Here is a 57,671-nt window from a genome sequence, read left to right on the forward strand (position 1 = left end):
GGCCGTTTCACCACCCCAGTCCTGCCAGCCGTGCGGCAGGAGAGTGATGCCGTCATCAGCGAGGCCATGGGAGAGATGTCCGTCAGGAAGACGCAGCAGGTCGTACTCGATGTGCTGAAGTTGCTGCACCAAATCTTCGGCCACGTCAGGCAGATCGAGCATCAGCGCTGCGAGCAGCATGGACTGCGCGTAAATCGCGGTGTCTACCGTGCTGTATTCGGTTCCCGGATGGATGCAGTAGCCGTTCTCGCGCCGGTGCACAAAGTGCGGCAGCAGGCCGCGGCCGGTTTTGAGTTTCTTGATCGCCTCATGCGTGCGTGCGAGCACCCAGCGGGCGTAGTCCGGCGTCACCACCCCAAGCGGTTCCTGCGCCGCCGCGGCCGAAGCCAGCACATACATGCCTGTGGCGGAGACGGATTCAAAGGCCCCATCCTCGATGTGCGCACGATCGCGCACGAATCCGGTCTCGATGGTGTAGCTACGGGCTATCTTCGCATACGATGCGAGGAAGGCATACGTGTCCCAGGAAACCTGCGGCATCTCCATGCCCAGAAAAAGGCCTGAGACCTTCACCTCGGAGCCGGGCTCCGCCGTCCATAGAATCGTCTTGCCATCGCGCACCGTTTCCGGCGCGACAGGATAAACGAACATCCGATATCCAGGCTCGTTGAGGTCCATCATCTGCGTCCAGCGCAGCTCCTGGGTGGGAGACTTGATCTCGAGTTTGATCCGGCCGGCACCGGCGGCACGGATCATGACCGCCGTGATGCGTGGTTGGAACTTCGTGGCGACCGGCTCGGGATACGCGTGCGTGAAATCCATCACGCGATTCGCATTGCGTTCCTGCCCGGCCAGGCTGTGCCACATGCCGGCCCAGCTGTCGGGCTCCTGTCCGAGATGCACCACGATCTCATCCGAGAGCCACTCGATCTCGTGCTCCGCCGGCCCGTGGAAGCCGAAGTCGGTGCCGATGTGCGTGTAGGCGGTGAACGAATTCAGTCGCTTCGTTCCGGCAAGCACCTGCTGCGTCTCATCCCGATGAATGAAGTACTCCTGCACCGGCTGCCACACGAGGCGTGTGCCGGGCTGCGCCATCAACGGCGTGCCGAGCACCACCGCGACGGCTCCGATGGTTGGAAGGAGACGCATGAAGCATCAACAATACGGACAAACACCGGAGTTTGCCACATTCGCAGCCCTGAAATATTCCTTCTCTGAGCCCCGATCAGCGCTCGTCGATCGGAATCACCTTCTGGCCGTAGGGCCTGCCGACGTATTCACTCAGCGGGCGGAAGAGGCGGTTTTCGCTCCACTGCTCCAGCACATGCGCCGTCCAGCCGCTCATGCGGGCGATCGCAAAGATCGGCGTGAAGAGGTCGGTCGGGATGTCGAGACTGTAGTAAACCGTCGCGCTGTAGAAATCGACGTTGGCGTTCAGGTTCTTCCGCTCGCGCATGATCTCGGCGATGCGCTCGGACATCTGAATCCATTTGGCCTCGCCGAGCTGCTTGGTGAGCTCGATGGCCATCTCGCGCAGGTGCGGCGCGCGGGGGTCCAGCACCTTATAAACGCGGTGGCCGATGCCCATGATCTTCTTCTTCTGCGCGAGGGCGTCCTCGACCCAGGCGTCCACCTTGTCGAGGCTGCCGATTTCCTGAAGCATGTGAATCACGCCTTCATTCGCGCCGCCATGCAGCGGGCCTTTGAGCGCGCCGATGGCGGCGCTGATCGCGGAATACATGTCGCTCAGCGTCGAAGCGACGACGCGCGCAGTGAAGGTGGAGGCGTTGAAGCCGTGCTCCGCGTGCAGGATGTAGGCGATGTCGAGGGTCTTTTCGGCCTCTTTGCTCGGCACTTCACCATTCATCAGGTAGAGGAAATGAGCGGCCTCGCTGAGGTCCTTGCGCACCGGTGGAAGTTCCAAGCCGAGACGGGCACGGTGGAAGTAGGCGGCGATGACTCCGATCTGAGAGGTGAGGCGGATGGCGTTGGCCAGATTCTCGCTCATTTCGATGTCATGACGCTTCTGATCGTAACACCCGAGCATCGAGACGGCCGTGCGCATGATGTCGATGGGCTTCGCGGACTTGGGGGCCGTCTTGAGGAAATCAATCACACCCTGAGGGAGTTCACGCTCGGCGCGGAGCGCTGACGTAAGCTTGTCGAGCTCGGCCCGGTTGGGAAGCTTGTTGTAGTAGAGGAGATGGACGACCTCCTCATAGCTGACCTTGACGAGTTCGTTGATGTCGTAGCCGCAATAGAACAGCACACCCTCGGCCCCCTTGACTTCGCCGAGGCGGGTTTCAGCGGCAATGATTCCTTCTAGACCTTTGGATACAACAGACATGACGATGAGCGTGGGGTTTGAGGTTTCTTAGCAGATAGCGTGCTCAAACTACGGCTCAACCAAAGAGTCATTCACAGGAAAAGAAATCTTCCCTCGGGGGATGCCAGACATCCCCTGTGGACAGGAGGTCATTTTGTCTTGTGAAAGGGTTGTCACTCGCCTAGCTCCGCCAATGGCCGCCTCATTCCGCCTTCTGTTTGTCTGCTTGGGCAACATCTGCCGTTCTCCTGCGGCAGAAGGGGTCATGCGTGCCCTGGTGGAGGCTGAAGGGCTTGGCGATCACGTAGCCATTCGCTCCGCGGGCACCGGCGGCTGGCATGCGGGCAAACTGCCGGATCAGCGCATGCGCACCGCCGCGCAAAATCGGGGCTACGATCTCAGCAGCCGCGCCAGGCAGGTGACCGAAGACGACCTGCGCGATCACGACCTCGTGCTCGTCATGGACCAGCAAAACCTGCAGGACATCCGCTCCTTCGACCGAGAATCGCTGTTCAGGCCCAAGGTTCGTTTGTTCTGTGAGTTCTGCACGGATCACGACCTGGTCGAAGTTCCTGATCCCTACTATGGCGGCGAGCAGGGATTCGAACTTGTGCTGAACCTGCTCGAAGATGGATGCCGCGGAGTGCTGCAGCACATTCGCTCAACCCTGGCGTAAAATCGCTTCAGCCACGCGCATCCCGTCCGCGGCGGCGGAGATAATGCCACCGGCATAACCGGCACCTTCTCCCGCAGGATAAAAATGCTTCACGCCCACACATTCCAGCGAGTGTGGATCACGCGGAATGCGCGTCGGCGAGGAACTGCGTGTTTCAACACCCGTCAGCACCGCTTCATCCAAAGCGAAGCCTGGCAACCCTCGCTCGATGCGCGGGATCGCCTCGCGAATCGTGTCGATCGTGTACTCCGGCAGGCATTCGCGCAGATCGGTCCACACGACACCGGGCTCATAGGAGGGCTTCACAGCTCCAGGCCCCTTCGAGGCGCGCCCTTCCAGAAAATCACCCAGCAACTGCGCGGGCGCATGATAATTGCCGCCGCCGAGCACGAACGCCTGACGCTCGATGCTGCGCTGAAACTCGATGCCGCCCAGGACATCGCCCGCAGGCATGTCTTCGGGGCGGACATCGACCATGAAGCCGCTGTTCGCGTTCGCCTCCTCACGCGCGTAGCTGCTCATGCCGTTCGTCACCACCATGCCCGGCTCTGAAGTTGCCGCGACTACCAGACCGCCCGGACACATGCAGAAACTGTACGCTGCGCGGCCCGTGCCGCAGTGCGCCACGAACTTGTACGGCGCGGAGCCCAGACGCGCATGCCCCGCCCATTTGCCGTAGAGGCTGCGGTCGATCAGCTTCTGCGGATGTTCGATGCGCACTCCGATGGAGAACGGCTTCGCTTCAAACGGCACGCCATGCCGGTGGAGCATGTAAAACGTGTCCCGCGAGCTGTGACCGACACCGAAGATGAAATGTGATCCCTCGATGCACTCGCCATCGGCCAGCGTCACAGCGCGCATCACACCATCTTCGATCACCACGTCCGCCACGCGTGCGCCGAACCGCACCTCACCGCCGAGCGCGATGATCTCCTCACGTACATGACGCACGACCTTGATGAGGCGGTCTGTGCCGATGTGCGGCCGGCTCTTGATCAAGATGTCCTCCGGAGCACCGGCGGCGACCATCTCCTTCAGCAGCCACGGGATGCGGTGCTCGCGATCGCGAATCTGCGTGTAAAGTTTTCCATCGGAAAAGGTGCCTGCGCCGCCTTCGCCAAACTGCACGTTCGACTCCGAGTTGAAATCCCAGCCACGACGCCAGAAGCCGGTCACATCACGCGCACGATCGCCCGCAGCCTTGCCACGCTCCAGCAGCACCGGCTTGAGACCCGCACGGGCCAGAAGCAGTCCACAAAACAGGCCGCAGGGTCCCGTTCCGACGATCACCGGCCGGGAAGAGGCCGAAGGCGCCGCCTGTCGGGCGATCTCGTGATACGTCTCATCCGGCGCCGGACCGATGCGTGGATTCTTGCCGATGCGCTTAAGCACACGTGCTTCATCTTTGACCTCAACCAACAGGGTAAAGCTGAACTCCACGTGACCGCGGCGCGCATCAATTGCACGCTGTTTGACCCTGACACTGACGACGTCCTCCTCTCGGGCATGCAGCACCTTCACGACGGCACGACGGATGTCGTCATCCTGATGATCGACGGGAAGAAGAACCTGGGAGAGCTGCAGCATGCGGACGGGATTTGGCGGCTGTGCCAATAACCCGCCAAAGAAGCATTACAACCCTACTTCGCTTTCGCCGGCTTCTCGACTTCCGGCGTATGCCATCCGAAGACTTTGTCCCCGTTGAAGAGCTTGTGATGCTCCGGCGTCATGCCGCCGTAATCAGCGATCACCCCTTCGCGCTCCACAGTTCCAACGCGCAGATTGGCATACACGTCACCTTCATCATACAGCACGTGCATAGGATCATTGGTGCGCAGTTGCACTCCTTTGACCGGTTTGACGACTGTAAACCTCCAGGTCGTATCAATGTGCTGAATGGAACCCAGCTCACGGTAGATCAGGGCCTTCGGCACATTCGCGAGATCATATTGCGCCACCTGATTGGCACGCCAAGGGTCATAGGCCGGGCTGCCCGGATTGCTGTAGTCGCCCGTCCAGAAGCTCTGGTAGGGAGTGGGGTCCGGCTGTGCCGCACGAATCTCGGCTGGCGACTGCGTGGCCGGAAAAGCGTGACGCACCGGAAGCGGATCGACACGATCCACGATCTTTCCCACCAGGGAGAACACATCGCTCACGCGGCCATAGGTGAAGAACTGGTGCGAATCGATCAGTTCGGACGTGGAAACCCTCGTCTTTTTGACCGTCAAACGATGTTCGTTCGCATTGGAGAACAAATTGAAGCTCAGCAGATAGTCGATGTCCTTGTCGAGTGTCGGTTCCCTCCTCTCAGCCTCTTTTGGCAGTGCCAGCGTCTGTGTGCCGCTCTTGGTCTCCTCGGTCGTCAGATTAAACACACGCATCTGACCACGACGCAGCAGGTTCGTGCTCAGACTGTCCGCCAAGGCCCGGCCCAAATCGGGGCGACGTGTGCCGTCCACCGTGACGTCCTCGGCAAAGATCGCGACCTTGGGCTTTTCCGCGCTGAGCACGCGCACCGTTCCGTCTGCACGCAGTTGTGGGGCAAGGGCTGTGCTCAGAAGAGCAACCGCAACGAGGACATGGTTTGTCTGGCGCATGGTCGGTTGGAAGTTTGGCGATATTAACGGTTCAAAAATCGCCTGGGAAGAAAAATCTGAGCCGTCAGGGCCGGACGGGCGCCGCTTGAATGAAGGCCTCGTGTTCGTCACGGGTGAGCAAGCCGTCTCCATTCTTGTCGAGCCGCTGAAACAAAAGCGGTGGTCCGCTGAACTCCGCTTTGCTGACCTTTCCGTCATTGTCCTTGTCATCACGTCGGGTGATCACTTCCCACGGAATGCCTCGACGAGCCCCGCCAGGCTGGGACCTTCCCTTGCGCGGATCACGATTCATCATCGCCGGATCGGCGGTGCTCTCGGTCACGAGCGCTTCGATCTTGTCCAAGGTGTTTTTCAATCGGGCGTCAAAGAACCCGCTAACCATCCGGTCGATGTCCTTGCCCGCAAAACCGGGACCACCATGTCCCGCACCATGAATCGTGTGAAAATGGGCGCTCACCTCCGACTGCTTGAGCGCATCAAACAGCAACTGGCTTTGATTGATTGGCACCGTGGGATCCTTATCCCCGTGCACGATGAGAAACGGCGGATCATCCTTGCTCACATACGTGATCGGATTCACGCGCGCGGCCTTGTCCTTGTTCTGCATCACCGCACCGCCGATCAGTTTCGCTTCGGGAGAAGCGTCCGTCGCATGACTCTCGTAACCCGGTGTGGAAACGAACACGGTGAATTCCGTCGGACCGTAGTAATCACACACGGCTTGAACGCGGCTCGATTGATCGAGATTCGCCCCCACATCGAACTCCCTCACGTCACCGCTCGTGCCGATGAGCGCCACGAGATGCCCGCCCGCAGAACTGCCCCACACGCCGAAGCGTTTCACATCGAGATTGTACTCCTTCGCATGCGCACGAAGCCAGCGGATCGCCGCCTTGCAGTCCTCGATCTGCGCCGGAAACACCGCGTGACCGCTGAGACGATAGTTGATGCTCGCCACCGCATAACCGCGCTCGACGTAACCGCCGCGCAGAGGCGGACAGCCATCTTTGCTGCCATTCTGCCAGCCGCCGCCATGCACCCAGATGAGAAGCGGCAGCGGACCTTCCGCCGTCTCCGGCAGGTAGAGGTCCAGCTTGTTCCGCTCATGACCACCTTCGACATAAACGAGATCGCGATGGGCCTTCACGCCGGCGGTCTGAGCGATGGAGGCGGTGATCCAGCACAGGGCGACGGCTATCGAGAGGAGTAGGCATTTCATGCCGCTGATGAATGCGCTGCCGCACTGGAAGTTGCGCAAATCGATCACGGATTTTTCACCAGCGCCTTCACCTCTGCGGCACCGATCGCCTGATGAAATACGATCAACGTGCCCAGCTGCTGGCTGGCGGCAGTCTCGCCCTTTTTCTTGCGCATCGGCAGCGGATCTTCGAGCACTGTCTGAATTTCGGAAACATGCCCCACGCAGTTCCCGCAGGCGTCGATCACCGCGGACCCGCTCGATCCAGGCGCCCAGTCGGTGGTTGTCTCCAGCCACACCGGTTTCGGCACGTCTGTGCCTTCGGGCAGATCGGCCATTTCCTTCTTCCGCAAAAACGGGCGCTTCACGAAGCGGCTCACGATGCCTTCGCTGAAAAAACCACGCTTGCCGCTGGGATCACTGAAACACCAGACCGGATCGCCCGGGCTCACATCGAGCCCCAAAGGCAGCGGCGTCAGCGGCTTGTCTGATTCGACCCGGATGATCGCACAGTCAGTGCCTGAGTCGCAGGCGAGGATTTCGATCACGGGTAAAACGACATCGTCCTCTGTGGCAGCCACGAGCCAGCCCACCTTCATGTTTGGCGGCGGCGCCACCACATGAGCACACGTCGCCACGGCACCATCCGCCGTGATCGCATAACCGCCCGCGAGGTCGAGGTGCCACTTGTCACACTTCGAACAAAGAAAGTAGGCGCCCACACGAATGTGCGAGAGCCGCGCACGCTGCCAGCGCTCACGCGGCGGGAGAGGCTGCGTGTCCTCCTCAGGCAGCGCCAGCGTGCACTTGTTCCGCTTACACTGCTCCATCACTTTCGCCATCGGGAGCAGGGCCGAGGCCTCGTGGAACTTCTTGGCCTGCTCCATCAGTGCCGCATTCGGACGCGCACCACGTCCTTCTGCATAAACCGGCACCCCGGGAGCCTGCGCGCTGGCGATGCCGACGGAGGCCAGCAGGAGAATCAGCGCGCAGAAGTGTTTCATGAACATCAGCCGATCTTGCCGGCACCAAAGTGACCACGCAACGCTTCGGGAATCAAGATCGACCCATCAGCCTGCTGGTAGGTCTCAACGAGTGCGACAAACAAACGGGCCAGCGCCGTCCCCGAACCATTGAGCGTGTGCGGAATGCGGTTTTTGCCGTTTTCATCCTTGTAGCGCAGGTTCATGCGGCGGGCCTGATAGTCGCCGAAGTTCGAGCAGCTCGAGACTTCGAGGTAGGTCCCCTGCCCCGGTGCCCAGACTTCGATGTCATAAGTCTTGGCCGAGCCAAAACCGATGTCGCCGGTGCACAGCTCGATCACGCGATAATGCAGACCAAGAAGCTGCAGCACCTTCTCCGCATTGGCGGTGAGGCTTTCCAATTCGGCCATGCTCGTCTCCGGCGTGGTGATTTTCACGAGTTCGACCTTGTCGAACTGATGCATGCGGATGAGTCCTCGCGTGCCAAGACCGGCGCTGCCGGCTTCACGGCGGAAACAGGGCGTGTAGGCCGCGTAATTGATCGGCAGTTTCTCATGCGCGACTATTTCATCCCGATGCAGGTTCGTCACCGGCACTTCGGCGGTGGGGATGAGATACAGGTCATCCGCGGCGCTGTGATAGACCTGATCACCGAACTTTGGAAGCTGACCGGTGCCGACGAGGCACTCCGACTTCACGAGCAACGGCGGGCTGATCTCCTCATAGCCGTGCTGCGTGGTGTGCAGATCAAGCAGGAAGCTAATCAAGGCCCTCTCCAAACGAGCGCCCGCGCCGCGATAAACCACGAATGCGCTCCCAGAGATTTTGGCGCCCGCCTCAAAGTCGATCATGCCCAAAGCGCCGGCCACATGCGTGTGATCCTTTGGCTCGAAGGCGAACTCTGGCTTCGTGCCCCACACGCGCACTTCAGGATTCTGTTCTGCGCTTTCACCCACCGGACAAGCCTCGTGAGGCAGGTTGGGAATGCTCAAAAGCAGGTCGCGCTGGCGCGCATCCGCCACGTCGGCCTCACGCCCGATTTCATCGATACGGGTGCCGATGCCACGCACCTCCGCCTCGATGGCGCTCGTGTCCTGACCGCTCTTTTTGGCCATGCCTATTTCCTTGCTGATGCGATTGCGGTCACTCTGCAGTTTCTGCCGCTCCGTCTCCGCCGCACGACGCTGAGTGTCGATGGCCAGCACTTCATCCACCAGGGACGCAAAGTCGCCGCTGCGGCCGGCGAGGCGTTGTTTGACCTGTTCTGCGTTGTCACGAATGAGGCGGATGTCGAGCATAGGGGTGCGGAGATTAGCGGCTGACTTCGGTTTGTCGAGTGCGGGAAGGGCCGTTGACAGCAGCGCTGACAGTCCGAACATCCGGGCGTGATCTACCTCGACGCCAACGCAACCACGCCCGTCGATCCTTTGGTGATTGACGCGATGCTGCCGTTCCTGTGCGAGCACTACGCCAACCCCGCCTCCAGTTATGCCGACGGACGCCCTGTCCGCCAGGCCATGGACCTGGCACGGGAGCAGGTGGCCGACCTTCTGCATGCGCAGCCGGAGGAAATCATCTTCACCAGCGGCGGCACGGAGTCCATCAATGCCGTGCTTGCCTCCGTGCGTGCGCTCTGGCCCGAATCGCGGGAACTTGTGATCACCGGCACCGAGCACGCCGCAGCGCTCGAATCCGCCAAACGCTGGCAGAGACAGGGCGGGAAAGTCGTTCGCGTCCCAGTGCATGCCAACGGCCGCGTCGACCTGGATGCGCTGCGCGAGGCCATGCGTCCCGGGATCACCGCGCTCGTCTCCATCATGTGGGCGAACAACGAGACCGGCGTTCTGGCCCCGATGCGGGAAATCGTCGAAATCGCCCACGCCGCGGGCGCCTTGGTGCATTCGGACGCCGTGCAGGCCGTGGGCAAGGTGCCGGTCGATGTGAAGTCAATGCACGTCGACTTTCTCAGCCTCAGCGGTCACAAGATTCATGCGCCGAAGGGGATCGGGGCGCTTTATGTGAGCAAACGTGTCCGCTTTGAGCCCTTCATCCTCGGCGGCGGACAGGAGCACGAACGCCGCAGCGGGACAGAGAACGTACCCGGTATCGCCGCGCTCGGAGCTGCGGCCGACCTGGTGCGTCAACACTTCGAGGACGGCACCAAATCAAGGATTCACGCCATGCGTGATCGTTTCGAGCACCTCGTGCATGCGGCGATTCCAAACATGCGCATTCACGGCTGCCTCACGCATCGCCTGCACACGACCAGTTCATTCTGCCTCCCGGAAGTCGACGCCGCCGGCATGCTCATTCTGCTCGACAAGGCCGGCATCGCCTGCTCCGCCGGTTCCGCATGCCATGCAAACGCGTTGCATTCCTCCCATGTTCTCGAAGCCATGGGCGTCAGCGCCCGCGACGCGGCATGCACGCTGCGATTCTCCTTCCACCGCTTCAACACCAAGTCAGAGGCAGAAACCGCGGCGAGCGCGGTCATCAAAGCCGCACAGAAAGTGCGTGCCGAACGCGGTGATGAAAGCATGGTGGTCACCGCCTGATCTTTTCGTCCCAACCGCCCGTCACCCATGGCCCACCGATTCATCTGCACCGACCGCGTTCACTTCTCCGACACCGACATGGCCGGCATCGTCCACTTCGCGAACTTCTTCCGCTACATGGAGCGCGTGGAACACGCCTTCTTCCGCAGCCTCGGCTTCTCCATCGTCGATCCGCCGGAGCACGGCGAAGAACGCGTCGGCTGGCCCCGGGTGCATGCCTCGTGCGACTACATGGCCCCGCTGCATTTCGAGGAGGAGTTCGAATGCGAACTGCTCGTCGAAGAAGTGCGCCACAAAGTGCTCCGTCATATCATTCGCTTTTGGAAGAGCGATGGCGTGCTCGCCGCCGAGGGCCGCATCACAGCCGCCTGCGTCCGCAGAGATCCCGCCACCGGCAAAATGAAGGCCGTCGAGATCCCGCAGCGTTTTCGCGACAAGATCGAGGCCGCACCGCATGAACTGCTGAAGAGGCCGGAGAAAAAGTGACCTGAGCTCCAGCATGCCGTGGTGTCTCGAATCCATCCCCTGCTTACTCTGCTCCTGATGTTCGCCTGGGGCGCAGGAAGCTTGTATCTTTTCATCTGTGGCGTGCGCGACCTCCTTCAGATCAACAACGAGATGACAGAGCTTTTCACCAAGGGAAACACGGCCGTCTTGTCAGATCAGAGCGCCCCGGCCCAGGTCCATTTCGGCTGGCGCCTGGGGCTCGGCACTGCGAGCCTCATCACCGCCATCGGCTTTTTTCGGCTGCATTATTTCAAACGAAGAGAGTTCTGAGCCGGCATCGTGACCTGCGGTCGCCTCTCGCTGACAAAAAGGTAAACAAAGCCGTTGTCCCGGGCGTTTACCCACGGCATCTCATCGCCTCCTTCCCCACACCACTGTGAACTCCCAACCCAAAAGCAAAAAAATGGAAACCTGGATCATCTTTGCCCTGCTGACTGTGCTCTCCTGGGGCGTGTATGGCGTCATTCTGCACAAGGGCCGCGGCCTCATGCCGATGGGATCCGAGGCGCCGCATGCGAGCTTGAAAGCCTTTCTGCTGGTGTGCGTGGCCTACGCGGTGATCGGGATCGTGGCCGCTGTGCTGATCAAGCTGCGCGGTTCCAACTGGAGCTTCACCGGCAGCGGCATCACCTGGAGCTTCATCGCCGGTGTCGCGGGTGCCTTGGGCGCATTCACGCTCGTGCTTGCGCTCGGTGCCGCAGTTCCGATCAAAGGCACAGCTGCGGCGGCCGCCGTGATGCCCATTGTCTTCGCCGGTGCGCCGATCATCAACACCATCACCGCGATGCTGCTGCATCCGCCGGAGGGCGGGTTCAAGTCGCTGCCTGTCCCCTTCATAGTTGGCTGCCTCATGGCCGCTTCGGGCGCCTTCCTCGTCGCGAAATACGCCCCCTCCAACACCGGCGGAGCCCACAAGCCCGCTGCAGCAGCCAAGCCGCATTGAGATGGCAAAACTGCTGCTCTTCGATATCGACGGCACCTTGATCGACAGCAATGGCGCTGGTGGCGCGGCGATTCTCGACGCCGCGGAACAACACTTTGGCATCCGGCGCGATGAGCTGCCACCGCTGCAGCTTGCCGGGGCTACAGATCCTGCGATCGCGATGGACGTGTTCGGCCACATGAACCGCTCGCACACGCCCGAAGAAATCTCCGAGTTTCTCGACCGCTACCTCTCCAATCTGCAGCGCCGTCTGCAGGCGGAAGACTTCAGCGGCTTCACGCTGCCGGGCGTCGTTCCGCTGCTTGATGCCCTGCGCGCGGAGAGGGCGGCCCATCTCGGTCTGCTCACCGGCAACGTGCGCCGTGGCGCCGTGATCAAACTCTCGCGCCACGGAATCTACGAGCACTTCATCGAAGGCGGCTTCGGCAGCGATCACCACGACCGCAACCAGCTCGGGCCCGTGGCCCTGCAGCGCATGCAAGATGCCACCGGTCGCACCTACGACATCGCTGACGTCATCGTCATCGGTGACACGCCGAAGGACATCCGCTGTGCCGAAGCCTTTGGCGCCAAATGCCTCGCCGTTGCCACCGGCCAGTATTCTGCCGCTGAATTGAGCGCCCTAAATCCATGGCGCTGCGTCGAATCATTTGCCGACGTGCCTGCGATGATGGAACTGCTGCTGCGAGCCTGATCCGCCATGAGCAACACGACCGATGCCACTCGCGCCATGCGAATCTCGCTGGGCATTGGCTTCCTCATGCTGGTGATCAAACTGGGCGCCTATGTGCTCACCGGTTCCGCGGCCATCCTCGGCGATGCTGCGGAATCCGTCGTGCACGTTGCTGCGGTCATGTTCGCAGCCTTCAGTCTCGGTCTGCTGCACAAGCCCGCGGACGACGACCATCCCTACGGCCATACGAAGATCGCCTTCTTCTCAGCCGGCATCGAGGGCGGGTTGATCATCCTCGCGGCGCTGTTCATCATCTATGAATCTGTCCGCCGCTGGGTCCTGCATCTGCCACCTGCCAATGTGGATCAAGGCCTCGTCCTGACCGCGGTTTCGATTGTCATCAATGCCGCACTCGGGGCCTATCTCATCCGCACCGGCAAACGGCAGGGCTCGTTGATTCTCGAATCCAACGGCAAGCACGTGCTTACCGATGTGTGGACCAGCCTCGGCGCGATCGTCGGGCTCGGACTCGTCGCCCTGACCGGATGGCCTGGCTGGGATCCGCTGTGCGGCCTCATCATGGCGGCCAACATCATCTGGACCGGCTACGGCCTCATGCGTCAAAGCGTCGGCGGCCTCATGGATACCGCGGACGCCAAACTCAATGCCGTGCTCGATGCCGCACTCAGGCTTGAGACTGAAAAACGTGGTCTCAAATTTCACGCGCTGCGTCATCGCGATGCCGGAGAGATGCACTACGTCGAAGTTCATCTGCTCTTTGACGACGACATCATGCTGCGAGACGCCCACCGCATCGCCACCGAGATCGAAATTGCCGTTCAGGCCAGCGTGGAGAACCCCGTGCTCATCACCACGCATCTCGAATGCCAGGGAGATCACGACGAGCTCCACCAGCACGGCGAGGCCAGCGATCCTCATCGCTTCCGTGCATGATCCCGCTCGATGCCAGCGCCATCCAGGATCCCACGCTGCCGTGGCATGTCTCGGTGCTGGAGGAGGTCGGCTCCACCAGCGATTGGCTCAAACAACAAGCTTCGGATCTGCCGCCCAACACCGTCGTCTTCGCCGAATCACAAACTCAGGGCCGCGGACGGCGCGACAACCGCTGGATCGCCCCACGCGGGAAGGATTTGATGCTCTCGCTTCTCTTCAAACCGGAAGCTCCGCTCGAAAGATGGCCGCGCATCACGACGCTCGCCGCGCTCGCGATCTGCAGGGCGATCGAAGACGAACTGCCGTTGCAGCCGCGCATCAAATGGCCCAACGACGTGTACCTCAGCGACCACAAGGTTAGCGGCCTGCTCGCAGAAACAGTGTCGACACGCACGGGCTTGATGCTCGTGCTCGGCATCGGTTTGAACGTGAACGCCCGCGAGTTTGCGCCCGGAGTCGTCGCCACCTCGCTGCTGAACGAACTCCATTCCCCCGCCCTGCCCGAACTCGACCGCAACTCCCTCGCCCAGCGCCTGCTAAGCATGCTGCACTCCGAATTTCAGCGACTCGACGCCGACTTTAGCTCCGCCGTGGCCGAGGTGCGCGAACGGAGCTGGCTGCTGGGCCGTCAGATCCGGGCGCTGACGCCCCAAGGGGAGGTTTTCGGTCGGGTTCTCGACCTCAACGAGGAGGGGCATCTGATTCTCGAGTTTCCCAACGGCACCAGCCACACGCTGACCAGCGCCGACGAGGTGCGTCGGGTGTAATTCGGCGTTCGACTTTCGCCATTCGGCATTCAAAATGCGCACCCCATGTTTCGCGCCCTGCTCACGTCCCGTCTTCAAGCCGCCTTCACCGCCGCCGGCATCCAGCTTCCGGAAGGTTTTTCCGTCTCTGTCGTCATCGCTTCCGACACGCGCTATGGCGACTACCAGAGCAATGCGGCCATGACGCTGGCCAAGCAGCTCAAGACCAATCCCCGTGCGCTGGCACAGCAGGTCGCCGACAAGCTCGATGTCACCGACCTTTGCTCCAAGACCAGCATCGACGGCCCCGGATTCCTCAACTTCACCCTCAGTGCCGAAGCCCTGGCCCAACGGCTCGCATTAATCACCCAGGATGATCACTTCGGCGTGCCTCAGGTCGAACAGACCAAACGCATCGTGATCGACTTCTCCGCGCCGAACATCGCCAAGCCGATGCACGTGGGCCACATTCGCAGCACGTTCATCGGCGACTCGCTGGCGCGCGTCGCACGCTTCGTCGGACACGACGTCATCACTGACAACCACATCGGCGACTGGGGCACGCAGTTCGGCATGATCTTGCACGGCTGGAAGACGATCCTCGATCACGAAGCGCTCGACAAAGATCCGATCCAAGAACTTGTCCGCGTTTACAAGGCGGTGAACGCCCAGACGAAGGCCGACGAGGCGGTGCTCACCACCTGCCGCAACGAACTCGTCAAGCTTCAGCAGGGCGATCCGGACAACATGGAAATCTGGACGCGCTGCGTGGCACTTTCGTTAGAGCAGTTGCGCCAGATTTACGGACAGCTCGACGTCCACTTCGATCACTACCTCGGTGAAAGCGCCTATAACGACAAGCTCGCTCCGCTCGTCGAGGATCTGCTCACCAACGGCATCGCCGAGATCAGTGACGGCGCCACCTGCGTGTTCTTCCGCGATGTGCCCGAACTCGCCGACAAGCCCTGCCTAATCCGCAAAAGCGACGGCGGCTTCCTGTATGCCACCACCGACCTCGCGACGATCGATCATCGCATCAACGACTGGATGGCTGATGAAATCTGGTATGTCGTCGGCGCACCGCAGGAGCTGCACTTCCGCCAGCTCTTCCAGGTCGCAAAGAAGCGCGGCCAGACCACGCGCATGCAGCACATCGCCTTCGGCAGCATCCTCGGCCAGGACGGCAAGATGTTCAAAACCCGTTCGGGCGAGAGCGTGGGCCTGCTCGAAGTGCTCGACGAAGCGGTCGAACGCGCTGCAGCCGTCGTCGCCGAGCGTGAAGGTCTCACCGACCTGGAGAAAACCCAGATCGCTGAGGTGATCGGCACCGGCGCGGTCAAATACGCCGAGCTCAGCCAGCACCGCATGACCGACTACAAGTTCAGCTGGGACAAGATGCTCGCGTTGCAGGGCAACACCGCGCCCTACCTGATCAACGCCTACGTGCGCACCAAGAGCATCTTCCGCAAGCTCGACGGCGAGGTCACGCTGACACCCGACCTCACCATCACCGAAGCTGCCGAACGCGCGCTCGCCATCAAACTCGCGCAGTTTGCCGAGACCACGCATGACGTGCTGCTCGACTTCCGTCCGAACCTTCTCGCAAGCTATCTCTACGAACTCGCCGACACCTACCACAGCTTCTACGAAGCCTGCAACGTGCTGAGGTCCGAAGGCGCCGTGCGCAACACCCGCCTAACCCTTTGCGAAGCCACCAGCCGCGTTTTGAAGGCCGGCCTCGGTCTTCTCGGAATTCGGACCACCGAGCGAATGTAGCTCGCCAATCGGTCATTCATCATTACTCATTCGCCAATCACCGCCGCCATGCCAGTCCCCCTTCTCGACGTCAACGCCCAGAACCTTCCCCTCGAACCCGAACTTCAGGCCGCCTTCACGCAGGTGCTTCACCACGGGCGGTTCATCATGGGGCCGGAGCTGGAAACGTTTGAGAAGGAAATCGCAGCCATGACCGGCGCAAAGCATGCCCTGTCGGTTTCCTCCGGCACGGATGCGCTGCTGCTGGCGCTCATGGCGCTCGACATCAAGGCAGGCGACGAGGTTCTCTGCCCGGCATTCACCTTTTTCGCCACCGCAGGCGCGGTCTCGCGTCTCGGCGCCATTCCGGTGTTCACCGACGTCTGCCCCGTCTGCTTCAACATGGACGTGAACGACGCGCGAAAGAAGATCACGGTCAAAACGAAGGTCATCATGCCGGTGCACCTATTCGGACAATGCGCCGACATGGATCCCATCCTCGCCTTGGCTAAGGAACACGGTCTCAAGGTGATTGAGGACACCGCGCAGTCCATCGGTGCTCAATACAAAGGCCGTCAGGCCGGCACGATGAGCGAATTCGGCACCTACAGCTTCTTCCCGAGCAAGAACCTCGGTGGATTCGGCGACGGCGGCATGCTGGTGACGAATGACGACAATCTGGCCGAATACGCACGCGTGCTGCGTGTGCATGGCGGCAAGCCAAAGTACTACCATCACTACGTCGGCGGCAATTTCCGAATGGACACGCTGCAATGCGCGCTGCTGAGCGTGAAGGTGAAGCGCTACGCGCAATACACCGCCGACCGCCAGCGCAACGCCGCGCATTACATCGCCGAACTCTCCAAACTGCCTGGCGTGGTGCAGGCCGATCCCGCGCACTGCAAATGCGTGAACACGCAAGACACCTGGCTGGCTGCTCAAGGCGCGAAGATCGTGTTGCCCGTGAGCTACGCGCACAACTCGCACATCTGGAACCAGTTCACGCTGCGTGTGCTCGACGGCAAACGCGACTCGCTGCGCGACCATCTCGTGGCGAAGAAGATCGGCTGCGACATCTACTATCCGGTCACGCTCGACCAGCAGCAGTGCTTCGCAAACCTGCCCGCCGCCTCTCTCTCCGGTTGCGATGTCTCCCACCGCGTCGCCAACGAAGTTCTCAGCATTCCGATCTACGGCGAACTCACCGAAGCGCAGCGCAACGAAGTGATCGCGGCGATCGCGGAGTGGCTGGCTTGAAACAAGGCGGACACTCCAGTCCGTCGACTTGAGGAATACTTCTCCTTACCTTTCATCGACGGACTTCAGTATCCGTCGAATGAATCAAGGTTTTGGTGCTTCCGGGGTCGCAGGAGGAGGGCTCGCAGGCGGGGCAGCAGCTTCTGGCTTTGGAGCCGCTGGAGGTGCGGCGGGAGCTGGCGCAGCCGGCGGAGTGGTCTTCGGTGCGGGAACGGCGGGCGCCGGAGTCGCAGGAGGAGTCGTGGCCGCAGGTGCTGGAGCGCCTGGAGGAGTGATGGTCGGAGTCAGTCCGCCCGGAACAGCGTTCAGATTGATCTTCGGCATGGCCGCCGCGCCTTCCGGTTTGACCTCAACCTTCGGAGCCGGGGGCGGATCGACTTCCTTGGTCGGCAGCGAAGCGGCGATCCAGTCGAGACGAGTGCGACTGATGGACTGATACTCCGGCAGGTCAGGAAACTTCACGGTGAGATCATCATAGGCCTTTTTGGCCTCGTCGGTTTTGCCGGCGGCCCAGAGCAGATCGCCGAGGCGCACCTGGGCGAGCGGAGCTGCCTCACTGGAAGCAAATTCGTTCACGATGCGCTCAAAGATAGCCTGCGCCTCTTTTTTGTCCCCCATCGCATCCAGCTTGGAACCGAGCCCGAGCAGCGCCTGCACGGCCAGCGGATGACCGGCGTTTTTGCTGGTGAACTCCTTGAGCACGTCCACTGCGGAAGTCTTCTTGTTCTGATCCCAAAGGAGATCAGCCTTCAGCAGCAGCGCGTTGGCTGCGGCATTGGTGCCGGGGTAGCGTGAGATCACCAGATCACAATCCTCGATGGTCTTCGCACCCGTAAACGCTTCGGCGGCCTCGTTGGCCTTAAGCGTGGTCTGATGGCGGATGAGACCGAAGGCAATGATCGCGGCCACCGCGATGATGAAGAGCCAGACGAGCTTGCGGAAGTTGTCCTCGAGGAACTTTTCCATGCCTGTGGCCGGGATTTCCTGCGAGAGCGAATCGTGTGCGGACATGCGGTGGGGGGGAACGTTGAAACGTGAAGACGAAGAGGCGAAGCGGTTACGCGCCCACTTTGGCACGAGCTTCGTCAGCCAGGGCGGTGGAGAGATAACGTTCACCGGTGGAGCAGGCGACGGTGACGATGAGCTTGCCGGCGTTTTCCGGGCGCTTTGCCACCTCGATGGCCGCGCAGACGTTCGCACCGGTGCTGATGCCGACCAAGATCCCTTCTTCAGCGGCGATGCGGCGTGCCATGGCAAAGGCGTCGTCATTGCTCACCTTGACGCACTCGGCGATCTGCGAGTGACCGGCGTTGTCCTTGAGGTGCAGGTTGGCGGGGACGAATCCGGCGCCGGTTCCCTGGATCTTGTGCGGACCCGGCTGCACGGGCTGGCCGGCGAGCGTCTGATTGATGACCGGTGAAGCCTCCGGCTCCACGGCGATGGCCTGGAAGGTGGCCTTGCGCGGTTTGATGACTTCGACGCAACCGGTGATGGTGCCGCCCGTGCCGACAGCGGCGACGAGGATGTCGATCTTGCCATCGGTGTCGGCCCACAGCTCTTCAGCGGTGGTCTTCGAGTGAATGGCCGGATTGGCGGGATTCTCAAACTGCTGGGGCATCCAGGCGTTCGGCGTGCTGGCCACGAGTTCGGTGGCCTTGGCGATGGCACCCTTCATGCCCTGCGCGCCAGGGGTAAGCACGAGTTCTGCTCCGAGCAGTGCAAGCAGCGTGCGACGCTCCAGCGACATCGTTTCAGGCATCGTAAGGATGAGCTTGTAGCCCTTGGCGGCGGCGACAAAGGCGAGCGCGATGCCGGTGTTGCCACTGGTAGGCTCGATGATGACGGTGTCCGCCTTCAAGATGCCGCGTTTCTCGGCGTCTTCGATCATGGCCATCCCGATACGGTCCTTGACGCTGCCGAGCGGATTGAAGAACTCACATTTCAAAGCAATCGTGGCGTTGAGACCGGCGGTGACCTTGTTGAGTTTCACCAGCGGTGTTTTGCCGACGGTTTCGACGATGTTGTTGTAGATGCCCATGTTCGTGTGCGGTTGGCGGTTGTGGTCGGTGGTTTGCCGCCGACGGCGGCGGTTGCAGGATTAGTGCTGGTTGCAGAACTCTTCGAAGCGGTCCATGCCGGCGTTGATCACGTCCAGGCCGGTGGCGTAGCTGAAGCGGACCGTGTGTTCGGCACCGAAGGCGACACCAGGAACGATGGCGACCTTCTGCTTGCTCAGCAGCTTCTCGCAAAAATTGACGCTCTTGATCTGCATGGGCTCGATGTCCACGAGGAAGTAGAAGGCGCCCAGCGGCTCAACGACCCGGACATTCTTGATGTTGCTGAGGCGTCCGAGCATGTACTGGCGGCGCACGTCGAACTCGTCGCGCATGTCACTGACGATCTGCTGGTCCATCTGCAGGGCGGCCAGCGCACCGTATTGAGCAAAGCTGGTCGGGTTGCTCGTGGTATGGCTCTGAATCGTGTCGATCGCCTCGGCGATTTTCTTCGGAGCGGCAGTGTAACCTAGACGCCATCCGGTCATCGCGTAGGCCTTGGAGAAACCATTGATGGTGATGGTGTGGTCGTAGATTTCCTTGCCGAGGGAAGCGATGCTGACGTGCTCATTGCCGCCATAGACGAGCTTCTCGTAGATCTCGTCCGAAAGGATGATGATGCCTTCACCCACGGCGATCTCAGCCAGCGCGGTAAGTTCCGCCTTGGTATAAACGGAGCCCGTCGGATTGCCGGGGGTGTTGAGGATGATCATCTTGGTCATCGGAGACATGGCGTCCTCGAATTCCTCCGGCGTGATCTTCCAGCCGTTTTCACGCTTCGTCTCGACGATCACCGGGATGCCGCCGACCATGCGCACCATCTCAGGGTAGCTGGTCCAGTAAGGAGCAGGAATGACCACTTCGTCGCCCGGGTTCACGCAGGCAAGGATGGCATTGTAGCAGGAATGCTTGGCGCCGCAGTTCACGCTGATCTGGGAGGCCTCATACTGCACGTTGTTGTCCACCATGAGCTTGGCGGCGATGGCCTCGCGCAATTCGAGGATGCCGGCGCTTTCGGTGTAACGGGTCTTGCCGGAGTTCAGCGCCTCGGTGGCGGCAGCGATGATCGGCGCGGGAGTGTCGAAGTCAGGCTCACCGGCACCGAAGCTCAGCACGTCCACCCCCTGCTTCTTCAATGCCTTCGCCTGGGCTGTGATGGACAGGGTCATTGAAGGGGCGACTTCGGCGATGTTTTTGGCGATAAAATCCATGATCTGGGGTGGTTGGGCGGGTAAAAATGGCGGGGGGCCGTCTATAAAGGCGGGGGCGGGAAGTTTGTCAATCAATCCTCCCGCCACGACCAAAGGGCGGCTTGTGTCCCACGCAACGCGGTCTAAGTCATGCCGCACATGAGCCAACCACGCCCACAGTCTTCTTCCCGCCAGCCGACCGTCCCGATTCGAGGCATGGCACTGGATGCTTTGGGCGAATGGGCCGCCGGGGAACGTTTCGCCGCCGACCTCATGGATCACATCCAGCGTGACAATAACCTCAGCCTGCCCGATGCCGCGTTCCTGCGTGACATCGTGCTCACCACGCTGAGAAACCTCTCCCTGCTCGACCACTGGATCGCCGTGCTCACCGAGAACAAGCACCTCGACCATCGCAGCCGCTGGGGACTGCGCATCGGCCTCTGTCAGATCTTGATCCTGCAGGTCTCGGAATACGCCGCCGTGAACGAAACCGTCGCCGCCACCGGTCGTGCGCGCAGTCTCATCAATGCCGTGCTTCGCCGTGCCTGTCGCGAATCTGCCGAGTTGCTCGCGATGCCGGCCACCTTGCCGCTCGAAACCCGCACGTCGCATCCCAAATGGCTCATCGAACACTGGCTCGGCATCTTCGGTGAAGCCAGAACGACCGCCCTCTGCGAATGGAATCAAGTCCCTGCCCCGATCTGCGCCCGCGTCAACCGCCTCTACCCGCAATCGGATGCTGGGCCCGACGACTTCATCGTTTGCGAGTCGCTCCCCCGCGAAGACCTCTCCGTTGGCAAAGTGTACATGCAGGACCCCAGCACCGCCATCGCACCACGTCTGCTGGATCCCAAGCCCGGCCAGCGCGTGCTCGATGCCTGCGCCGCTCCTGGCGGCAAAACAGCCCTGCTCGCTCAGCTCATGGAAAACACGGGCGAGATCATCGCCTGCGATGTCGCACCGGGCCGGCTGCGCCGCCTGGAAGGCAATCTCCATCGCCTCCACGTCGCGAACGCCCACATCGAACAGCACGATTGGTCGGATCCGCAAATTCCCGCCTTCGCCAAGGACGGCTTCGACCGCATCCTGCTCGACGTGCCCTGTTCGAACACCGGCGTCATGCGCCGCCGCGTCGATGTCCGCTGGCGCCTGCAGCCCGACGACATCACCGCGCAGGTGCAAACTCAGACCCAGCTCCTCAAAAACTGCCTCCGCGTCCTCAAACCCGGCGGCATCCTCGTTTACAGCACCTGCAGCATCGAACCCGCCGAGAACGAACAGCTCGTCGCCAGTGTCCTCGAATCCACTCCCGGTTACGAACCCGTCAAACTCCGCCACAGCTTCCCACCGGAAGATCAAATGGACGGCGCCTTCGCCGCGGCGATCCGGCGGGTGTGAGAGCCACGTTAGCGCGAGACACCATGATCACGCGCCAACCAACCATGCTTGATTTCCGCAATAAACTACTGTCTGCCAGTGTTTTGCAGCACAACACGTTCAACATAATGCCTGGCATCCTTTTTGAAGTGGAGATGATGCAGCAGCCGGCTCGAAGAGCCACTTGCTCACCAAAGGAACATGGCACCATCATGAAGTGATAGGAATCATGCAATTAGTTCCATCCGACTTGAACCATGGTAGCTCAGGTATAAGCCACTACGGTGGTGTTGCGTTTTGGAAGCTCTTCAAAAACACGAGCGGCAAATACTCGCCGAACAAGCCTTAACTCCACACAAGATGGATTATCAAAACATAGAACACGACATACTTGGGAACCTTCAACGCAGGTTGGATTTGGAGATACCTTTCCCGTGGGAGAGTACTATGCCAAGGATCAATGATTGGAAGCTCCATATGAAAACAAGAGTCCGCATGGGGCCGATTGTTAATGTTGATCCGACACCGTTTGACGGTGATGCGAGGCTTGAGATATGGACTGATATGGAAGGAAGGATCTTGCCCATTCAAATGCAGTCCTTAAATACATTCAAAGATAGGTGCGTAATTATATCATCACTGCTGCCAGCTCTATTGGAAGAATCTATTCGAGGACATATTAGAATTGAATCCAATCGGTATCCTGACCTGTCGGTAAATCTGGCTGAATTCCGAACGCAATATCCTTTTCCAAGTGGCGAGTTTATTCATTCTGCGACTCAAATCACAAATGTGATTTGGGAAGACTCTGTTTTCATTGTGTTAGATTTTGGGTGTTCCTGGGACAACGAACACCAGCCTAGTGCTTTGATATATAAAGATGCGGTAATTCGTGTTGAATTCGATACTTGGGATGCAGACTCTATTAGAAGAGCCGCAAAGAAGTTTTTTTCCTGATCGAACTGTGCTCATCAGCTACAATACCATCGGTAAGGTCTCGTCTTCTGGCGAGCAGAAATCCCTCGCATCTCCCGGTGCTTCATCACAAGATGCTGGCTCCTCCCCCATGAGACTTACGTCCCTTTTCCTCGCCCTTGCGCTCGCAGCTCCCATCTTTGCCGCCGATGCTCCCAATGCCGCAGGTCTGCAACTCTACAGCCTGCGCAGCCAGTTCAAGCTGCGCGGCGTGGCGTGGACGCTGGACCGGGTGAAGGAATTCGGCATCAAGGAGGTGGAGCTGGCGGGCACGCATGATCTCACAGCGGAGCAGTTCAAGGCGGAGCTCGACAAGCGCGGCCTGAAGCCGGTGAGCAGCCACTTCCCGTATGACCGCTACAAGAACGATCTCGACAACGTGGTGAAGGAAGCAAAGACGCTGGGCCTGCAATACGCCGGCTGCGCATGGATCAACCACAAGGATGCCTTTGACGAGACGGAGTGCCGCGAGGCGGCGGCGGTCTTCAACAAGGCGGGCGAGGCGCTGGCGAAGGAGGGCATCACGATGTTCTACCACGCGCATGGCTTCGAGTTTGAGCCGTTCGGCGAGGGCACGCTGTTCGATCTCTTCATGCAGGAGACGAAGCCGGAGTTTGTCTCCGTGCAGATGGACGTGCTCTGGATCGTCTTCCCCGGCCAGGACCCCGCGAAGCTGCTGGAGAAATACAGCGGTCGCTGGAAACTGATGCATCTCAAGGATTTGAAGAAGGGCGTGGCCACCGGCTTCCTGACCGGCAAGACCGATGTCGAGAACGATGTGGCACTGGGCACGGGCCAGATGGACTGGACCACAATCCTCGCCGCAGCGCGCAAGAACGGCATCCGGCATTACTTCATCGAGGACGAATCTTCGACGTCGATGGACCAGATCCCGAACAGCCTGAAGTTCCTGCGCGCGAACGGCTTCGAGTGATCCCATGTCACGCCGCCTCCACGCCATCATTCTGCATGGCGTTTTCATCCTCTCCGGTATCTCGGCGCTGATCTACCAGCTCGTGTGGCAGCGTGCGTTGCTCACGATCTACGGCAGCAACGTCGAATCCGTGGCGATGGTGGTGGCGGCCTTCCTCGCGGGACTCGGCATCGGCAGCCTCTTCGGCGGCTGGATTTCCAAATCGACACGCGCACCGCTCGTGCTGCTCTTCGGCCTCACCGAACTCGGCGTCGGTGCTTACGGCCTTGTCTCGCTCAAATTGTTCGATGCCGTCGGAGCGATCACTTCTGCGCAGGCACATGGATTCACCACCGGCGCGCTGGTCTTCCTGCTCGTTTTCCTGCCAACGCTGCTCATGGGAGCCACGTTGCCGATGCTCGTCGCGCATCAGGTGCGCGACACCGCGCATGTCGGCGAAAGCGTGAGCCGCCTCTACTTCGTGAACACGCTCGGAGCCGCGCTCGGCGCGTTCATCGCCGCACACCGGCTTCTCGGCGGCTTCGGCATGGGCGGCACCGTGCGCATCGCGGCCAGTTTGAATGCGCTGGCGGCAACGATTGTGATGGCGGCCCTTCGAAAACCGCCTCAAGCGGTGGATCAGCCCGCTTCAATCCAAGTTTCAAAACACCGACCTGAAATTCTTTTCCACACCGCCTTGCTGTGGTCCGCACTCTCGGGCTTTATCGCCCTCTCGTGGGAAATCGTGTGGTCCCGCGTCTTCAATTTCGCGAGTGCTTCACGTGCGCCGGCCTTCGGCTTCATGCTCGGCAGCTACCTGCTCGGCCTCGCGATCGGTTCGTTGCTCAGCCCGCGATTGCTGCATCAGGAAGGTGATCTGCGTTCAAAACTCGCCCGCTGGGTGCTTTATTCGAGCATCGCTGGGTTTCTCATCGCTCCGCTCACGGCCCTCGTTGCTTCGAACCTGTTTTGGGAGCTCGGCTACTTCTTCGTCATCGCGGCCGGCGTGCTCATCGGACTCACCTTCCCCCTGCTCTGCCACGCAGCCATTCCACCTGACAAAAACACCGGCAGCCAGCTTTCGCTTTTGTATCTCGCCAACATCATCGGCTCCGGCGCTGGCAGCCTGCTCACGGGTTTCCTGTTCATGGAATGGATGAGCCTGCAGGTTCTCAGCGTGATGTTGCTGCTCGTTTCGTGGTTGTGGGCCGAGTCGATTGGCCGGTTCCGAATGCCACATCGTCAGCGGTGGCAGCCGCTTTGCGTGATGGTCATCATGCTCGTCAGCTTTCAAGGCTTCTACGAACGCCTGCAATACAAGCACGAGTTCAAACACGGCATGCGATTCGCGCAGGTCATCGAGTCACGGCATGGCGTCATTACGGTGGACACCAGCAACGCCGTTTATGGTAACGGCGCCTACGACGGCATGATCGGCACGAAGCTGGAACCGAAATCATGGCTCGTGCGGCCTTACTTCCTCTCCGCCGTCCGCGACCGCATCGAAAACGTGCTCGTCATCGGCGTCGCCAGTGGTTCGTGGACGCAGATCCTCGTCAACCATCCGCAGGTGAAGCACGTCACCGCTGTCGAACTCAGCCACGGCTACCTCGACCTCATCCGTTCGCGCCCCGAAGTCGCCAGCCTGCTCACCAATTCGAAGCTCGAGCTCGTCATCGACGACGGCCGCCGCTGGCTGCGACATCATCCTGATGCTCGCTTCGACGCCATCGTGATGAACACTACGCATCACTGGCGCGAGTTCGCGTCCGCGCTGCTCTCCCGCGAATTTTTGACCGAGATCAAAGCCCACCTCACGCCCGACGGCATCGCGTTCTGGAACTGCACCGAGTCACCGCGCGCCGCACGCACCGGCATGGAGGTCTTTCCACACACGCTGATGATCATGAACCACTGCCTCGCCAGCAACGCACCGCTCGAGCCAAATCGCGACCACTGGCAGAAAATCCTCGCCGATTATCGCATCGATGACCAGCCAGTCATCAACGCCGACCAAATCGAAGGCGTCGTTGATTTCCTGAACGGTGAGACCCTTCCCGTGCCCGGTAACATGTCGCACTGGTGCCGCCGTGAAACCATGCAGACCGCCTGGGGCGATGCCCAGATCATCACCGACGACAATCTGGGCCACGAATATCGGTGAGCTTCGCGTGATGGAACGGCGCCTGCGGAACGTTTTCGCTCGGTCATGACACTCGCACGCTGTTTCCTCTTCCTGAATCTCCTGCTGGTCTCTGTTACCAGCGCGGCCACGAGACCGCACATCGTGATGTTCCTTTCGGACGATCACAGCGCTGAGTTCACCGGCTGTTACGGCAACAAGGCAGTTCGTACGCCGAACATCGATGCGCTCGCGACGCAGGGGATGCGCTTCACCAACGTCTTTGCCGGATCGCCCACCTGCGCGCCCTCGCGATCCATTCTCTACACGGGTCTTCACTCCTTCCGCAACGGCGCGATGGGCAACCATACGCAGTGCAAGCCCGGCCTCAAATCGCTGCCGCATTACCTCTCCGCACTCGGCTATCGCGTGGTGCTCGCGAACAAAAGCCATGTCGGCCCCAAGGAGGTGTTTCCTTTTGAGATGCTTCAGGCCACGCTGCCCAAGGATCCCACCATTGCACGCCGCTACCGCATGGAAGGTCTCGACACCCAAAAGGTCGACGCGTTTCTCGCCAGCCACATGGCCGAACATCCTGAGCAGCCGCTTTGCCTCGTGCTGGCCGACAGCGGTCCCCACGTGGTCTGGGAGAAAAACAAGATCTACGATCCTGCCACACTGCCGCTGCCGCCGATCCTCGTGGACACACCGATCACGCGTCAGGCATTCGCAAACTACTTCCAGGACATCACCACCGTGGACAAACGAGTCGGCGAGGTGCTGGCGTCGCTCAAATCACACGGCATGGAGCCGAACACGCTGTTCATCTACACTTCCGACCAGGGCGCCGAATGGCCGCACTGCAAATGGACCGTCTATGACACCGGCCTGCGGGCGCCCTTCATCGTGCGCTGGCCGGGACAGGTGAAGCCCGGCAGCACCAGCGATGCGCTGATTTCGTTCACCGACGTCCTGCCCACCTTCATCGACGTCGCCGGTGGCAAACCTCCCGAGGACATCGGCGGCAGCAGCTTCCTCGACGTGATTCAGGGCAAAAGCGCTACGCATCAGGAGTTCATCTTTGCCACCCACACACGCGACGGCGACATGAACGTCTTCCCGCAGCGCTGCGTGCGCGACTCACGCTTTAAACTCGTGCTCAATCTTCTGCCTGAGAACCGCTGGACCACGCACTTCACCAAGGTCATGGATGTTCCCGGAAGCCACGGCCAGGTCTATGGCTCCTGGCTTGAAAAGGCGAAGACCGATCCTGCCGCGGCCAAACTCATCGCCACCATTGAAAACCATCCGCGCTGGGAACTCTACGACACCACCGCCGATCCCTACGAGCTGACCAATCTGGCCGCCGATCCGGACAACGCCCCGCGCATCGCCGCTCTCAAAGCCCGGCTCGTCTCATGGCTGCAACAGCAGGGAGACGCCGAGGCGCTGGCGGCCGCGGCGAAGTAGCCGCTCAGAGCATTTGCGTCTCCTGCCGCCTGCGTGCATAAAAAGCGCGCATGTCCGCCACCGCCGATATCTCCCCGAACACGATCATCGAACTCGTGCGCGAAACCGTCCTGCCCGATCTGCCGGCAGATTTTGGCGCGGAGGCGGATTTCTTCGAGTCGGGTCTGGATTCGATGGGCGTGATGCAGCTCGTCATGTTTCTCGAAGAACGATTCTCCAAAAAGGTGGAACCGACGGAGCTCAGCCGGGCGAATTTTCGCAACGGGAGCACGCTCGCGGCTTTGGTGAATGGAAAGGCCGCATGAGCACCGCCACTTCGCAGTTCCCCATCACCGGCACGGATGGATTCGTGGTCGCGCTGGATCATCTCTCGCGCGCTGCCGACGGGCGCGGTCTCGATGCGCTTAGCCAGCTCGATGTCACCGGACAGCCGGATGAATCACGCCTGCGCTGGCTGGCCGCCGAACTGCCCAAGCGCATGCCGCTGCTGCATGCGACGCTGCGCAAAGACGGCCTCTTCGCGGTGCCGTATTGGGAGTGCTCGAATGATGCGAGCCCGATCCCGATCGAGTTTCATCGCGTTCGCGGTGTGGACGGCCCCGAAGCCTCCGAAATCGAGTCGATCTCCGAATTGCGCACGCAACGCATGCAAGGACACCGGCGTATCTCGCTCGGCCCGCCGCACATTCGGTTCGATGTGGTGCGCACCGGCGGTCAATCGTGGTCCATCGTGATGAACTGGTCGCATCTGCTGCTCGACGGCACGGGTGTGGAGCTGCTGTTCAAGCACATGAACGAGCTGTGGCTCGATCCACAGGCCGTTTCACCGCAGCAGCCGGTCATCACCGACGAACGTCCATGGTGGAAGTTGTTTCAGGAAAGCGAGGCCTGTGGCCGGCATCTCATCACGCTGGGCGCCGAGCCGTTTGTATCCGCGAGCAAGGGCAGGCTCGTTGCAGGTCGTCGCTGCTGTTTTTGGGAGACGTTTTCACCCGAGGAGACGGCGAAAATCAAAGTCACGCTCGGCAAGATCGGCGGGGACATGATGCGCACCTTTTTCTACGCCGCGCTCGCCGCACGCTGCCATCAGGCGGTATTTCATTCCCGAGGCCAGCATAAACTCTCGTATGCGGTGCCCATGCCGGTGCAGCAGCGGCCGAAAGATGCGAATGGCAAAGCCGCCGTGTTTCAAAATCACATGGCGATGTTCTTCTTCATCCTGAAGGAAAGCGACCTCGCCGATCTCGGCACGGCCAGCAAGGCGCTCATGAAGCAGCACATGGAGCATTTGAAATTGAAGCGCCACCTGTCCTTCGACGCCATGCAGCTTCTGATGCGCCGCATGCCGGGCAAACTGATGCTCGACATGGTGCGTCTCGGCCAGCACGGCGAGATCGCGTCGTTCTACCACGCCTACACCGGCAGCTTTGGCGAAGGCATGACCACCTTCTGCGGCGGAGAGATTGTAAATGCCATTCACATGCCCACGCTGTGCGCACCGCCCGGCAGCGGCCTGTTTGTCTCCGAATGCCGCGATCAGCTCACCGTGACCGCGAGTTATCTCGATTCCTGTTTGAGTGATTCAGAGGCTGATCTGATGCGGGAACGCTGGCGTTCTGATCTTCTCGGTGAATGATGCGGCCATGAATCCGGACGTTCTTGTCATCGGTGGTGGCAGCGCAGGCGTGGCGGCGGCAATAGCCGCGGCGCGTCAAGGCGCGGACACGCTGCTGGTCGAACGCCACGGTTTCCTCGGCGGCGCGGGCACGGCATCGCTCGTGCATTCGTTTTGCGGTTTGTATGAACTGCCGCCGGCACCCGATTCAGCACCACGCGTGGCCAATCCCGGCCTGCCAGCGGAGCTGGAACGTGAACTGCTCGCTCAAGGCATCGCTCATGACCCGCTGCGTATGGGAAAGGTCGATGTGTTGATGCACCAGCCGCAGCGCCTCGCTTTGTTTTACGATCAATGGTGCACCAAGCAGGTGAATTTGAAGGTATTGCTGCACACCGAGATTGTTGCGACCGTCGTCGAGTCCGGCCGCATCACCGAAGTCACGCTGCATTGCCGTGGTGCTTCGTGGAACCTTCATCCGCGTTCCATCGTCGATGCCAGCGGTGATGCGATGCTGGCGGTGCTGGCCAAACATCCCTGGGAGCATCCACCGTCGAAGGAAATGCAGCGCCCGGCCTACATCGTCGGCATCAACAACGTCGCGGCCGAAGCCCTGGGCGGAGATGAACCGTTGAAAGTCGCTGGAACGATTGCGAAGGCCATTCAAGAGAAGAAGCTGCCACCGGAAGCCGCGGGAGCGCATTTCCGCAGAAGCGGTGCTTTGAACGAAATCTTCCTCACACTCGACCTTCCTGGCGATTCACCGGAATGCGCCTTTGACTCCACCGATGCACGCAGCTTGACCTGGATTGAGATGCAGGGACGTGAAGTAACCTTCGCAATTGTCGATCATTTGCGGGCTTCACTCGACGGATTCGCCAACGCTCGCATCACCACGCTGCCGGTGCGTGCGGGCATTCGCGAAAGCCGGAGCTGGATCGGTGAAAGGGTTCTGACCGAAGAAGACATCCTCGAGAGCCGCCGTGACGAACAAGCCGTGGCGAATGCGACGTGGCCGATTGAACTGCGAGAAACAGCCCGCGGGCCGCGGTTGCTTTATCCGCGTGAGCCAAAAGCCTGCGGCATCCCGCTCGGCTGTCTGCGTGCGCGTGATTTGCAGAATGTGTTCGTCGCCGGACGCTGCCTTTCCGCCACGCATCGCGCTAAGGCAAGCATCCGCGTCATGGGAACAGCCCTGGCGACCGGACAGGCCGCAGGAATCGCCGCCGCAAGCATTGAACCAAACACCGCAGCCCTTGCGCATCAGGTGCGGCAGGTTTTAAGCGATCTAGAAGCGTGAACATCGTCGAACTCATCTTTCAACGCGCCACAGCCGCCGCCAATGCAGTGATCAGCACGGAGCTCAGACTCACATTTGGCGAGCTGGAATCACGCATGAACACCTTTGCGGCACGCATGAGTGCGGATTCAGCATGGCCAAAGAAAAACCGCCCGCGCATCGGCCTCGATGCACCAAGTGGCGCGGACTACATCGTCGTGGCGCTGTCCATTCTGAAGCAGGACGCCTGCTTTGTGCCGATTCCCGCCGAACTGACTGCCGACGAACGCGCACAACTCACAAAGTCGACGGCGCTGGATGCCATCGTGTTTGCCAAAAGTGCCGAGGACTTTCGGATCGAGCCAGTGACGCATGATTCGCCGCCCGCGTTCGATGAAGCGGCGCTCGAAGCCCTGAATCCGGCGTTCATCCGCTTCAGCAGCGGCACAACCGGCGCATCGAAGGGCATCGTCATTTCACATGAGACGCTGCTGGCGCGCATCACGGCGGCAAACGAAGGCCTGAGGATTGGAGCACAAGATCGCGTGCTGTGGGTGCTGCCGATGGCGCATCACTTTGCCGTTTCCATCGTGCTTTATCTCTACCACGGCGCCACGACGATCCTCGCACCGGCGAGCGACCCGAAGGTGATGATTGAGATGGCTCGCGAGCACGGTGCAACCGTGATGTATGGATCCCCTTATCATTACACGATGCTCTCCGGACAGCCGGATGCGTCCGCACTTGGCTCATTGCGGCTCGCAGTGTCTACGGCGTTCGCATTGACGATGGAGGTGGCCGAACTTTTCGCCGACAAAACGGGACTGTACCTCACCCAGGGCATGGGCATCATTGAAGCCGGTCTGCCGATTCTGAATTTGGAGCATGCGGAGGACAAGCCGACTTCCATCGGCCAGCCGTTGAAGGCGTTCCAGATCAGACTCGATGACGGCGAACTCCTGCTGCGTGGTCCGGGTGTTTTCGATGCCTATCTAACCCCGTGGCAGCCGCGTGAGACCGTGTTGCGCAACGGCTGGTTCGCCACCGGTGACATCGCCGAAATGGACGAGGACGGATGTCTCTATCTGCGCGGTCGCGTCCGCAGCGTGATCAATGTTGGCGGCCTCAAGTGTTTCCCCGAGGAGGTTGAGGCCGTTTTGTGCACCCATCCAGAGGTGAAAGCAGCACGTGTCACCGCCAAAACACATCCCGCGCTGGGTGCCATGCCCTCGGCGGAAATCATCCCGCAAAATGCGGCATCTCCACCGACAGCGCTCGAATTAAGAAAGCTTTGCCAGGGACGCCTCTCCGCCTACAAAGTGCCCTTGTTCTACACGTTTGTTTCCGAACTGCCGCTGACTGCGAGCGGCAAGCTCCGACGCTACTGAAGCCCCCATGAAACGATCCCCACGAATCGCCATCCTAGGCGCCGGCCCGGCAGGCAGCGCCCTGGCCGCCCTGCTGGCCCGCCAAGGCATTCAGTCCGTCGTTTTCGATGATGAAAAGCGCCCTGCTCTGCTCGTGGGCGAATCGCTGATCCCGGCCATCGTGGCGATTTTACAACGCATGGGCATCGAGGACCGCGTGGCGGCCATCGCGCAGCACAAGCCTGGTGCCAGCTTCGTGCACCACTGCGGCACGCGAATGGATTTCAATTTCATGTCCGTCAAAGGCCACCTGCCGACTTACGCCTACAACGTGCCGAGGCCTGAGTTTGACGATGTGATCAAAGAATACGCGAAAGAGCTCGGCGTGAAGTTTGTAAAGCATCGCGCAAACTTGGTGGCACATCCCGGCGGCAAACCGGAGCTGGAACTTGATGCCACTGCACTCGAAGCAGGCGGCTGGCGTGATGGCGACAAGCCCGCGCTCGTCGTCGATGCGAGCGGACGCTCACGCACTTCTGCAAAGCTGCTCGGCATCAAGGCCGAAATGGGACCGCGCAGAGACACCGCGCACTTCGCACATTTCGCTGGCATCGAACATCCGTATCCTCAGGGTCAGATCGCCGTCATGTTTCACGAATGGGGCTGGAGCTGGCGCATTCCTTTGCGAGATCGAATGTCGTTCGGCATCGTGATGAACCCGAAGTCGCTTCCGGATTTCGGCGCGAACGGCGAAGAGCGCCTCGACAAAGTCCTGGCGACCGACAGCGTGCTGGCTCCGCTCGCGGCAAACCGCCAGCGAGTCAGCGATGCATACACTTATACCAACTACCAGCTCCTCTCCGACCGTGCGCATGGTTCGGGCTGGGTTTCGATTGGCGATGCGTTCGGTTTTGTCGATCCGATGCTCTCCCCCGGCGTGTTTCTCGCTCTCGATGCTGCGGAATCGCTCAGCGCCATCTTTGCCAAGCATGGCGCCTCGTTGCTCGATCATCCTGACAGTCTGACTAAGGAACTGGGACGTTATGAGAAGCGCCAGCGCGCATGGCATGAGGCATGGCATGAACTGATTGCCTATTTCTATGACGGACGCATTGTGGCCTTCTACGAACGCGGCATGCAGCTGAAGACAGATTATCCCGGACGATTCAGCAACATGATGGAGGCGATTTCATCACGTACGCTGGCGTTGATGGCCACGGGAGCCACAACAATGTCCGCTTGGAGCCGCGGCTATCTGCGCAGTTGCTCAAAGTGGTTGCTGAACCCGCAGCGCGCAAAGGAACTGGCGTTGCCGTAACCCGCTTTACGCATGATTGCGCGTCTGCTCGCCTCCCCCACAGCTGCGCACGTGCTGCCACTGGTTCTGTTCACTCTCCTGAACTCCGTCCCGGGCCTATTCCGCATCGAGAATTCCGAGCTGCCATGGCACGTGCGTGCTCCGGAGCACTGGGTGTATCCGCTGCAAACCGTGCTCTGCGCGATGGTGCTCATCCTGTTTCGCAAGCACTATACCTTCAAGCCTTGGCGTGGGCTGGGCCTTGCCTTCGCACTTGGGATCGTTGGGATTCTTGTCTGGATCGCTCCGTCGCTGCTGCGGGACAGTCTGATCCAGAACGGCCATGCGCCTGCGTCCTGGTGGGACTGGCTCGGGCTGGCGGAGCGCAATGAAGGATTCGACCCGACCATCGCGAAAGACTCCTCTTGGTTGTTCGGCGCCGTCGTTGTCATGCGTTTTGCACGCATGGTGCTGGTGGTGCCGTTTGTGGAAGAACTGTTCTGGCGCGGTTTCTTGATGCGTTTCCTTCTCACAGAAGACGGCCGCTTCGAACGAGTCGCATTCGGAACACACCGCCGGAAAGTGTTCTGGATTGTCACCGTGGCAGTGATGCTGATTCACAACACAGAGGACTATGTCGGCGCGTTCGTGTGGGGATCGCTGGTGTATTTTCTGGCCGTGCGCTCGAAGAGCCTAGGAGCCTGTGTGTTCATGCACGCCGTTGGCAATCTGGCGCTGGGACTCTACGTGATGAACACGCAGCAGTGGGGCTTCTGGTAAACGGCCTTTGCTTTCAAGAGGCCTCTTTGCCGATCTGCGCTTCGAGTTCTTTCACCCGTGCCAGCAGCTGCGGCAGGCGGTTCACATTGGCGAGACGGCGTTTTTCCTGCCCCGCAGGAATGGCCGGAAAACCGAGATACGTCTGACCGGCCGGAAGATCACGCGTGACGCCACAACGAGCGGCCAGAGTGCTCTGCGAACCGACATTCACATGACCTGCGATACCCACCTGCGCCGCTATGACCACGTAGTCGCCAATGACCGCACTGCCGGCGATGGCGGTGCAGGCCACCACGATGCAGTGTTTGCCGATCACGACGTTGTGGCCGATTTGAACGAGGTTGTCGATTTTGGAGCCTTCGCCAATCCATGTGCGGCCAAAACGCGCACGATCCACAGTCGAACCGGCGCCGATTTCCACATCCTTGTCGATCTGAACAATGCCTGCCTGACGGACTTTACGATGGCGTCCCTGACTGAACTCATACCCAAATCCGTCCGCGCCAATGACCACACCGGAATGCAGAATGACTCCGCTGGCGAGGATGCACTCAGCATGCACGGTGCTGTTGGCAAACATCTTGGAACCGTCACCGATGCTCACATTCCGCCCGACGAAGCAACCTGCGCCAATGGTCACCTCGGTTCCGAGCTCCACTCCAGCCTCGATTACCGCATGCGGACCGACGGACACGCGTTCGGGATCGAGTTTGACCGAGGCGGCAATGGTCGCGGTGGGATGTATCCCGGCGGCAAACGGCTCCGGCTGGAATCCATATGTCTCAACGATCAGTTCAAAGGAGCGCGAAGGGTCCTCCACAGCAATATAGGCGGCCTGGGGAGGCAGTTCAGCATAGTCGGCCGGCACCAGCACCGCACTGGCCTTGGTGGCCAGGAGACGCTCATTATAACGGGTGTCATGGAAGAAGCTCAGGTCCCCTGGAAACGCTTCCTTCAAGGACGCAAATCCCGTGATCTCAAGTCCAGGATCCCCGTTTTTTAAAGTACCGTCCACGAGGACGGCGAGGTCCGAGAGCGCAATTTTCATGACTCCCACGCTCCCACGTTTTTAGGCCGGGTTCCATTTCAAAATTCAAGAGAACGTTTTTATCCGCCGATTTCAGCCCTGCAGCGTTTCGACGCGCATCCAGCTCGGCTCCCCACGCACACACTTGAGCTGACTGATGGCGGCGAGAGCCAGCTTCATGTCCCCAAGACGGGCGTCATGAATCATGAGCACCAAAGATGTTTCGCCGCTGGTGTCTTCCAAATCTTCCGGTTGAATCATCGAGGAAATGCCAATCCCACGTTCGCCAAGGGCGGTGGCAACCTGGGCAAGAACACCCGGAACATCATCCACAGTCAGCCTCAGATAGTAGTGAGAGACCGTGTCCTCCACCGGCTTGGATTTGCCGTAGAGGCCGTGCGGCACAAAGCCACTGTGTCGTGCACCATGCATGAGCACGGCGGCGGCTTCGCACAAGTCGCTGATCACGCTGCTGCTGGTCGGGTCCTGACCGGCACCACGTCCATAGAACAACGTTTCTCCAACGACATCCCCATTGACCAGCACTGCATTGAAGGCGCCACCAACGCTCGCCAGCACATGGGACAGGGGAACAAGTGTGGGCTGCGTGCGCACTTCGACGAGCCCGTTTTCGTCCGCACGGATGACGGAGAGCAGCTTGATCGTGTAACCGAGACGGGCGGCAAATTTGAAGTCGGTGATGTTCACGCGGTCCACGCCTTCCACATGCACCTTATCCTGCGGAATCCAGAAGCCGTAGCTCAGCGAGGCAAGAATGATCGCCTTGTGCGCCGCGTCCCAGCCGCTCACGTCGAGCGTCGGGTCCGCCTCGGCGTAGCCTTTTTCCTGCGCCTCACGCAGAGCATCCTCATAACTGAGCCCGGCCTGCGACATGCGGGTGAGGATGTAGTTGCAGGTGCCGTTGATGATGCCGTGGATGGAACGGATGTGGTTCCCGACGAGACCTTCCTGCAACACCTGGATGATCGGGATGCCGCCGGCGACAGCCGCCTCGAAATAGATCGGCACGCCGCACTCCTCGGCCAGGGCGAAGAGTTCCTTCCCACTCTCGGCCAGCAGCGCCTTGTTGCCTGTGACGACGATTTTTTTGGCCCGCAGTGCCGCGGCGACCATGTCGTAGGCGGTGGTCGTGCCTCCGATCAATTCGACGATCACGGGAATGGTCGGATCATTGACGAGTTCCTTCCAGTCCGTGGTCAGAATCCCGGTCGGCACCTCCACATCACGGGGGCGCTTCAGATCTCGAACAGCCACCCGGGTAATGCAGAGTTCCGCACCGATGCGTTGGGTGATGAGCGCCCGATTCTTTTGGAGATTCTTGAACACGCCAGCCCCCACATTGCCTAAACCGGCCAAGCCTATGTTAATGACGCGAGGAGAACTGACGATGGACATGATGGATGAAATGCCGGGATGGAGGGGCGGTAGTCATGGCGGAGACGGGATGAACTCGCAAGCGAGAAGGCAGGAACCCGAATCCTCAGATAAACACCTAATCGATGCCAAGCGAATCGCTGATAATGAACAACATGCATCGCTTTTGTCTCCAAAAAAACCTTGTCGAAACCCAGCCACGTCTGGTAAACCATCACATAATTCAGTGATAACACGTTCCTTTAGCTACTGGTTTGTTTGCGGTGTCATCGCTATCCTTGCGGTCGAGGTGGCGGAGGCAGGCATGGAGCCATCATTCACCCTGCCCGCGGAAGCGGCCAGTAGCGTGCTACCCGTACCCGAGCCCGGGCGTGCCATTTTGCTCTTCGCGGGGATCATGGCCATGGCTTTCACCTACCGTCGTGCCTGGCTGGGGTGGAAACGCGGATCGCAGTCCTGAAAAAGCCCGTCTAGCCATCTTTTCGAGGAGGCGTTTTGATTCGACGCCGTAAACGTGTCCGGCTAGCATCGCCGCCATGAAAGCACTGATCGCGCTCGTTCTGCTCGCCACCTCTGCTCTGCGAGCCGCCGACGCTTCGTTTCCCAAATTCGCCATCGCCACGGTGCACCCGCTAGCCACCGAGGCAGGTCTCCAGACCTTCGCAAAGGGCGGAAACGCAGTCGATGCGGCGATCGCAGCGGGTCTAACACTTGGTGTTGTCGACGGGCACAACTCAGGCATCGGCGGAGGGTGTTTTTTGGTCATCCGTGCCGCCGATGGTGCCGTCACCTGCATCGACGGTCGTGAGATGGCCCCGGCGAAGGCACATCGCGACATGTATGTGATCAACGGCAAGGTCGATGAAGAGGCGAGCAAAACCGGACCACTGGCCTCGGGCGTACCGGGCTACCTGAAAGCCTGCTCTGCCGCCCAGAAAAAACACGGCAAACTCCAACTCGCCGACGTGCTCCTCCCCGCCGCAGAGATCGCGGAAAACGGTTTCCCGCTGGATGATGTCTATGCCCGCAAGCTCGCAGCCACGACACCCAAACTGGCCAAGTTCCCGTCATCGGCAGCCATTTTCCTCAAAGACGGCAAACCACTTGGAAAAGGCCAGATGCTTGTGCAAACCGACCTCGCCGCCACTTATCGGGCTGTAGCCGCAAAAGGCATCGAATGGTTCTACGAAGGCGAATTCGCCAAAAAAACCGAGGAATGGATGATGGCAAACGGCGGCATCACCACCGCCGCCGATTTCGCGAACTACACGGCGCCCGAGCGCGAAGCGATCCGCTCCAAGTATCGGGGCTATGATCTCATCACCATGCCACCGCCGAGCTCTGGAGGTGTGCACGTCGCCGAGATCCTCAACATCGTCGAACACTTCCCCATCCGTCACTTCCGCGCCAGCAGCCGCATCCACGTCATCACGGAGGCGATGAAGCTTGCCTTCGCGGATCGTGCCTACTGGCTTGGCGATCCTGATTTCGCCAAGGTGCCGCGCGGACTTGTCGATCCTGCTTATGCAGCCGAACTGGCAAAAAAGATCGACCTCGACCACACCACCACCGTATCCGGTCACGGCATGCCGCCACACTGGGAAGGCGACATCTTCGGGAAGCATACCACATTCCTCTGCACCGCTGACGCCGAAGGCAACTGGGTGGCTCTCAATCAGACGATCAACACGGGATTTGGCAGCAAAGTGGTCATCCCTGGAACCGGAGTGCTCATGAACAATCAGATGGACGACTTCTCCGTGCAGCCGGGTGTCCCAAATGCGTTCAAACTCATCGGCGCCGAAGCCAACGCCGTCGCCCCCGGCAAACGCCCGTTGTCCAGCATGAGCCCCACGATCGTTCTTAAGGACGGCCAGCCTGTCATCGCCACCGGTGCCGCCGGTGGCCCGACCATCATCACGCAGGCGTTGCTGCTGCTCACCCACATTATCGACGACGGCATGCTTCCCAGCGAGGCGCTCGCTGAACCGCGTTTTCATCACCAGTGGAACCCTGACGAACTGAAGATCGAAAAGTCCTTCGGAGAAAGCACGCTCAAACAGGTCGAAGCCCTGGGCCACAACCTGGCCCCCAGCTCAGGCTTCGGCGCCTGTCAGGCGATCTACTTTGATCGCGAAAAGAAGCTCTTCTACCCCGCCCATGATCCGCGCATTCCCGGCAAGGCGGACGGACGGTGAATTTAAAGGTCACTCCTCCCTCAGTTTCCGCCGGAGCGTCGCGCGATTCATCTTCATCGCCGCCGCCAGTCGTGTCGGTTTGCCGTCGAAACGCTTCAACAGCGTCTCCAACATTGCCGATTCCACCGTTTCGAGCAGATCGTCATAGGCAGGCATTGATTCATCCTCGCCGGTCGTCTTTTGATCGAGCCACGCGGCCAGGCTGCGCTTCATCGTGTCTTCGAGGTGATTGGCGTCGTCGGCGTTGACGATGCCCGCGGGAAGATGATGCGGCAGAATGGTGCTCCCGCCACAAACTGCTGCCGCATGCGCCATCGCAGTTTTCAACTCACGAACGTTGCCAGACCATGCGTGCGCCTTGAGCGCAGCCAGCGCTTCGGCGGACAAAACGTGATCACCAAGGAATGACGACGCCAACGCTGGAATGTCCCCCGTGCGTTCCGCGAGCGGCGGCAGCGTCACTTGCAGCACTGCGAGCGCGTAAAACAGATCTTCACGCACCTCAGTTAATTCGCGACTGGCCGTGCTGAAGATTCGCGCCTTCAAATCGCCCAAGCGATGCATCAACACCGCCTGCAGCGGCTTTGAGAATGTACCAATCTCATCAAGAACAAGCGCGCCGCTGCCCGCTTTGGCAATGGCATCGTCCAACGCGTCCTCCACAGCGTCCGCGGGCCACTCATCGGCGCGAAACACCACCAGCGGCTCCTTCGCACGAGCGCTGTGGCGATGAATCACCTGCGCGGCCAGGCTCTTGCCGCTGCCGGGAGGCCCTTGCAGCAAAACCGGCGTGTCACAGCCGCTCGCCTGCGCGATCGCAGCAAACGCCTGCTGCATCGCCTCACAAAAGCCGATCATGGTCGTTTCGGCTGTCGATTCTATCTTCGCGGGAGTGAAAACCTCACGAATCGTCCGCTGGACAGCGGCGAGATCGAGTGGTTTGAGAAAGTACTCGCGTGCGCCGAGGCGCCGAGCCTCCAATGCCGTATCGAGCGTGCCGTGCGCGGTGATGATGACCACGGGTGGCGGCATCGGGAGAGACTGAATCTTCTCCAGCACCTTCAGTCCGCTCATGTCCGGCAGGCCGACATCGAGAAGGACGAGCGCAAAGTCCTGCGTGCCCAGCTTGTCAATGCCACCCTGTCCACTCGCAGCGACCACCGGTGTGGCGTCGAGACGGCGCACCACCGTCGAGAGCGCGGCGGCCAGAGCATATTCGTCTTCGATGATGAGAATGGCGGCGTTCATGCGTCGGATGAGGGAAGTGACACGATGATAACCGCTCCGCCCTTGGGGTCATTTTTCATTTCAAGTCGTCCGCCATGCGCTTCGACGACGCTGGCGACAATATTCAGGCCCACGCCCATGCCGCCTTCCTTCTCGGTGAAAAACAATTCCGTGCCTCGGGCAAGTGCCGCATCCGAAAAGCCCGGACCGCTGTCGGTGAAACGAATCACAACCATCCTCTCGTGATTTTCGGCCTCGATTCGCAACCTGCCCCCACGAGGCATCGCCTGGATGCCATTCACGAGGATGTTCCGGAAAGCCTGTGACAGCCGCTGCGTGTCGCCTCTCACCCAAATCGGGCCCGCAAGACTGTTTTCGACGCTCACACCCGCATGCTGTGCCTGCGGTTCGAGATTCTGCGCCACAGCACGAACGCATTCCCCAACATCAAGCTTCGCAAGCTTCGGCGGCAGCGGATTGGCGAGATGCAGCCACTGATTCACCAAGCCTGCGATCACTTCAGATTCACTCGCAATAAGTTTCAGCGCCTTGGCGTCCTCCACATTCTCCGGTGTCATCAACTGCGCATGCAGTTGAATCGAGGCGAGCGGGTTCTTGATGTCATGCGCGAGACTCGTCGCCACGCGGCCAAGCATCGCCAGACGCTCGGACTGCGCGCGTTTGATGCGTTCCCGTGCCAGCAACCAGCCCACGAGCGCCGAAACGAGCCAGAATACGATCAAAGCGTTCCGCGTGGCCGGATCGCGCATGGAAAGCTGTGACGCGACAGGTTTGCGCGTGAAGAGCATGTCGTTCTTGTCATCGAGTCGGATGACAAGCGTGTCTTCATTCTCGGCCATCCCCTTCCCTGCCTCGCGGAACTCGATGTGTTCACCGACCAACCGTTCCAGATCACGAGCAAGCCGTTCGCTGCGCGGAAGATTCATCTGCCGCACAAACTCCGCATCGGCCTGCGCCAAAGCGTGAAACAGCCGGTTTGACTCCTCGCGCTCGCGCTGCCGCAACCAGGCGAGCAGCAGCAACGATCCCACGACGACAAACGAGAGGAATGCGAGGCCGAAGCGCCAGGATTTGATCAGGGACGACACGCTTTACGGCTCGGGCAGCGGAGCGGTCTTATCAATCGGTTTGTCCTCCCACACGGCCTCGCGCGTCTCGGGATCGTAGGTCAGGACGCGGCTCTTGCTTCCGGGAACCGGGCCTTTGTCGATCTTGGGCAGCCATTTCGCCAGCTCGGCTTTCTTTTCGGTGTAGTTGGAGTCTCCAGCAAGGTTGGTCCACTCGTTGGGATCCTTTTTCATGTCGTAAAGTTCCTCGCTTCCGTCGGCGTAACGAATGTAGCGCCAGTCCTCCGTGCGGATGCCGTGGTTCCCCTTGTTGTGCGTCGTGATGGCGGGCCATTCACGTGGCGCGTTCGCATCTTGAAGCTGCGGAACAAGGCTATGCCCCTCGAGATCGCTGCGGGCGGGGAATTTGGTGAGCGCGAGCAGCGTCGGAAAAATGTCGAGCAGTTCAGCGGGTCGGTGACACACCTGCCCTGCTTTCACACCAGGACCGGCGAAGACAAGCGGCACCTTGGTGCTGCGGTCCCAGAGGGTGTTTTTGCCGGAGATGAGTTTTTCGCCGAGGTGCCAGCCGTGATCTCCCCAGAGCACGACGATCGTGTTTTCTGCACGGCCCGTGACTTCCAGCTGGGCCATCAAACGGCCCACCTGGCTGTCCATGAAGCTCACACAGGCGAGGTAAGCGCGAACAAGAGGCTTCCACTCGTTGTATTTGCGCAACGTGCTCAGGCGAGGTTCGGGCAGTTTCCAATGCAGGAAGTCAGCGAACTTCGGCAGATCGTCGCGATCATCTTCTTTAACCGGCGGCAGCTTCAACTCGTCCATTGGATACAGATCAAACCACTTCTGCGAGGCGAAGCACGGCACGTGAGGCAGACGAAACCCAGCAGCGATGAAGAACGGCTTGTCCGCAGGTGCACGTTTCATCGCATCGATGGCGGAGTCGGCGATTTTCCAGTCGGCGTTGTCCTCGTCCTTTTCAGGAAACACGCCCCAGTCCATCGCAGGATGACGATCTGGACCGGGAAGATTCGCGATGGGCTTCGGAGGACGTGGCATCGGGCCGCGATTGCCCCATTCGTTGAACTCCAATTTCTGATCGCCGCCGCGCATGGAGCCGTCATGATAGATTTTGCCGGAAGTCGAGGTGAAGTAACCGGCCTGTGTGTAGGTCTGCGGCAGGGTGACGTGGTTTTTCGTCTGCTCGACCTCACGAATGCCCGGCGACAGACCACAGATGCCTGTGCTGGACGGACGCAGACCCGTTAGCAACGAACTGCGTGAAGGATTGCACAGCGGTGCCTGGCAATGCGCATTGGTGAAAAGCGTGCCCCGTTTTGCCAACGCATCGATCGACGGCGTCTTCACCTGCGGGTGACCACCCATGCAGCCGATCCAGTCGTTTTGATCGTCGATGGCGATGAACAGGATGTTCGGACGCGAATCGGCGGCGTGAACGAACGAAGCGACAAACAGAAACGCAAGGCAGAGGCAGGACAACTTCATGGTCGCCTTCAAACGAAGCGAGCATGATCAAACTCACAGTTTTATGCCAACGAATCGCTGCAAATCCTGATCACGCGTCCGCAACCTTCGGCACAAGATGCTCGGCCGCCTTGGCAGCCTCCGCGAGAACCTCAGGGTTCAGGTTCTTCTGCTCGAACTCACGGCACCAGCCCTTGATCTCGAGTTCATTGAAGATCTTCCCGATCACACGGCGCAGAAGGCCTTTCAAATTCGGCAGCTCCACTTCCTGAAGCGAACGAATGGCGACTTCCTTGTAGCTTTCGAGAAGCGTCATCGCTTTTTCATGCGCTCCGCTGTCGAGCGCCCACTGGCGGATGGTGGCGTTGTCGGGCTTCGCAGTCGAAGCGCCGTTCCATAGCGCTTCCATCTGCTCCTTGACCTCACCTTTGCCCTTCTCGCGCAGGAGCGAGAGCACGATGCTCGGACGCATGTTCCATTCATTGTCCGCAGCGGAGTCTTCACCAAGATCGTCGAGGTCGTCGCGAATCTGGTAGGCGATGCCGAGGTTTTCGCTGTAGGCATGAAGAACGTCAGCGCATTCGTCGAGCTGGCCGGCGAGTGCGGCTCCGACTTTGAGCGCGACTTCAAACGCTGGCGCGGTCTTGCTGCGGAAAATTTCGAGCACCTGCGTGCTGCTGAGTGCGACAGGATGACGTGTCCAGAGCAGTTCGGCGCCCTGGCCGATGCAAAGCTCGCGCTGGCCTTCGGCGGCGACCAGCAGTGCGGCGCTTCGAATGTGCGCGGGAGCGTCGTTGTCAGCGAGAAGTCGGTAACCTTCGCCAATGAGCAGGTCGCCGATGTTCAGCGCGACCGGAATGCCATGCTCGGTGTGCAGCGTGGTCTCGCCGTAACGCTCGGCGTCGCCGTCTTCGATGTCGTCGTGAACGAGCGAGGCCTTGTGGAAGATTTCGACAGCGATCGCGGCTTTTTTGACCGTGTCCGAGATCGGACCTTCCGGGTCTTCACGCAGCGCTTGGTATGCAGCAACAGTGAGGAACGGACGCCATCGCTTGCCCGCACGTGCGAGCCATTCACGTGCGATGTCGTCGCTGTGCCCACGAGACGGCCCCATGAGCGTGTTGAGTGATTCCACGGTGAACCAGGTCTTTACCTCGTCGTGAAGCGCGTTGAGGTTCAGGCGGCGGGTTTTGTCATCGCTGGTGAGATGGATGTAGTCCCAGACCCAGTCAATATCGACAACGGTGTCGATGCAGTCGTCCTGAAGAAGAGGAACGGCCACAGCGGGAATGGCAGCGGCCTCGACATACGGGAAAGTGCGCTCAAGAACAGGCAGGCAGGAAATGCCCACGATGGCCTCGATCTTGCCGGTCTGGATGAGCGACATCACGATGGCGCTGCCTTCAGCGACGAGGACGGCGTAGCCGAGTTTCTCGGCTTCGTTCTGGAAGTCCTGAATGGAGCACAGGCCGCACTGCTTGCAGAGCAGGCCGAACTCATCAAAGGGCGCAGGGCATTTGCTTTCAACGCGCAGGCACTTCGGCATCAGCAGCAGGCGCTTTTCGAACGGCACGGTCGCCAGCGACTCGCGCCAGGTCTCGTTCGCAAGCAGCACCCCGACGTAATCCCGATGAATCTTGTCGATGGCATGGATGGCGAGGATTTTGTCCGTGTGCTCCTGCAGCTCATTGAGCGGCACCGGCGGGACGAGTTTCTGCTCCTCTGCGTAATTCCTCACCCAGGTGAGGATTTGGTCACGGTCCTGTTTGGTCTGCGGGATGTTCTTCTTCGGCTGACGGAGACGACGATTTAAGCCCGGGATGGGCGGCGGAAGAGAAGCAGCACGAACGGCGACGGTGGACATGAGAGGTGGGGCGGGAGGCGGATGCCAAAGGTGAAATGGTGAGCGCTTTAACCGTGTGAGAGGGACTTGGTCTTGCAGATATTGCGGTCAATCATGCGGATCTTGCGCCACAACTCGGAACGAGTGTGAGAAGGATGGAGTTGCGAAAAGGTCGGGCCTCGTCCTTAAACGACCGTTCCACGACCGCTCTTGGGCGTGGATTTTTTAGGTTTCGTCTCCGGCAGGCCCTCATCTTGAAGAATTGTGTCCTGCGGGAGGGGTTCTGCGCCCTCCTCGCCCTTGGGATCCGGTTCAGCAAAGGGGGTCGCCTTCTGGTAGAGCTTGAGGCGGCTGGAAAACTCATCCTGCAGCTTTTTGCGATCCTCCGCAGGCAGGTCTTTGTCCTCATCGAGCAGCGTGATGCAACGTTTCTGCCAGAGTTCCGCCTCTTTGAATTCGCCGTTGCGGGCGAGAGCGGCGGCCATCGTGTCGATCATCTCATAGGGCTGCTCATCGCTCTGCACGACCTCTGCGACGAGTTTGAGCGCACGCCGTGCAAGCAGGACGGCGCTTTCACCATTGTGCAGATTGTCTTCAGGACAGGTGGCGAGAAACCAGGCGAGATTATTCGATGCCCATGGATCTTCGGAACGTGCTGCACGCCGATACCATGCACCGGCGCGCCGATAGTCCACCGGTACTCCCTGACCGGTGTAGTATAAGTTCGCGAGGCGCGTCATCGCGGGCACGTAGTCCAGTTGTGCCGCCTTCAAATACCAGAGGGCTGCCTTCGCAGTGCTCTTTGCGACGCCATCACCACGCTCCAATTTCGCGGCATAGGCGGTCTGCGAGGGCGGATTCCCCTGATCAGCCGCCTTCTTGAACCACTCCGTGGCCTTGGCCGTGTCTTTCTGCACCCCTTTGCCCTCCTCATACATCGCGGCAAGGCTGTGCTGCGAAAGAGCGAAGCCGAGTTCGGCCGACGTGCGATACCACTCCGCCGCCTTGGCGAGGTCTTTTTTCACCCCGACCCCGTCCTCATAAAGGGTGCCCAGCACATGCTGCGCACGCAGGTGCTTCTGCTTGGCGGCCTTCTCGATCGACTTCACGCCTTCTCCGAGGTTCTTCTTCACACCTTCCCCTGTGATCATGCGCAAACCGAGTTCAAACTGCGCGTCCGCATCGCCACGATCCGCCCAGCTCCGCAGCTCCTTCTCATCCACCTGCTGCGCCGGGAGAGACGCGGGGGCCCAAAGGGCCAACGAAAGAAGGCAGATCAGAAGGGTCAAATGGCGGAGCGTTTGCTTCATACGGGACGAAACTACGTCCGGCAGGGAACGTCTCAACCATCAAAATGCAGCCGCCCCGTAAATTGACGGCAAGACTGCCACAACGATGCTCATGCCAGACGACATCCAGCACAAGCCCGGGTGAACGCCAGTGAATGCAGCTATGCAGACCAGAGCGGGATGGCTTGCCGAAAAGCAGCAGGATCGCCCATGCACCTTCTCTTTTTAATCTTGAAAAAGGTTCCGACATCCCAAATAATTCGCACTCATGAAGGCGAATTTCGCTCGTCTTATTGCAGCGGCAGGCATGATCCTGCTATGGCGGGCATTTATACGATATGTGAGCTCATTAGAGGTGGATTTTCTCGTCCGATGCCATGCCTCTCTCTACCCCAGCACCACCAGTCAAATGGTGGCCTTGATGCCACGCTATGCCGAATCATTTCCATCAGCCACTCAAATATGAAAATCATGCACTCCAATCATCATCCACGCTGGATGCCCACAGGTGCCCTGACATCTGTCCTCTCGTTGTTCCTGATACTGGCGACCCTTCCGCTGCAGGCTTCCGTCACCATCACTGACTCATTCACCAATGGCGGCGTGCATGCCGACGGCACGCCCTTGAACGGAGATTCCGTTGAGTTTTCCAGCAGCGGCAGCTACACCTGGACCGCAGGGTCAACTGGAGGCGGCGGCTACAACACCAGCGGAGGCGCCGTATACACAAACGCTACCGGTGCCAATCCTGGCCCGGGCGGGGATACAGTCACACGACTGGCCTGGGTGGACAGCCCGGTGCTGGGAAGCGAGCGGGCGGTGCTTTCCTTGGACGTGACTCAAACCAACAACCCAAGCACGGTGTCCTGGTCGTCCATCAGCTTGTTTGACAATCCAGGCGCCACCTTTGATTCGGCGGAATGGAACACAGGAGTCGTCACCCTGCGGTTGATGAACACGGGGGAGTACGAGGTGCGGGGCCTTCACTACGGTTTCAATTCCCAGGATCTGATTACCGCGGGTTCCCTAGCGCCCGGATTTAACGTCGGCGGCTCCAACAACCTGCTGCTCGACTTTGACAACGCCACCAATCTGCTCAGCGCCTCCATCAATGGTGTGTCCGTTTTGTCGTCGGTAAATCCCTTTGGTAGCGTTGCCAACCCTGGCAATGGCTCGTACGAGCCCAACATTACTGCTGCGGGCTTTCACATGTATGCAGGCGATGTTTATGGTTCATCCGCGGACAACTTCAGTCTCTTCATAACTGACGCCGTCCCGGAACCGGGGCGCGCCCTGCTTGCATGCCTGGGGCTTACCACGTGTGTGCTGCGACGCAGGCGGACGACTTGATTCAGAGCAAGTACTGCCGTCCTAACGCCCGATCTTCAAATCAGGCCGCGCCTTCTTCGCAGCCTCGATCGCCGCGGGAGTGATGTTGGAGTTGTAGAAGAAGAACCTTTTCAAGTTTGGCATGGCCAGAATGGCCGGGAGGACCGCGTCAGTGACCTGGCAATCATAAAATGAAAGCGAGCGCAGCGACTTCAACGCGGCCAGTTCCACCACCACCGAGTCATCTGCGGGACCACCGCCGAAACTAAGGCTCTGCAACGTCTGAATGCTGGCGAGGGCGCGTGCTCCCTGCAGGCCGGGTTGCCGCTCCAAATAGAGGTCGGTAAGCTTCAAAGGGGCGAGATGAGCCATGCCTGCATCCGTGATGGTTTTCCCTTTGATGTAAAGCCTTCGCAACATCGGGAGCGCAGCTTTCGCCAGATCACGCAGCCCCTCGTCGGTTATGTTGCAGGGAGGATTGCCTCCACCACCGCCGCAGGACAGTTCCTCCAGTTCCACGCAGCCTGCCAGCACATCCAAACCCGCCCCTGTAAAGTCAGCAGCCGACACATTGAGCTCCCGCAACTTCTTCAACCCTGCCAGATGCGGCAGGCACGCGCTGGTGATCTTGGTGCTACTCAGGTTGAGCACTTCCAGCTTCGTCAGCTTTTGCAAAGCTTGAAGGGAATCATCCGTGACACTTGTGGCACCCAAGTTCAGACGTGTCAGTTGCATTAGACCGGCCAAGTTCGCCAGACCCGGCCCCTGGACACCGCGGAGCCCCCCGAGGTCAAGATGCTCCAACGCCGACATGCCTTTGATCGCAAGCAGACCTTCGTCAGTGACCGAACTGCCGCTCAACCCCAGATAGGTGAGCTTGGTGCAATCCGCAAATCCGAGGAGCGCCTTGCTGTCGCAGCCAGGATTCGAGCGCAGGTCCAGGCTGCGAAGGTTCTTGAGCCCCCCCAGCCGGGCCAGCGCCTCCGGGGTGAGCGATTTCATGCTGTTGAGGACAAGCGTCTCCAGGTTTTTGCACCGCAGAAGGTGATCCACACAGCTGGGCTGCAGACCGACATCCACGCATTCGATCTCCCGCAGACTGTCCGCGCTCGAAGCCAGGGCCGCCAGCCCGGAGCCGGTCACGTTCGGCAGACGATTGAGGAGCAAAACCTCCACGTCGCGCAGTCCGTTGAAGCGCGTGAGGTCATCGTCCGTGATGGCCGCGCCTGCTTTCGGCTGTGGGTTCAGAATGATCCGCTGGATGATGAAACGCCCGGATGGCAGGTTCTTCGTGTCTCTGTTGACTTCTCCGACGCCTTTCACGCTGACCGAGCCCCCGACGGAAATCAACCACTCGGCCGTTTTGCGCCAGGAACTGGACGATTCCACTGGTACGGCCGCTGCGGAAGCAGTTGTTGTTGTGCCAGGAGTGACTGGCGCAGCGCTCGCTGTGGCCGCAGAAACGACCACCAGCTCCGAACGCCGTTTCACCAAATCATCCCAAACCGTTTTCACCCGCAGGGCATCGTCTATCTTGTTATGCTTCGTCAGCTCGACCTGAAACGCGCCGAGAGTCCGGTCGTACGCATCAAACAAAGGCGCGGCTGCATCACCACGCTGTCTCGCGTAGCCTGCCTCCGCCCCACGCCAGGTAGCCCGCAGTTTTTTCAGGGCCTCCGGCAATGAATCGAGATCCTCCGGTGGCAAACCTTTTCCATCGGCGATGCGCTGCTTCTCCCCACGCAGGATCACCGCGTCTTCCAGTTTTCCCGCCTTCGTCGCGGCGGCCAGTTCTCGATCCAGTGCAGCGACATAGCCGGTGTTGAGCTTTGCGACCTGTGCCTTGTAAGCCGCGCCTGCATCGCGCTCAACGGCCGCCTGAAATTTGGATTCCAGATCAGCGAGTTTGAGAGATACGGGGTCATTGGCCACCGGCGCAACGGATGCCGGAGGCATGCTGGCGGGTGGTGCTGAAGTCGGCGTGGCCACAGCCGGAACCACCGGAGCATCTTTGGAGGCAAGCGAACGGACGACCAGATTCCGGTAGGCCACCTCACCAGCATTCGCCTGAAGCACCAGACGGCCGGAGCGACGTTTGAAGTCAGGCTTCACCGGCAGCTTCGCTTTTGCAAAAGCATTGGCGAATCCGGGGCTGTCCACGTCGTAGCTGCAAACACGCTGGCCGTTGATCCAGTGCTCGCGTTTCGAACCGTTGACGACAAGCTTGGCGGTGTTCCAGTCATTCAACTTCGTCAGTTCCTTCGAAGCTCCCTGAATGCCATACAATCCCCCTGACCAGGTGGAACCGGAGTTTGCCTTGTCGGCGAGCTGCATTTCCGGCGCCTCGAGTTCGTTCGTGCCTCCCACATGGAAAAACAGTCCGCCGTTGCCCCGCGGACCCACAAGCCACTCCAATTCCACCTCCATGTCCCCGCTGAACTCTTCTGGAGACCAAAGGGTCGTGCGCTGCGTCGTGCGTGCCTCGGCAGCGCTGAAGGTCCACGACTTGTCCGCTGTGGCTCCACCGGGACCTGTCCAACGCGCCCACGAACCATCCGCAGCTACAGCAGGCCGGCCCCCGGCTTCCCGCAGCACCTTTGCCTCGCCATCGAACACCCGCAGCGTCCACTGCTGCACAGCATACTTGTCCTGCTTCACAAAAACCGAGGTCACCGGCTGCTTCGGAAATGCGGGGTGCTCCTCCCCTGTTTTTCCGAGTGATTCGATGTCGCCGGTCCAATCAACGAGCGGGTTGCCTTTCACATCCAGCCGTTGAATGAGAATACGATCCGCGGCTCCAGGCTGATGGATGACGCGAATGGAAACATGAACCTCACCGTCCGCGCTTCCCCACCACGCGCCGCCATCCTTCTCATTGAGCACTTTGCGTCCCGGCGCATTGAGAACAACAGGCAGAATGCGCGACTTCCCCAGCGGAATATCCACATGAATTCGGTCATTGCCGCTGTGCTTTTTCGCTTTGAATTCGATCTCGTAGTCCGTGCAGTCGATCGCCACGGGTGCAGCGAGTTTTCCTGCTTTGCCATCAGGCTGGTACACCAGTTCTCCCCCTTCCCGCTTCCATTCGTTCTTGGCGATCATCCCCACAACCGGCACGCGATCCATCTCAGGATCGGTGAGGGCGAGAAGGTCGAGCGTTTGTTTCGCTGCGCGTTTTGGCAGAGGCGGCAGTGAAGAAGCAATGGTGGGCGACGACGTCGGACCAGTCTTCGGGACAGGCTTGGGGGAAGCTACAGGCTTGGACGCTGTGGGGGCCGTCGCCTTCTTGGCCTGAGGCGACGGCTTCATCAAGACATAACCTCCGATCGCCATGACCGCGGCGGCTCCCAGGCCGATGACCAGGCCCTTGCCGGACTTTCTCGGAGCGGACGACGGAGTCTGCGGTTCTTCTACAGGTTTCTGCACCTGGCGTTGAGGCGCGCCTTGAACGGGCTTCTGCGCTGTATGCGTGGGGGACACGGGCGTTTGCTGAGCCATGGCCGCGCGAGGCGTCGTCAGGATGGTGTCCAGATCCCTGCGGAGATCCATCGCACTCTGATAGCGCGTCTCCCGGTCTGTCTGCATCGCCTTGCCAATGATCGCATCAAAACGCGGATCTGTTCCCAGCTTCACCCCCGGCATAGTCCACATCCCACGCGGAATCTCGCCGGTGAGCATCTGGTAAAGCATCACGCCAATGGCATACAAGTCGGCCCGTCCGTCCAGTGGGATGCCGGGAATGAGTGCCTCAGGCGCCACAAAGTCCGGCGTGCCCATCGCCATGTTGGTTTTCGTCAGACCGCTCTGGTTCGGGTCATTGGCCTTCGCGAGTCCAAAGTCGGCCACCTTCACCGCGCCCTCCATGTTGATGAGGATATTCGCCGGTTTGATGTCGCGATGAATCACCCCATGGTTATGCGCATAAGCGAGTGCATCACAGACATGCGCCGTGATGGACAGCGCGTAGTTCTCCGGCAGCCTGCCCTGCGCAGCGATCATCTTGGACACATCCGTGCCGTCGATGAACTCCATGACGATGTAGAGCAGCCCCGTGTTCGTCTCGCCGAAGTCATACACGTTGACGATGCTCGGATGGTTCATCTTCGCCATCGTGCGAGCCTCGTTCTTGAAGCGTTCGGCGAACTGCGCGTCCGTGTCATCGATCAGGTCACCCGGCAACACCTTGATGGCCACGGGGCGGTCCAATGTGATCTGCACCGCCTTGTAAACCGCGCCCATGCCGCCACGGCCGAGGAGCGAGACAAACTGATACTGCGGCAGCATCGCCTGCATGTCTTCCAGGGAAGGAGGCTGCCAGCCTGTGGAAGGCTTGGAGCCCGATCCCGGGCGCGGGGAGGATGAAGGGACTTCAGACATGACTGCAAACGTCCAAACTGATCGCGGGAATTAGAGTAGCGCTCGTTCCATGCCCGAGGCGAGAAATTTTTAAGCCTGTCCCTAACAATGCAAACTGAGAGCCCTATTTGACAATCCCCCCCCAACATCCATCCTTCAGCCCGCTTTCGCGGGTGTAGTTCAATGGTAGAACACGAGCTTCCCAAGCTTGATACGTGGGTTCGATTCCCATCACCCGCTCCACTCCTTCAACGCAGGAGTTCAAACCGTTGGCGCAAGCTTTCGCCGCCCTCATCCAACTTGGCGTCGTAGCCGGTAAACTCACCCTTCGTACCAAAATACTGCGCTGCCGGCATGGCGGGATGATCCGCGGCCGCCTCAAGATCGTTGAAGAAGGTCACGAAGTGTCTGTTCGTCACCAGAGTGCGCACGAGCAGATCAGGATCGAGCTTCCCGGGAGTGGTTTGGTGCTTCTTGGCAAGCGCTGCGGCAAAACCCGCTGCCTCACCCGTCTGCATCCAGACAGGTTCGAGACGCACCGCCCCCCAGGCGACATGCGTGGCACTGAGACACACGGGAACAATCAGGTTGTCGATGTCCTTCGGCAGCAGACATCGCCAGGGGATCTGCGCGGGGCGTGATTCCTCGGTGAGGATGAGTTTGCCGTCATAGTCGTAGCCGGGACGACGATCCGTCTTGCAATCGTGCGAATCCATCGACCAGTCGGTGAAGGCAATGCTGTCTGCATGGACCGGCGGGCGTGTCTGGCCGGGGGCGGGCATGTTGTCGTGCTCGGTGAAGACGTAGCGGCCCACGATGCGTCGCGCCTCACGGACATACATCTCGTAGGGCAGGTTGTGATTGTCGGGGAACTCGTCCAGCGGCAGGCCGATGCGCCGAAAATCAGCGCGTTTCGCCTCGGACACCGATTCGTCGTTCTGCAGGAAATACATCAGGCCGAGCGCGAAATTTGTGTGTCGCGCGACGATCTTCTCGCGCTCCGGCCACGTCGCCTCGGGATACGCGTGGTTCTCGCCCGGCAGGATGGCGCTGTTGAAACTGCTCTTGCCGTTCATCGCGCCCGCGCCCATGCCCTTGCGATTGTAGTTCACATACTCGTCGCGGTTGTAGCCAGGTGGCTGAGCCGGAAGGCGGATGTTTCCCAGCTCATTGCTGAGGCAAAAGCGATGATTGTAGGCCTGAATCGCACCGTCGGCGGTAAAGGGGCTCGTCGGATCGATACTACCCTGAACGTGCGCGTAAGTGTGCAGGTTGAGCTTACCCTCCAGCACGTCCTTCGGTCCCTTCTTCGACTCGATGTTGGTGAACAACTTGCCCGCATGCGGCTCGCCGAACTCTTCGCGGCTCTCGCGTCCGACACGATACGGCACCTTCGCCAGCGCGGCGAGATCGCCTTCATACGTGGCATCGACATAAGTGCAGCCGTTCACGGTGATGTCCTTCGTCGTTCCGTATTCGCGCAATGTCATCGCTTTGAGCAACACGCCCTCCCGTTTCACCTCCACCGGATAGTGCGACAGTAGCGTCGTGACGTTCTTCTCCGCTGAAACGAGCTTGTTGAACAGATGCTCGGCCACCGACGGCTCGAAACGGCTCATCGGGTAATGCGTCTGCGTGTAACGTGCCTGCGAATGCTGCTTGGAGTCTTCGCCATAAGTCTCACGGTAGTAGTCCCCGATCATCTTCGCGTATTCATTAAAGACCGGTGATCGCGGCCCGCCGTAGAGCGCATCCCATTGCATCAGCCCGTTCGTCAGCATGCCGCCGATGTGCCGATTGTGCTGCACCAGCAGCACGCTCAGCCCTTCACGCGCAGCGCGCACCGCACAGGAGATTCCTCCCGGCGTGCCGCCGATTACCACGACGTCAAAGCTCTTCCCATCCACCTCCGCGGCCGTGCTGGAACGCACCGGTTGCACCTTCAGCCTCGCACGCGACTTCGGCGCCGCTTTTGCCGACGAAAGCCCCTTCCACATGCCCAGCAAAGCTTCGCCGCGCGTGCGCTCCATCGGCTTCGAACCCGCCAGTTCCGCCTGACCCACCTCTTTGACGAGTTCCATCGGCTTCAGCGTTCCATCGCGCAGCGCATTCAATCCGCGCCCCCACACAGCACGAACGCTTTCCGTCAGCGGCTCGTCCAAGCGTGCATTGTAGTCGGCAAAGAAACCCTTGGTGGCAAAATACTGTGCCGCAGCGACACGCGCATCATCCGACGACACATCCACGTCGTTGAAAAAGCTCAGCATCACATGGCTCGCAGCCAGTTTGCGCAGCAGCAGATCTGGATCGATCTGCGCGGGCGCGATTTGATTCTGCACCGCGAGCACCGCCGCATGCCCGGCGGATTCGCACAGGTTCATCCATGTCGGCTCCAGTCGGATCGTGCCCCACGCAACATGAGTCGAGGACAAGCACACCGGCACGAGCAGATTGTCCACGCCCTCCGGCAGAATCGACCGATACGGCACCTGTCCGGGGAAGGTCTCGACATCGAGCATCATCTTCCCCTCTTCCAACGCGCCGGGAATGTGACGCGGCGTGCAGGCGTGCGTGTCGAGATACCACTCTGTCGCACCGATGCTGTCCTCATGAACCGGCGCACGTTCAAGTCCCTCAGCCAGCGTCGCGTCACGTTCGGTGAAGACGTAGCGTCCTTTGATGCGCCGCGCTTCGCGCACATAGAACTCGTAGGGCCGGTGACCGTTGTCACCAAACTCGTCCTTCGCCAGACCAAACTCGCGCCACGATTTCTGCCGCGCTGGCTCCACCGACGAATCGTTCTGCAAAAAGTACAGCAGCGCCATCGTCGCATCCCAATGCGCGTCCATGATCTTCTGCCGCTCAGTCCAATCGGCCTCGACGTAGGCTGAGTGGATGCCGACGAGTTGCGGACGATTCCATCCACGCTTCGCATTGGGAATCGGCGATACAATGGAGCCGTGCTCAAGCATCTTCAGCTTCTCAGGATCGTAGTTCGTCGGCTTCTCCACCGGCATTCGATTCTCCGGATCGGAGCTGAGGATCGTGCGGTAATTGAAGGCCTGCACACTCCCATCCGCCTCGCCCGTGCTCTCCGGCTGCTTGATCCGCTGAAAGCCGCTGAACTTCCGCAAATTGAGCCGGTGATGCAGCTCCGCCAAACGCGCCAATTCCGGTGCCTCAGCCGCCTTCACCGGTGACATGTAAATCACGCCTGCGTGAGGCTCATTGAACTCACTCCGCGCCTCACGTCCCAGCCGACACGGCACCTTCGCCATCGCCGCGAGATCCCCTTCGTAGCTGCAATCGGCGAAGACCTTCGCCTGCACCTCGATGGCTTCCACATTGCCCCACAGACTCATGAAGCTCGCCGACTGAATCAAAGCCCCCGCACGCTCGACCGATGACGGCACACGATTCTTGATCACTCGAATGCGCTTCTCCTTCGCCACCAGCTCCGTGAGAATCTTCTCCGCCACCTTCGGCTCGAACTTCCCGTTCGTGTGCCCGCTCTTGCCCGGTAGCGCATCGCGATACTGGCGGGAGTCCTCGCCATAGGTCGTGCGATAGTGATCAAAGATCACCTGCCGGACCTCATCGTAAATCGGCGCCCGTTTCCCCTCCCACAACGTGTCCCACACGCCGAGCCCGCTGGAGAGGATGCCACCGAGGTGATCATTGTGATTCACCAGTACCACATTCAAACCCTCCCGGGCCGCCCGAACCGCCATCGCGATGCCACCCGGTGTGGCTTCGTAGATGCAAAGATCGGCCTGGATCGTTTCCGCACGAGCCAACGAGGCAAGAAGCAGCAGTAAGGAGATGAAGAGCGATTTCATGATGGGTAGATTCGATTGGCAATCGAATCGGTTCGGACGTTCGGCTTCGATTGCCAATCGAAGCTATGGGTAGCCCCGCCGCGATTCGTTCCCCGCGGCGTCGAGAAAGGAAAGTGAGTAATCGTGGAGCTCGGCAGAGTCGTCGGTCAGTCCATCGCCACGCAGAACCTCGGGCGTCGAATCACGGGAAGTCGCCAGATAATCCACCGGCTTGAGCCCGATCTCTTTCCACAGCTTCCCATCCCGATACACTCGCAGCGCCCGAAGACCGCCTGAGATCTCGGGCACGATACGCCACGTCAGTCGCGCCTGACCTTTGGCATCCCGAGTGACGGTCAACTCGGGCGCGGTGAGCTTCGGCTCGATCGGACGCAGCGTTCCCGTCTCCGAAAACTCACGCCACAGCTTCGCAAATGCCGCATTCGGCATCCATGATTCGGATGAGTCATTCGAAGCCATCGCCTCGGCTTTTCCCGAAAGCACCGCATCAAAGAAGGAGATACTCGTCAACCGCGAGTCATCGCAGCCGTGCTCCGAGCGAGGATCGATCACGCGGCAGACTTTCCCACCCGAAGAGCGCAATTCACGGAACATCGCATTCATCGGCTCCCAGGAGACGAAATGGCTGGAAGTTGACACCGTCTCCCGCTTCCCCCACACAAAGAGCAGCGGCAAATCACGCGCCACAGGCCCGAAGCGGGCACGAAACGCCGGATCACCGAACTGCTTGTGGCATCCGCCGCGAAACGAGGCCGCCAGCACACGGCCGGGATGCCGCACAATCATTTGCGATGACCAACTCGAACCGCCGGAATGCCCCCACAACACCCAGCGTGCGTCTTTCAGCTCGGGCCGCTCCGAGCGCTGTGCAAAATCATCTAGCGCCGCAAGAAGCGCACGCTCCGAACCACTGTCCGGGTCATTCCACTCATCGCAATTCTTCGCCACGTGATACATCGGCACCAGCAACGCCGCGTCATGCTTCCGCGCCAGCGCCCGCCAGTGCCAGTCACTCGTGATCGGCGGGTGCTTGTCCGGCGAGGCGTTCGTGCAGCCATGCTGATGAATGATGACCGCTTTCACCGGCTTCGACGCTTCTGCGATCCAGCAGGAGAACTCCGCATGCTGAAAACGATCGCCATCACGCGGCGGAACGATGAGATCGAGCAGCAGGCCGTCAGCGGCGGCAGATAGGCTGGTGGTAGCGAGCAGCAGGAACAGGAGCGATTTCATCATGGGCTACTCCTCCGGCTCCGGCGTGAGTTTCAGCGCGAGGCTGCGGAAGTTCTTCACGCGATGAAACGTGGCATGATCGGCATCGTGCTGATTTGGCGCGTTGATACTGCTGCGCGCGATGATCGCGAGGTCGTCGCCGTCGATCACCGGCCGTGCATACATGAAGGACTGCGAGATCTTGCCCGCCTGCGCCACGCAGCCGGCCTGGAACCAGTTCAACCCATCGAGACCATACATGAGCATGAGGAAGCGGCGGTCATTGCCGCCCACACCGCTGGCGAAGGCGACGTTGCCGCGCTTCTCGCCATCCTGCCACCAGTCGTAGGCACCCTGGCTGTCCACGACGAGGTTCGCCGTGGCCCAGAACAGCTTCGAATTCTCATCGTAGATGATGCAGAACTTCAACTGGCCTCCGGGCATCGGATGATATTGCGTGAACTTCAGCTCGATCGGCCCGCCCTTGTCCTCAAAGTCGAGCACAGCGGCGAGTCCGGCGGTGGACTGACGCTTCGGCTTTACCGTCATCATCACGCGCAGCTTGCCCTGCACCTCGATGACATTCGGCTCCAGATACTGGCTCGTCAGCGCGGAGAACTTCGGATTCGTCATCGCATCGGGCACACCGGGAAACGGCACGGGCTCGGACAAGCGCCACGCCTTCGGATTCATCGGATCACCGGTCAAATCACCCGCAATGATGCGCGGTCCGCGCAGCTTGCCGAGCGCGAGATCATCCGTGGCCCAGTAAAGCCGGTCCGCCTTCTGCACCATGCCCGTGTGGCAGTTCCAGAAGTGCCCTTCAAACAACGTCACCGCCTCCGACCACGTCTTGCCGCCATCGTTGCTCTTCAAGAGCAACAAGTCATCATTCCGGACCTTCGTGCCGCCTTTGTTTGCGAAGAGAAACAATTCTCCTTTGTGAATCCACGGTGCGGCGGAGTAATACGGCAGCTCCGACACCTGCGACCAGTTCTGCCCGCCATCGCTGCTGCGTAAAATGTGTGTGCGGCTCTGCGTGGCCCGCCGCTCCGCGCTCCACTCGTTGCGCGGCACCACGGGCACCACCGCGACGAGCGCGCCGTCATCCATTCGCACCAGGCCCGGTCCTTCGACATAGCGCTCGCGATCCGGATTGTGAAACACGATGCGATAATCCTGCGCGAGCGGCTTCGCCTGCGCATGGATGAACCCTGGAGTGAAAAGCAGGCAGGAGAAGAGAAGAAGCGGTTTCATGAGGCGGCTCGGGATTCGATGGAACGTCAATCAATCCAATAGCTGAACAGATCTCCATTCAGCAGATGAAAGCGGAGACGGATGGGCTTGCCTGCGGGAAGCGCGTCTGTGTCTTTCCATCGGACGGCCAACTTCACAGCATCCTGTTTTTCGATCATGCTGGATTCCTTATCGTAGCCTGGGATGACTTGTCCATCTGCATCCAGCACCTCCACAGCGAGGCTGCCGCTTTTGACATCCGCATTGACCGTGAGCTTGCTGCCTTCGGGGACAAACTCATGCGTTTCGATGATGCCCGCTTTGTCCTTGGCCTGCAATGAAGCCACTCCATCGATCCGCCACTTGGCCACAGCGATGGACTGCTGTTTGTCCGGTGCCAAGCCACCATGCGGCGTCGTCACGGCGGTGTAATACATCCACATCTCGTCGCCGACGAATACGGGCGCGTTGCACAGGCCAAAAATGCTGCCGGCATCATAGGCATGAGGGCCCAGCGGGATCACGGGACTGCGGTCCG

At 60.2% G+C, this 57,671-nt stretch carries 47 protein-coding genes and 1 tRNA gene (1 of these 48 running past the window's edge); 26 read left to right on the forward strand and 22 right to left on the reverse strand.

The genetic code is table 11. From position 1 onward, the window contains the following. A partial coding sequence (locus KDL09_RS20925) for a hypothetical protein (RefSeq protein WP_294389434.1) occupies positions 1 to 1,149 on the reverse strand: 1,149 nt, incomplete at its 3' end. A 76-nt stretch (positions 1,150 to 1,225) separates the two neighbouring features. Continuing rightward, positions 1,226 to 2,347, reverse strand: coding sequence for a citrate synthase (locus KDL09_RS20930; RefSeq protein WP_294389436.1), 1,122 nt, complete (start codon positions 2,345 to 2,347; stop codon positions 1,226 to 1,228). A gap of 172 nt (positions 2,348 to 2,519) precedes the next feature. Here KDL09_RS20930 and KDL09_RS20935 point away from each other — a divergent pair, with 172 nt between their 5' ends. Further along, positions 2,520 to 3,002 (forward strand): low molecular weight protein-tyrosine-phosphatase, encoded by a 483-nt coding sequence (locus KDL09_RS20935; protein ID WP_294389437.1) that lies wholly within the window; start codon positions 2,520 to 2,522, stop codon positions 3,000 to 3,002. On the opposite strand, the gene KDL09_RS20940 is transcribed toward KDL09_RS20935, so the two are convergent. From KDL09_RS20940 to serS, 5 genes are all read right to left on the reverse strand, one after another. Beyond that, positions 2,988 to 4,589 (reverse strand): FAD-dependent protein, encoded by a 1,602-nt coding sequence (locus KDL09_RS20940; RefSeq protein WP_294389438.1) that lies wholly within the window; start codon positions 4,587 to 4,589, stop codon positions 2,988 to 2,990. The two genes, KDL09_RS20935 and KDL09_RS20940, sit on opposite strands and share 15 nt — an antisense overlap. Before the next feature lie 53 nt (positions 4,590 to 4,642). Beyond that, positions 4,643 to 5,599 (reverse strand): hypothetical protein, encoded by a 957-nt coding sequence (locus KDL09_RS20945; protein WP_294389439.1) that lies wholly within the window; start codon positions 5,597 to 5,599, stop codon positions 4,643 to 4,645. A 64-nt stretch (positions 5,600 to 5,663) separates the two neighbouring features. Further along, positions 5,664 to 6,818 (reverse strand): alpha/beta hydrolase fold domain-containing protein, encoded by a 1,155-nt coding sequence (locus tag KDL09_RS20950; protein ID WP_294389441.1) that lies wholly within the window; start codon positions 6,816 to 6,818, stop codon positions 5,664 to 5,666. A gap of 44 nt (positions 6,819 to 6,862) precedes the next feature. Further along, positions 6,863 to 7,801, reverse strand: coding sequence for a serine protease (locus KDL09_RS20955; protein ID WP_294389444.1), 939 nt, complete (start codon positions 7,799 to 7,801; stop codon positions 6,863 to 6,865). 5 nt (positions 7,802 to 7,806) lie between these two features. Further along, positions 7,807 to 9,078 carry a serine--tRNA ligase gene (gene serS, locus KDL09_RS20960; RefSeq protein ID WP_294389446.1) on the reverse strand — a complete coding sequence of 424 codons (1,272 nt, stop codon included), beginning with the start codon at positions 9,076 to 9,078 and terminating at the stop codon, positions 7,807 to 7,809. A gap of 87 nt (positions 9,079 to 9,165) precedes the next feature. Between serS and KDL09_RS20965 the strand changes: the two genes are divergently transcribed. From KDL09_RS20965 to KDL09_RS21005, 9 genes are all read left to right on the forward strand, one after another. After that, a complete protein-coding gene (locus tag KDL09_RS20965) occupies positions 9,166 to 10,335 on the forward strand; it encodes a cysteine desulfurase family protein (RefSeq protein WP_294389449.1) in 1,170 nt (389 codons plus the stop codon). Between the two features lie 27 nt (positions 10,336 to 10,362). Next, complete coding sequence (locus KDL09_RS20970; RefSeq protein ID WP_294389451.1) at positions 10,363 to 10,821, forward strand: thioesterase family protein; 459 nt, start codon at positions 10,363 to 10,365, stop codon at positions 10,819 to 10,821. An 18-nt stretch (positions 10,822 to 10,839) separates the two neighbouring features. Next, positions 10,840 to 11,112: a hypothetical protein gene (locus KDL09_RS20975; protein ID WP_294389452.1), complete on the forward strand. Its 273-nt coding sequence runs from the start codon at positions 10,840 to 10,842 to the stop codon at positions 11,110 to 11,112. A 106-nt stretch (positions 11,113 to 11,218) separates the two neighbouring features. Beyond that, a complete protein-coding gene (locus tag KDL09_RS20980) occupies positions 11,219 to 11,785 on the forward strand; it encodes a hypothetical protein (protein WP_294389453.1) in 567 nt (188 codons plus the stop codon). A 1-nt stretch (position 11,786) separates the two neighbouring features. After that, positions 11,787 to 12,479, forward strand: coding sequence for a haloacid dehalogenase-like hydrolase (locus KDL09_RS20985; RefSeq protein ID WP_294389456.1), 693 nt, complete (start codon positions 11,787 to 11,789; stop codon positions 12,477 to 12,479). Between the two features lie 6 nt (positions 12,480 to 12,485). Continuing rightward, positions 12,486 to 13,412 carry a cation diffusion facilitator family transporter gene (locus KDL09_RS20990; protein ID WP_294389459.1) on the forward strand — a complete coding sequence of 309 codons (927 nt, stop codon included), beginning with the start codon at positions 12,486 to 12,488 and terminating at the stop codon, positions 13,410 to 13,412. Then, positions 13,409 to 14,179 (forward strand): biotin--[acetyl-CoA-carboxylase] ligase, encoded by a 771-nt coding sequence (locus KDL09_RS20995; RefSeq protein WP_294389460.1) that lies wholly within the window; start codon positions 13,409 to 13,411, stop codon positions 14,177 to 14,179. The genes KDL09_RS20990 and KDL09_RS20995 overlap by 4 nt, the downstream gene beginning before the upstream one ends. 45 nt (positions 14,180 to 14,224) lie before the next feature. Further along, positions 14,225 to 15,934, forward strand: coding sequence for an arginine--tRNA ligase (gene argS, locus KDL09_RS21000; RefSeq protein WP_294389462.1), 1,710 nt, complete (start codon positions 14,225 to 14,227; stop codon positions 15,932 to 15,934). A 48-nt stretch (positions 15,935 to 15,982) separates the two neighbouring features. Next, on the forward strand, positions 15,983 to 17,170 hold the full coding sequence (locus KDL09_RS21005) for a DegT/DnrJ/EryC1/StrS family aminotransferase (RefSeq protein ID WP_294389464.1): 1,188 nt from the start codon (positions 15,983 to 15,985) through the stop codon (positions 17,168 to 17,170). Between the two features lie 84 nt (positions 17,171 to 17,254). Here the strand turns inward: KDL09_RS21005 and KDL09_RS21010 are convergent, their stop codons facing one another. Genes KDL09_RS21010 through KDL09_RS21020 form a run of 3 tightly spaced genes read right to left on the reverse strand, consistent with a single transcriptional unit; the run spans position 17,255 to position 20,435 of the window. Beyond that, entirely contained in the window at positions 17,255 to 18,181 is a 927-nt protein-coding gene (locus tag KDL09_RS21010; protein ID WP_294389466.1) for a tetratricopeptide repeat protein, read from the reverse strand. 46 nt (positions 18,182 to 18,227) lie between these two features. Continuing rightward, entirely contained in the window at positions 18,228 to 19,208 is a 981-nt protein-coding gene (gene cysK, locus KDL09_RS21015) for a cysteine synthase A (RefSeq protein ID WP_294389468.1), read from the reverse strand. Between the two features lie 60 nt (positions 19,209 to 19,268). After that, positions 19,269 to 20,435 carry a pyridoxal phosphate-dependent aminotransferase gene (locus tag KDL09_RS21020; RefSeq protein ID WP_294389470.1) on the reverse strand — a complete coding sequence of 389 codons (1,167 nt, stop codon included), beginning with the start codon at positions 20,433 to 20,435 and terminating at the stop codon, positions 19,269 to 19,271. Between the two features lie 195 nt (positions 20,436 to 20,630). On the opposite strand from KDL09_RS21020, the gene KDL09_RS21025 reads away from it, so the two are divergent. The 12 genes from KDL09_RS21025 to KDL09_RS21080 all read left to right on the forward strand — a co-directional run bounded on the left by KDL09_RS21025 (position 20,631) and on the right by KDL09_RS21080 (position 33,612). Further along, positions 20,631 to 21,815, forward strand: a complete 1,185-nt coding sequence (locus tag KDL09_RS21025) for a transcription antitermination factor NusB (protein WP_294389472.1) — start codon at positions 20,631 to 20,633, stop codon at positions 21,813 to 21,815. Positions 21,816 to 21,838: 23 nt separating this feature from the next. Further along, the gene (locus KDL09_RS21030) at positions 21,839 to 22,015 is read left to right on the forward strand and encodes a hypothetical protein (RefSeq protein WP_294389474.1); all 177 of its coding nucleotides are present in this window, start codon (positions 21,839 to 21,841) and stop codon (positions 22,013 to 22,015) included. A 76-nt stretch (positions 22,016 to 22,091) separates the two neighbouring features. Next, a complete protein-coding gene (locus KDL09_RS21035; protein WP_294389476.1) occupies positions 22,092 to 22,751 on the forward strand; it encodes a hypothetical protein in 660 nt (219 codons plus the stop codon). A gap of 109 nt (positions 22,752 to 22,860) precedes the next feature. Further along, on the forward strand, positions 22,861 to 23,703 hold the full coding sequence (locus tag KDL09_RS21040) for a sugar phosphate isomerase/epimerase (protein ID WP_294389478.1): 843 nt from the start codon (positions 22,861 to 22,863) through the stop codon (positions 23,701 to 23,703). A 4-nt stretch (positions 23,704 to 23,707) separates the two neighbouring features. Continuing rightward, positions 23,708 to 25,846 carry a fused MFS/spermidine synthase gene (locus KDL09_RS21045; protein WP_294389479.1) on the forward strand — a complete coding sequence of 713 codons (2,139 nt, stop codon included), beginning with the start codon at positions 23,708 to 23,710 and terminating at the stop codon, positions 25,844 to 25,846. A gap of 45 nt (positions 25,847 to 25,891) precedes the next feature. After that, positions 25,892 to 27,274, forward strand: a complete 1,383-nt coding sequence (locus KDL09_RS21050; protein WP_294389482.1) for a sulfatase — start codon at positions 25,892 to 25,894, stop codon at positions 27,272 to 27,274. Positions 27,275 to 27,324: 50 nt separating this feature from the next. Further along, entirely contained in the window at positions 27,325 to 27,579 is a 255-nt protein-coding gene (locus KDL09_RS21055; protein WP_294389485.1) for an acyl carrier protein, read from the forward strand. Beyond that, positions 27,576 to 28,910, forward strand: a complete 1,335-nt coding sequence (locus KDL09_RS21060; protein WP_294389486.1) for a hypothetical protein — start codon at positions 27,576 to 27,578, stop codon at positions 28,908 to 28,910. Before KDL09_RS21055 ends, KDL09_RS21060 begins: the two co-directional genes overlap by 4 nt. 7 nt (positions 28,911 to 28,917) lie before the next feature. Further along, positions 28,918 to 30,189, forward strand: a complete 1,272-nt coding sequence (locus KDL09_RS21065) for an FAD-dependent oxidoreductase (RefSeq protein ID WP_294389488.1) — start codon at positions 28,918 to 28,920, stop codon at positions 30,187 to 30,189. Continuing rightward, on the forward strand, positions 30,186 to 31,556 hold the full coding sequence (locus KDL09_RS21070) for an AMP-binding protein (protein WP_294389490.1): 1,371 nt from the start codon (positions 30,186 to 30,188) through the stop codon (positions 31,554 to 31,556). The genes KDL09_RS21065 and KDL09_RS21070 overlap by 4 nt, the downstream gene beginning before the upstream one ends. Before the next feature lie 7 nt (positions 31,557 to 31,563). Continuing rightward, a complete protein-coding gene (locus KDL09_RS21075) occupies positions 31,564 to 32,853 on the forward strand; it encodes a tryptophan 7-halogenase (RefSeq protein ID WP_294389493.1) in 1,290 nt (429 codons plus the stop codon). 12 nt (positions 32,854 to 32,865) lie between these two features. After that, entirely contained in the window at positions 32,866 to 33,612 is a 747-nt protein-coding gene (locus tag KDL09_RS21080) for a CAAX prenyl protease-related protein (protein WP_294389495.1), read from the forward strand. A 13-nt stretch (positions 33,613 to 33,625) separates the two neighbouring features. On the opposite strand, the gene lpxD is transcribed toward KDL09_RS21080, so the two are convergent. Beyond that, positions 33,626 to 34,660: a UDP-3-O-(3-hydroxymyristoyl)glucosamine N-acyltransferase gene (gene lpxD, locus KDL09_RS21085; protein WP_294389497.1), complete on the reverse strand. Its 1,035-nt coding sequence runs from the start codon at positions 34,658 to 34,660 to the stop codon at positions 33,626 to 33,628. 72 nt (positions 34,661 to 34,732) lie between these two features. Next, positions 34,733 to 35,986, reverse strand: coding sequence for a homoserine dehydrogenase (locus tag KDL09_RS21090; protein WP_294389499.1), 1,254 nt, complete (start codon positions 35,984 to 35,986; stop codon positions 34,733 to 34,735). On the opposite strand from KDL09_RS21090, the gene KDL09_RS21095 reads away from it, so the two are divergent. Next, positions 35,979 to 36,494 carry a PEP-CTERM sorting domain-containing protein gene (locus KDL09_RS21095; RefSeq protein ID WP_294389501.1) on the forward strand — a complete coding sequence of 172 codons (516 nt, stop codon included), beginning with the start codon at positions 35,979 to 35,981 and terminating at the stop codon, positions 36,492 to 36,494. The genes KDL09_RS21090 and KDL09_RS21095 overlap by 8 nt on opposite strands. 76 nt (positions 36,495 to 36,570) lie before the next feature. Next, positions 36,571 to 38,232: a gamma-glutamyltransferase gene (ggt, locus tag KDL09_RS21100; protein WP_294389503.1), complete on the forward strand. Its 1,662-nt coding sequence runs from the start codon at positions 36,571 to 36,573 to the stop codon at positions 38,230 to 38,232. Positions 38,233 to 38,241: 9 nt separating this feature from the next. Here ggt and KDL09_RS21105 read toward each other — a convergent pair whose 3' ends face one another. The 5 genes from KDL09_RS21105 to KDL09_RS21125 all read right to left on the reverse strand — a co-directional run bounded on the left by KDL09_RS21105 (position 38,242) and on the right by KDL09_RS21125 (position 45,182). Continuing rightward, positions 38,242 to 39,480, reverse strand: a complete 1,239-nt coding sequence (locus KDL09_RS21105; protein WP_294389505.1) for a response regulator — start codon at positions 39,478 to 39,480, stop codon at positions 38,242 to 38,244. Then, positions 39,477 to 40,568 carry a HAMP domain-containing sensor histidine kinase gene (locus KDL09_RS21110; RefSeq protein ID WP_294389506.1) on the reverse strand — a complete coding sequence of 364 codons (1,092 nt, stop codon included), beginning with the start codon at positions 40,566 to 40,568 and terminating at the stop codon, positions 39,477 to 39,479. Before KDL09_RS21110 ends, KDL09_RS21105 begins: the two co-directional genes overlap by 4 nt. 3 nt (positions 40,569 to 40,571) lie before the next feature. After that, positions 40,572 to 42,050 carry a sulfatase gene (locus KDL09_RS21115; protein WP_294389508.1) on the reverse strand — a complete coding sequence of 493 codons (1,479 nt, stop codon included), beginning with the start codon at positions 42,048 to 42,050 and terminating at the stop codon, positions 40,572 to 40,574. 70 nt (positions 42,051 to 42,120) lie between these two features. Continuing rightward, a complete protein-coding gene (locus KDL09_RS21120; RefSeq protein ID WP_294389511.1) occupies positions 42,121 to 43,893 on the reverse strand; it encodes a polyprenyl synthetase family protein in 1,773 nt (590 codons plus the stop codon). 164 nt (positions 43,894 to 44,057) lie between these two features. Continuing rightward, entirely contained in the window at positions 44,058 to 45,182 is a 1,125-nt protein-coding gene (locus KDL09_RS21125; RefSeq protein ID WP_294389513.1) for a tetratricopeptide repeat protein, read from the reverse strand. A 450-nt stretch (positions 45,183 to 45,632) separates the two neighbouring features. Between KDL09_RS21125 and KDL09_RS21130 the strand changes: the two genes are divergently transcribed. Next, positions 45,633 to 46,511 (forward strand): PEP-CTERM sorting domain-containing protein, encoded by an 879-nt coding sequence (locus KDL09_RS21130; protein WP_294389515.1) that lies wholly within the window; start codon positions 45,633 to 45,635, stop codon positions 46,509 to 46,511. Between the two features lie 21 nt (positions 46,512 to 46,532). Here KDL09_RS21130 and KDL09_RS21135 read toward each other — a convergent pair whose 3' ends face one another. Beyond that, a complete protein-coding gene (locus KDL09_RS21135) occupies positions 46,533 to 50,867 on the reverse strand; it encodes a protein kinase (protein ID WP_294389517.1) in 4,335 nt (1,444 codons plus the stop codon). Between the two features lie 148 nt (positions 50,868 to 51,015). Here KDL09_RS21135 and KDL09_RS21140 point away from each other — a divergent pair. Continuing rightward, positions 51,016 to 51,089: transfer RNA gene (locus KDL09_RS21140), tRNA-Gly, on the forward strand. A gap of 5 nt (positions 51,090 to 51,094) precedes the next feature. Here KDL09_RS21140 and KDL09_RS21145 read toward each other — a convergent pair. The 4 genes from KDL09_RS21145 to KDL09_RS21160 all read right to left on the reverse strand — a co-directional run. Further along, complete coding sequence (locus KDL09_RS21145; RefSeq protein WP_294389519.1) at positions 51,095 to 54,685, reverse strand: FAD-dependent oxidoreductase; 3,591 nt, start codon at positions 54,683 to 54,685, stop codon at positions 51,095 to 51,097. 63 nt (positions 54,686 to 54,748) lie between these two features. Next, positions 54,749 to 55,921, reverse strand: coding sequence for a hypothetical protein (locus KDL09_RS21150; protein WP_294389522.1), 1,173 nt, complete (start codon positions 55,919 to 55,921; stop codon positions 54,749 to 54,751). Between the two features lie 3 nt (positions 55,922 to 55,924). Beyond that, positions 55,925 to 57,154, reverse strand: coding sequence for a hypothetical protein (locus KDL09_RS21155; RefSeq protein WP_294389523.1), 1,230 nt, complete (start codon positions 57,152 to 57,154; stop codon positions 55,925 to 55,927). A 26-nt stretch (positions 57,155 to 57,180) separates the two neighbouring features. Beyond that, positions 57,181 to 57,671, reverse strand: the 3' end of a protein-coding gene (locus KDL09_RS21160) for a hypothetical protein (RefSeq protein ID WP_294389524.1). The gene runs 1,054 nt beyond the window's last position; 491 of the gene's 1,545 nt are visible here — the last part of the coding sequence; the start codon falls outside the window, past its right edge — the gene reads right to left on this strand; its stop codon occupies positions 57,181 to 57,183.

This window comes from Prosthecobacter sp. (genome assembly GCF_020439865.1).
Lineage (GTDB): Bacteria > Verrucomicrobiota > Verrucomicrobiia > Verrucomicrobiales > Verrucomicrobiaceae > Prosthecobacter.

Excerpts from the sequence above, each read along its gene's own strand:
- KDL09_RS21005 (WP_294389464.1), top strand. The coding sequence starts at position 15,983 with ATGCCAGTCCCCCTTCTCGACGTCAACGCCCAGAACCTTCCCCTCGAA.
- KDL09_RS20955 (WP_294389444.1), bottom strand. The coding sequence starts at position 7,801 with ATGAAACACTTCTGCGCGCTGATTCTCCTGCTGGCCTCCGTCGGCATC.
- KDL09_RS21075 (WP_294389493.1), top strand. The coding sequence starts at position 31,564 with ATGAAACGATCCCCACGAATCGCCATCCTAGGCGCCGGCCCGGCAGGC.
- KDL09_RS21020 (WP_294389470.1), bottom strand. The coding sequence starts at position 20,435 with ATGGATTTTATCGCCAAAAACATCGCCGAAGTCGCCCCTTCAATGACC.
- serS (WP_294389446.1), bottom strand. The coding sequence starts at position 9,078 with ATGCTCGACATCCGCCTCATTCGTGACAACGCAGAACAGGTCAAACAA.
- lpxD (WP_294389497.1), bottom strand. The coding sequence starts at position 34,660 with ATGAAAATTGCGCTCTCGGACCTCGCCGTCCTCGTGGACGGTACTTTA.
- KDL09_RS20970 (WP_294389451.1), top strand. The coding sequence starts at position 10,363 with ATGGCCCACCGATTCATCTGCACCGACCGCGTTCACTTCTCCGACACC.
- KDL09_RS21010 (WP_294389466.1), bottom strand. The coding sequence starts at position 18,181 with ATGTCCGCACACGATTCGCTCTCGCAGGAAATCCCGGCCACAGGCATG.
- KDL09_RS20990 (WP_294389459.1), top strand. The coding sequence starts at position 12,486 with ATGAGCAACACGACCGATGCCACTCGCGCCATGCGAATCTCGCTGGGC.
- KDL09_RS21125 (WP_294389513.1), bottom strand. The coding sequence starts at position 45,182 with ATGAAGCAAACGCTCCGCCATTTGACCCTTCTGATCTGCCTTCTTTCG.
- KDL09_RS21130 (WP_294389515.1), top strand. The coding sequence starts at position 45,633 with ATGCACTCCAATCATCATCCACGCTGGATGCCCACAGGTGCCCTGACA.
- KDL09_RS21115 (WP_294389508.1), bottom strand. The coding sequence starts at position 42,050 with ATGAAGTTGTCCTGCCTCTGCCTTGCGTTTCTGTTTGTCGCTTCGTTC.
- KDL09_RS21120 (WP_294389511.1), bottom strand. The coding sequence starts at position 43,893 with ATGTCCACCGTCGCCGTTCGTGCTGCTTCTCTTCCGCCGCCCATCCCG.
- KDL09_RS21040 (WP_294389478.1), top strand. The coding sequence starts at position 22,861 with ATGAGACTTACGTCCCTTTTCCTCGCCCTTGCGCTCGCAGCTCCCATC.
- KDL09_RS21155 (WP_294389523.1), bottom strand. The coding sequence starts at position 57,154 with ATGAAACCGCTTCTTCTCTTCTCCTGCCTGCTTTTCACTCCAGGGTTC.
- ggt (WP_294389503.1), top strand. The coding sequence starts at position 36,571 with ATGAAAGCACTGATCGCGCTCGTTCTGCTCGCCACCTCTGCTCTGCGA.
- KDL09_RS20985 (WP_294389456.1), top strand. The coding sequence starts at position 11,787 with ATGGCAAAACTGCTGCTCTTCGATATCGACGGCACCTTGATCGACAGC.
- KDL09_RS21055 (WP_294389485.1), top strand. The coding sequence starts at position 27,325 with ATGTCCGCCACCGCCGATATCTCCCCGAACACGATCATCGAACTCGTG.
- KDL09_RS20930 (WP_294389436.1), bottom strand. The coding sequence starts at position 2,347 with ATGTCTGTTGTATCCAAAGGTCTAGAAGGAATCATTGCCGCTGAAACC.
- KDL09_RS21030 (WP_294389474.1), top strand. The coding sequence starts at position 21,839 with ATGATCACGCGCCAACCAACCATGCTTGATTTCCGCAATAAACTACTG.
- argS (WP_294389462.1), top strand. The coding sequence starts at position 14,225 with ATGTTTCGCGCCCTGCTCACGTCCCGTCTTCAAGCCGCCTTCACCGCC.
- KDL09_RS21060 (WP_294389486.1), top strand. The coding sequence starts at position 27,576 with ATGAGCACCGCCACTTCGCAGTTCCCCATCACCGGCACGGATGGATTC.
- KDL09_RS20935 (WP_294389437.1), top strand. The coding sequence starts at position 2,520 with ATGGCCGCCTCATTCCGCCTTCTGTTTGTCTGCTTGGGCAACATCTGC.
- cysK (WP_294389468.1), bottom strand. The coding sequence starts at position 19,208 with ATGGGCATCTACAACAACATCGTCGAAACCGTCGGCAAAACACCGCTG.
- KDL09_RS21145 (WP_294389519.1), bottom strand. The coding sequence starts at position 54,685 with ATGAAATCGCTCTTCATCTCCTTACTGCTGCTTCTTGCCTCGTTGGCT.
- KDL09_RS21025 (WP_294389472.1), top strand. The coding sequence starts at position 20,631 with ATGGCACTGGATGCTTTGGGCGAATGGGCCGCCGGGGAACGTTTCGCC.
- KDL09_RS21135 (WP_294389517.1), bottom strand. The coding sequence starts at position 50,867 with ATGTCTGAAGTCCCTTCATCCTCCCCGCGCCCGGGATCGGGCTCCAAG.
- KDL09_RS21150 (WP_294389522.1), bottom strand. The coding sequence starts at position 55,921 with ATGATGAAATCGCTCCTGTTCCTGCTGCTCGCTACCACCAGCCTATCT.
- KDL09_RS21045 (WP_294389479.1), top strand. The coding sequence starts at position 23,708 with ATGTCACGCCGCCTCCACGCCATCATTCTGCATGGCGTTTTCATCCTC.
- KDL09_RS21080 (WP_294389495.1), top strand. The coding sequence starts at position 32,866 with ATGATTGCGCGTCTGCTCGCCTCCCCCACAGCTGCGCACGTGCTGCCA.
- KDL09_RS20940 (WP_294389438.1), bottom strand. The coding sequence starts at position 4,589 with ATGCTGCAGCTCTCCCAGGTTCTTCTTCCCGTCGATCATCAGGATGAC.
- KDL09_RS20950 (WP_294389441.1), bottom strand. The coding sequence starts at position 6,818 with ATGAAATGCCTACTCCTCTCGATAGCCGTCGCCCTGTGCTGGATCACC.
- KDL09_RS20945 (WP_294389439.1), bottom strand. The coding sequence starts at position 5,599 with ATGCGCCAGACAAACCATGTCCTCGTTGCGGTTGCTCTTCTGAGCACA.
- KDL09_RS20995 (WP_294389460.1), top strand. The coding sequence starts at position 13,409 with ATGATCCCGCTCGATGCCAGCGCCATCCAGGATCCCACGCTGCCGTGG.
- KDL09_RS21050 (WP_294389482.1), top strand. The coding sequence starts at position 25,892 with ATGACACTCGCACGCTGTTTCCTCTTCCTGAATCTCCTGCTGGTCTCT.
- KDL09_RS21065 (WP_294389488.1), top strand. The coding sequence starts at position 28,918 with ATGAATCCGGACGTTCTTGTCATCGGTGGTGGCAGCGCAGGCGTGGCG.
- KDL09_RS21105 (WP_294389505.1), bottom strand. The coding sequence starts at position 39,480 with ATGAACGCCGCCATTCTCATCATCGAAGACGAATATGCTCTGGCCGCC.